The organism is Castellaniella daejeonensis (assembly GCF_039523555.1).
Lineage (GTDB): Bacteria > Pseudomonadota > Gammaproteobacteria > Burkholderiales > Burkholderiaceae_B > Castellaniella > Castellaniella daejeonensis.
Map to the genome: position 1 here is coordinate 775109 of NZ_BAAAFN010000015.1, position 55713 is coordinate 830821.

The following is a 55713-nucleotide window of genomic DNA, read 5'->3' on the forward strand; positions in this document are numbered from 1 at the left end:
TGGCCCACGCGCTGCTGGACGAGGACGGCGTGCGCCTGTACGTGGCGCCCGGCAAGATCGATGCCGGGCTGGCCGCGCGCCTGGCGGCCGACGGTGTCGCCCTGCGCGATTATGCCGCGCTCGCCGCCGACCTGGCGGCGCTGCCGCCCGATGCAGCGCTGCTGGTGGATCCGGCGCGGGTCACGGCGGGCACGCTGTCGCATGCGCCCCAGGCGCGGCGCATCGAGGCCATCAATCCGTCCCAGTTGCTGAAATCCGTGAAGAACGCCGCCGAGGCCGACAACATCCGGGCCGCCATGGCCCAGGACGGTGCCGCCCTGTGCGAATTCTTCGCCTGGTTCGAGGCGGCCCTGGCAGCGGGAGAGCGCATCACCGAGATCGACGTCGATACCCGCCTGTCGGCCGCCCGCGCCCGGCGCCCGGGCTTCGTCAGCCTCAGTTTCGCCACCATTGCCGGCTTCAATGCCAACGGCGCCATGCCGCACTACCGCGCCACCGGTTCTTCCCATGCGGTCATCCAGGGCGATGGCCTGCTGCTGATCGATTCCGGCGGGCAGTACCTGGGCGGCACGACCGATATCACCCGGGTCGTGCCCGTCGGCACGCCCTCGGACGCGCAGCGCGCCGACTACACCACCGTGCTGCAGGCCCACATCGCCCTGGCGCGGGCCCGCTTCCCGGAAGACACGCCTTCTTCGGTGCTCGACACCCTGGCGCGCATGCCGCTGTGGCGCCGGGGGCTGGACTACGGCCACGGCACGGGCCATGGCGTGGGTTATTTCCTGAACGTCCACGAAGGCCCGCAGTCGATCTCCGTGCGCGGTCACGCGCGGCCCCACCAGGGCATGAAGGCCGGCATGCTGACGTCCAACGAGCCGGGCCTGTACCGCGACGGGCAGTGGGGCATTCGCATCGAGAACCTGGTGCTGGCCGTGCCGGCGGGGCAGACCGGATTCGGTTCGTTCCTGGAATTCGAGACCGTCACGCTGTGCCCCATCGACACGCGCTGCGTGGTGCGCGAACGCCTTTCGGCCGACGAGATCGCGTGGCTGGACGCCTACCATGCCCGGGTGCGCGAATGCCTGCTGCCCCTGGTGGACGGGGCCGCCCGCGACTGGCTCCTGGCCCGGACCGAGGCGCTGTAGCCCGGGCAAGATGACTCGCCGTGCGCCTGGGGCGCCGGCTGGTTCGGGCGCCGCCGGCTATGCCAGCCAGCGCTTGAACCAGGCGATGCTGCGATTCCAGGCCAGCTCGGCCGCGTCCTTGTCGTAGCGTGGGGTCGAGTCGTTGTGGAAACCGTGGTTCACATCGGGATAGATGTGCGCCTCGTAGGTCTTGCCGTTGGCCTTCAGGGCAGCCTCGTAGGCCGGCCAGCCGGCGTTGACCCGGGCATCCAGCCCCGCGTAGTGCAGCAGCAGGGGAGCCTGGATCCGGAGCACGTCTTCGGTGCGTGGCTGCATGCCGTAGAACGGCACGGCCGCCGCCAGTTCGGGGTAGGCGACGGCGGCCGCGTTGGCCACGCCGCCGCCGTAGCAGAAGCCGATGATCCCGATCTTGCCCGTCGACCCGGCCACGGTGGGCAGGAATTCGATCGCGGTGAAGAAATCGTTCATCAGTTTCTCGGGATCAACCTGCTGCTGCAGCTCTCGGCCCCGGTCGTCGTTGCCGGGGTAGCCGCCCTTGGAACTGAGCCCATCGGGCGCCAGCGCCATGAAGCCGGCCTTGGCCAGGCGCCGCGCGACGTCTTCGATGTAGGGATTCAGGCCGCGGTTCTCGTGGACGACCACCACGCCGGGCACATTGCCCGCCGCCTTGGCTGGCCGCACCAGGTACGCGCGCACCTCGCCGTTGCCCCGGGGCGACGGGTAGGTGAGGTATTCGGCATGGATGTCCGGGTCGGTGAAGGAGACCTGCTCGGCCAGCGCGTAATCGGGCGACATTGCGGCCAGCAGGGCGGCGGCGCTCAGGCCGCCTGCGGCAAAACGGGATGCCCGGCTCAGGAACTCGCGCCGGTCGATGATCCCGTGCGCGTAGAAGTCGTAGAGTTCCAGCAGTTCGGGCGCGAAATCCTTGGCGGTCAACCTGGACATGGCGTCCTCCCGGTGCTTGCGTGGATGGGGGTGAAACCATGATAGGCGCGGTGGGCTGCGCCGTAAAGCACCGGTATTTTCGTTGCGCTTTTCATCGCGCGGGGCATCGCGGCGGCACGGGCCGAGTGGTTATAATCCAAATTTCCCGCTGCGCCCGTCCACACCGGGCTCTTATGAAATGACCAAATACGTATTCGTCACGGGGGGAGTCGTCTCTTCCCTGGGCAAGGGCATTGCTGCGGCCTCCCTGGCTGCGATCCTGGAATCCCGCGGGCTGCGGGTCACGATGCTCAAGCTGGATCCCTACATCAACGTCGATCCAGGCACCATGAGCCCCTTCCAGCACGGCGAGGTCTTCGTCACCGAGGACGGCGCGGAAACCGACCTGGACCTGGGCCACTACGAGCGCTTCGTGTCTGCCCGGATGCACAAGGTCAACAACTTCACCACCGGCCAGATCTACGAATCCGTGCTGCGCAAGGAACGCCGGGGCGACTACCTGGGCAAGACCGTGCAGGTCATCCCGCACATCACCAACGAAATCCAGGATTTCATCGCCCGGGGCGCCAAGGCCGCCTTCGACGGGCAGGCCGACGTGGCCATCGTGGAAATCGGCGGCACGGTGGGCGACATCGAATCGCTGCCTTTCCTGGAAGCCGCGCGCCAGATGAGCCTGCGCCTGGGCCGCAACCAGTGCGCCTTCGTGCACCTGACCCTGGTGCCCTTCATTGCCTCGGCGGGCGAACTGAAGACCAAGCCGACCCAGCACTCGGTGCAGAAGCTGCGTGAAATCGGCATCTACCCGAACGCGCTGCTGTGCCGCGCCGACCGGCCCGTGCCCGACGACGAGCGCGCCAAGATCTCGCTGTTCTCCAACGTGCCCCTGGATGCCGTGATTTCGGTCTGGGATGCGGATTCCATCTACAAGATTCCCGCCATGCTGCACAAGCAGGGCCTGGACAGCCTGGTCTGCGACGCGCTGGCCCTGACCCCGCCGCCGGCCGACCTGACGGTCTGGGACCGCCTGGTGCACGACCTGGAAAATCCGCGCGAATCCGTCACCATCGGCATGGTGGGCAAGTACGTCGACCTGACCGAGTCCTACAAGTCCCTGTCCGAAGCCCTGGTCCACGCGGGCATCCATACGCACGCCCGGGTCAACATCGAATACCTGGACTCCGAGGAAATCGAGAGCCAGGGCACGGGCTGCCTGGCCGGCCTGGACGCCATCCTGGTGCCGGGCGGCTTCGGCAAGCGCGGCACGGAAGGCAAGATCAAGGCCATCCGCTATGCCCGCGAGAACGGCATCCCCTACCTGGGCATCTGCCTGGGCATGCAGCTGGCCGTGGTGGAATTCGCCCGCCACGTCGCCGGCCTGGGCGGTGCCAACAGCACCGAGTTCGACCCCTCGGCAGCCCATCCGGTGGTGGCATTGATCACCGAATGGCAGGACCGCGAAGGCAAGGTCGAACGGCGCGATGCCTCGTCCGATCTGGGCGGCACCATGCGCAAGGGCGCCCAGCGCTGCCCCGTCAAGCCGGGCACCCGGGCCCATGAAATCTACGGCCCCGAGGTCAACGAGCGCCACCGCCACCGCTACGAGGTCAACAACGTCTACGTCCATCGCCTGGAAGACGCCGGCCTGGTGATCAGCGCCCGCACGCCCACCGAAAACCTGCCGGAAATCATGGAAATTCCCTCGCATCCGTGGTTCATGGGTGTGCAGTTCCACCCGGAATTCACCTCCACGCCGCGCGACGGGCATCCGCTGTTCACCAGCTACATCCAGGCCGCGCTGGCCTACCAGCAGCGCCAGGCGGAAAAAACCGAGCCCACGGCCCAGGCGCAAAAGGCCTGAGCCCGGCCGCACCGTTCAAGGAGTCCCCATGCAGCTGTGTCACTTCCAGGCCGGAATCGAGCATCCGCTGTTCCTGATCGCCGGTCCCTGCGTCATCGAGTCCCGCGAGCTGGCCTTCGAGACCGCCGGCATCCTGCAGGAAATGACCCGGGCGCTGGGGATCCCCTTCATCTACAAAAGCTCCTTCGACAAGGCCAATCGCAGTTCCGGCAAGTCGTTCCGCGGCCCGGGCATGGACGAGGGCCTGAAGATCCTCGACGACGTGCGCCGCCAGCTGGGCGTGCCGGTGCTGACCGACGTGCACGAGACCGGCCAGGTGCGCGAGGTCGCGGCCGTGGTCGACGTGCTGCAGACGCCGGCCTTCCTGTGCCGCCAGACGGATTTCATCCAGGCCTGCGCGGCGACGCTCAAGCCCGTCAACATCAAGAAGGGCCAGTTCCTGGCGCCCGAGGACATGGCCCAGGTCGTCTCCAAGGCGCGCGCGGCGGCGCTGGAAGCCGGCGGCGACGGCAGCAACATCCTGGTCTGCGAGCGTGGCGCGTCCTTCGGCTACCACAACCTGGTGTCGGACATGCGTTCGCTGGCGATCATGCGCGGCACGGGCTGCCCGGTGGTGTTCGATGCCACGCATTCGGTGCAGTTGCCGGGCGGGCAGGGCACGCATTCCGGCGGCCAGCGCGAGTTCGTGCCGGTGCTTGCCCGGGCGGCCGTGGCGGCGGGCGTCGCCGGGGTGTTCATGGAAACCCATCCGAACCCGGACCAGGCCCTGTCCGACGGCCCCAACGCGGTGCCGCTGGACCACATGCGCGGCCTGCTGGAATGCCTGGCCGAGCTGGACCGCTGCGTCAAGCAGTCCGGCGTGCTGCGCGACGGCGGCCTGTGAAGCCGCCGGGGCGTCGAATAGTCACTATAAACGCCGCCGTGTGCGGCCGGCCGGCACCCCGGGGTAGACTGGCCTCCCGGGCATCCCGTTAAAATGGCGGGATTCCCTCTTTCACCCACCCCCTACACAGGCAGGACTGTCAGACCATGAGTGCAATCGTAGACATCATCGGACGCGAAATCCTCGATTCGCGCGGCAACCCCACCGTGGAATGCGACGTGCTGCTCGAATCGGGCGCCATGGGGCGGGCTGCGGTGCCCTCGGGCGCGTCCACCGGTTCGCGCGAAGCCATCGAACTGCGCGACGGCGACAAGTCCCGCTACCTGGGCAAGGGCGTGCTGCGTGCCGTCGAGCACATCAACACCGAAATTTCCGAAGCCCTGATGGGTCTGGATGCGCAGGAACAGACCTTCATCGACCGCACCCTGATCGACCTGGACGGCACGGAAGACAAGAGCCGCCTGGGCGCCAACGCGATCCTGGCCGCCAGCATGGCCGTGGCCCGCGCGGCGGCCGACGACGCCGGCCTGTCTCTGTACCGCTATTTCGGCGGCAGCGGCCCGATGCAGATGCCGGTGCCGATGATGAACGTCATCAACGGCGGCGCGCACGCCAACAACACCCTGGACCTGCAGGAATTCATGATCCTGCCGGTGGGCGCCTCCAGCTTCCGCGAGGCCCTGCGCATGGGGGCGGAAGTCTTCCACGCCCTGAAGAAGATCATCGGCGCCGCCGGCATGTCCACGGCGGTCGGCGACGAAGGCGGCTTCGCCCCCAACGTGGCCAACCACGAAGCCGCGATCGAGCTGATCCTGAAGGCCATCGGCGAAGCCGGGTACGAGGCCGGTTCCCAGGTGGTGCTGGGCCTGGATTGCGCCAGTTCCGAGTTCTACCGCGACGGCAAGTACCACCTGGCCGGCGAAGGCGGCATCGCCCTGAGCTCGCAGGATTTCGCCAACCTGCTGGCGTCCTGGTGCGACAAGTACCCCATCGTCACCATCGAGGACGGCATGGCCGAGGACGACTGGGAAGGCTGGAAGCTGCTGACCGAGCAGCTGGGCCGCAAGGTCCAGCTGGTGGGCGACGACCTGTTCGTCACCAACACCCAGATCCTGCAAAAGGGCATCCAGCAGGGGATCGCCAATTCGATCCTCATCAAGATCAACCAGATCGGCACCCTGACGGAAACCTTCGCGGCGATCGAGATGGCCAAGCGGGCCGGCTACACGGCGGTGATCTCGCACCGTTCCGGCGAAACGGAAGACTCCACCATCGCCGACATCGCCGTCGCCACCAACGCCATGCAGATCAAGACCGGCTCCCTGTCGCGTTCCGACCGCATGGCGAAATACAACCAGCTGCTGCGCATCGAGGAAGAGTTGGCCGAAGTCGCCTCCTATCCCGGCGTGTCGGCCTTCTACAACCTGCGCTGACCGGCGCCTTGCGGCCATGCGCCTGCTGAGCCTCGTCCTGCTGGCCCTGACCCTGGCGACACAGTATCCGCTATGGTGGGGCAAGGGCGGCTGGCTCAGCTTGCGCGACCTGCAGGCGCAGGTGCAGGGGGAAACCGAGGAAAACGAGGCGCTCACCGCGCGCAACAACGCCCTGCAGGCCGAAGTCCAGGATCTCAAGACCGGGATCTCGGCCGTCGAGGAACGCGCCCGCAGCGAGCTGAACATGATCCGCGAGGGCGAATACTTCGTCCAGATCCTGCCCCGGCAATAGCCTGCAGGCCATTCGCGGCATCCCGGCCGCAGCCGGGACTCACGGTACCGGTCCGCAGTCGGCCGGGCCTGGCTCCGCATCCGGGTTCCCGCCGGTGTTCCCGGCGCGTCCTGCCGTATCTTCGATCATGCCGGGATCGGGCGGCTGGCTGCTTTCCGGTTCCATGTCCGGTGCTGCCGGACCTTCTCCGGGCGTCGCGGGCGTGATCGCGCCGCCATTCGCGGGCGGCGAGCCTGCCGTGCCGTGTCCGTCGTTCCATTCCGGGGATCCCGGCGCCCATCCGGGCGGGATGGATGCCGCGCCGTGCGTCACGCGCCCGTCGGGCAGGTCCGGCCACGCGGCCGGGTGCGAATGCATGGCGATGCTGACGCGGCGGCGAAAGGGCAGGTAGCCGGCCGACATCAGGCGCGCCTGGGCGGGGTCGCCGGCCAGGGGCGCCAGGACGCGCACGATGGCTGCCATGCCCGGCAGCATGGGGCGATGCGGCCATGAGAGTTCCAGGACCAGTGTGTTGGCTTCGTGGATGGTCAGGCCGGATCGGGGGCCGCGTCCCGCGGGCCAGCTCTGGGCCAGCCGGCGGGCCTGCTGCCGTTCCTGGTAGTCATTGCGGATCAGCGGCTGGCCCGGATGATCGCGCTGGCCGCGGAGTTCGGGGTCGGCATGGTCCAGGAATGCATCGGGAGAAGGCTGCGCGATGCGGATGTGCCAGGGCACGCCCAGCACGGCCCGGCGCTCATGCAGTGCCCGGCCGGCGGCGCGCGAATCCGGGTAGGCCATGCGCAATCCGTGCTCGAAGGCCTGGGCAATGGCGTGCGGCCGGGCCTGGCGTGTGGCGCCGGCCCGGGCGGCTTCCACCAGGGCCAGGCTGAGCGTCTGCCGCAGGCCCGACCAGTGCGCGGTTTCCACGCCGCCCAGTCCCAGCGTCAGGATCGGAAGGGCGGCCAGCAGGAAACCCGCCATCCCGGCGCCCCGCTGACGGTGGCGCGACGCGAGGCCGCCAGGGGCGCGATGGCGTGTCGGGCCGGCAGCGGCCGGGTGCGCGTGCGGCTGCGGGCAGTGGATGGGTCTGGCGCGGGACGGGCCGGGCGCAGCGGGGCATGGGGTCGGCATGCCGGGCAGTATGCGGCCGGCGGACTGGCCCGGATAGTGCGGCAATTACCCCGTGACCGGGGTGTCGCATGCTGCCGCGGCCGCGTGGTGCAGGAGAGATTCGCCCGGACGTTCAGTGCAGCGTGTCCGTGCCGGGCACTTGCAACACGTCGGGGCCGTCGGCGAACAGGGCGGCGCAGTCGACCGCATCGAAATCGTAGGGCAGGCCGCAGAAATTGCAGGTGATGTGCACGCGGCCCTGTTCGGCCAGGATGCCGTCGATTTCCCGGCGCCCCAGCGTGCGCAGCATGTTGGCGACCCTTTCGCGGGTGCAGGGGCAGTGCCAGCGTACGGTCCGTTCCGGAAAGACCAGCAGGTCGTCTTCCCAGAACAGCCGGTGGATGAGCGTGTCGGTGTCGGTCGTGCGCAGTTCCTCGCTGCCCAGCGTATCGGCCAGGGTGGCGCAATGCGCCCAGGTGGCATCGGTGTCCTCGGCGCGTTCCGGTGTGCCGGACGGCGCCGATTCGCCCGGCATGCGCTGCAGCAGCAGGCCGGCGCAGGCCTGGGCGTCGGCGGCGAGCCAGAGCCGGGTGTCCAGCTGCTCCGAATGCTTCATGTAGTGTTCCAGGACAGCGGCGACGGTGTCGCCTTCCAGGGGTACGATGCCCTGGTAGGCCGTGGCGCCGGCCTTGCGTCCGGCGGGATCGAGCATCACCATGAAACGGCCCTGGCCGTCGGCATTGAGCAGGTCCTGCAGGCTGGCGTCGGCCGGTGGCGCGGCGTCTTCGCGCAGGTGGGCCGTGGCTCGCAGGTCCAGCGTCGACGTGCATTCGACCATGATGAGGCTTACGGGCCCGTTGCCCTGGAGCTGCAGGACGACGGAACCGTCGAACTTGATGTTGCTGGCCAGCAGCGCGCTGGCGGCGGCCAGTTCGCCGAGCAGGCCGACGAGGACGGGAGGCAGGTCCTGGTGGGCCAGCCCGGTTTGCCAGGCCTGGGTCAGGCGCAGGGCCTGGATGCGGGTGCCGCGGTCGGCGGTCAGGTATTTCTTCAGGGTATCGCTCATTCGGGAATTCCGGAAGGCACGCCCGGATGCGGGGTCAGGCGGCGGTGGCGGGGCGCAGGTCGCGCAGTTCGGTGCCGAGCAGCCGGTCGTGCAGGAACTGGCCCTGGGGGTCGATCCAGGTCCAGAGGAAGATCGAGAAGGGGGCGCAGACGACCAGCAGATCGAACGAGGCCCAGCCCGTGGCGCGCGACAGCCCGGCGATCGCCAGGGCCGTGAGCAGCGGCAGCGGCCACAGCAGCAGGTAGCGCAGCAGCATCCGCCGGCCCCGCAGGGGACGGCCGCCCCGGTCAGTGAGGCGGATGTTCCAGGTCTTCATCGGCAGGGTCTGGCCGCCGCGTCGCCAGCAGGCCAGGAAGTAGATGCCGATGGCGAGAAAGAGGAACGCCTGCCTGCCGTGGCGCAGCATCAGGCCGCTGCGGCTCTGGGTCAGCGTGTCGAACAGGTAGCCCGCCAGAAACACCACGCCAAAGAGCAGCACGCCTTCGTACATCATGCAGGCAAAGCGCCGCAGGCGCGGCGGGGCGGCGGGTACGGCCTGGGCTGGATCGGACATGGCGATGCGGATGAAACTCGGAAACCGCCCATTATCGCTGAAAACACGGGGGCCGATGTCCCGCCCGGCGCGCCGGGCGGAAATGCAAAGGCCGCCCGATGGGGGCGGCCCGGAGAACCTGCGGAACAGGATCAGTTGGCGGTGCGGATCGTGTGATGCACGCGGCCTTCGGGGGCCTTGAAGAAGCCGGCCACCTTCTGGAACATGCGCTTGATGGCGCGGTCCAGGGCGTATTCCTGCTGGGCCTCGATGGCTTCTTGCAGCAGTTGGCGCTCCAGGGCGTCGGTCAGACGGATGTCGGTGTTCTGCAGGGTCTTCATAGCAAGCCTCTTTGCTTGAGAAAGAGCGTTTCGCTCGGGTTAACCCTATTATAGGGAAAACCCTAGGATGAAAGCAAGCCGCCAGAGGATCCTGTCGCCCGGTCCTGCATTTTCCGTGGCAAAAACCCTACGTCTTGTCGCGGTAGCCCGCCGCCACCAGCTCGAACTGGAACAGTCGGCAGTCCAGGGCGCCGTTGTGCAGGGGGTGGCGCCGCCGGGCCTTCAGCCGCATCCGGCCGGGCAGGTCGAGGTCGCTGGTGATGATGTTGAGCTGCCAGCCGCCGTAGTGGCGCTTCAGCCAGCTTGCCCATTCGGGCCAGAGGTCGCCGTCCTCGTCCGCCAGCCGCTCGCCGTAGGGCGGGTTGGTGACGATCCAGCCCGCTGGCGCTGGCGGCGGCATCTGGCGCGCATCGCAGACCTCGAAGCGGATCGTGTCGGGGCTCAGGTGGGCGCGTTCGGCATTGGCGCGCGCCGCCTCGATGGCGTCCGGCTGGATGTCGCACCCCACCAGGGGCTGTTCCAGGCGCGGGGCGATCCGCGCACGGGCGTCTTCCTTCAGGTCGCGCCACAGGCGGGCGTCGTGGACGCGCAGCCGCTCGAAACCGAAGGGCCGCCAGATGCCCGGCGGCACGCCCAGGGCGATCCAGGCCGCTTCGATCAGCAGGGTGCCGCTGCCGCAGAAGGGGTCCAGCAGGGGCGCGTCCAGCGGCCAGTCGGACAGGGCCAGCAGGCCGGCCGCCAGGTTCTCGCGCAGCGGCGCTTCGCCCTTGTCCAGGCGCCAGCCGCGCTTGAACAGGGATTCGCCCGAGACGTCCAGGTACAGCGTGGCGTACCGCTCGTCCAGGAACAGGTGGACCCGGGCATCCGGGCGGACGGTGTCGATGTCCGGCCGCGCGCCTTCACGCTCGCGCAGGCGGTCGCAGATGCCGTCCTTGGCCCGCAGGTTGCAGTATTGCAGGCTGCGCATGGGGCTGCGGATGGCCGAGGTATCCACCCGCAGGGACTGTTCGGGCCCGAACCAGCGTTCCCATTCGGTGTCGCGCGCCAGGGCCAGGATGTCGTCCTCGTCGTGGACTTCGGCCCGTGCGACCTGGACCAGGATGCGGGTGGCCAGGCGGGAATACAGATTGGCGCGCAGCACGCCGGCCCAGTCCGCCCGGAAGTGGCAGCCGGCGCGTCCGGCGCGGACGGCGTCGTGGCCGAGCGCCTGCAGTTCCAGCATCAGGGCTTCTTCCAGGCCGTGCGGGCAGGGGGCGAAGGCCTCGAAGGTTTCGGACATGCGCGGCTGGCGCGGTGCGCGGGGCAGGCGCTGGATGCGCGGCTGGCCGTCGTCCGGAGAATCCGGCCGGGCATGGCCGGGGCGGGCCTTGTTCGCGTCGGACCTGCCGGTGCGATCCCGCGTCGGCGCGCCGGATTGCGGGCGCGAGGGATGCCCGGGCGCAGCGTCGCGGGCGGGGCGCCGGGACTTGGCCTTTTGTCCGGTATCGGTGCCAGTGCCGGTTTCCGGGCGCGTCTGCTGCGCGTGTTCCCGCAGCGCCGCCTGGCGCGCGCGGGCGCCCGAGCGCTTGCGGGGCTTCTCGCCCGATTCGGCGCGTTCGGCAGGAGCCTTTCTTTCGGCGGGGGCCTTTTTCTTCAGGCTGAGGGTCTTGCGTGTCGTGGAATCGTTCATCGGCGATCAGAAGGGTTTGACGACCACCAGGATCAGGACCAGCAACAGCAGCAGGACCGGGATTTCGTTGAACCAGCGGAAGTAGCGGTGGGAATGCCGGCAGGTGCCGGCGGTAAGGGTGCCCAGGTGATGGCGGCAGGCCAGATGGAAGACCAGCAGGCCGGCCACGGCCAGCAGTTTGGCATGCATCCAGCCCTGGCCGCGGCCGATGCCGTAGCCCAGCCACAGCCACAGGCCCAGCATCAGCGCCAGAACCCCCAGCGGCGTCATGAAGCGGTACAGGCGCCGCGCCATGCCGAGCAGCGTGGCGCGTACGGCAGGGTCTTCGGCCTGGGCCAGGTTGACGTAGATGCGCGGCAGGTAGAACAGCCCGGCGAACCAGGATGTGACGAACAGGATATGGAAGGCCTTGACCCAGAGCATGGGGATCCTTGATATGACGATGGGATGCACGCATTCGCCAGGCACGGCGCAGTCCGCCGGGACTGCGCCGTATCCGGGCTCATCCTCGCAGCTGGCCTTCGCCGGTCAGCACCCATTTCTGGATGGTCAGGCCTTCGAGCCCGACCGGGCCGCGGGCGTGCAGGCGGTTGGTGGAAATGCCGATCTCCGCGCCCAGACCGTATTCGTAGCCGTCGGCGAAGCAGGTGGGCAGGTTGACGTAGACCGAGCTGGAATCGACTTCGCGCTGGAAGCGCTGGGCGGCGGAAAGGTCCTCGGTGACGATGGATTCGGTGTGCTCGGAGCTGTAGCGGGCGATGTGATCCATGGCTTCGTCCAGGGAGTCGACCACGCGCACGGCCAGGATGGGGGCGTGGAATTCCGTGGCCCAGTCTTCTTCCGTGGCCGGGATCGATCCGGGCAGCAGCACCGCCGCGCGCGGGCAGGCGCGCAGTTCGACCCCCAGTTCGGCGAAGCGGGCTCCGGCGCGCGGCAGCCAGGCGTCGGCGATGTCCGCGTGCACCAGCAGGGTTTCCATGGCGCCGCAGATGCCGGTCCGGTAGGTCTTGGCGTTGATCGCGATGTCCAGCGCGCGGTCCGGGTCGGCCGCCTTGTCGATGTAGACGTGGCAGTTGCCTTCCAGGTGCTTGATCAGGGGCACGCGCGATTCGTCGGCCAGGCGGGCGATGAGGCTCTTGCCGCCGCGCGGGATGATGACGTCGATCCATTCCGGGTGGGTGATCATCTCGCCCACGGCGGCGCGGTCGGTGGTGTCCACGACCTGCACGGCGTGCGGAGGCAGCCCGGCGGCTTCCAGGCCGGACTGGATGATGGTGCCCAGGGCGCGGTTGGAATGGAAGGCCTCGCTGCCGCCGCGCAGGATGGTGGCGTTGCCGGATTTGAGGCACAGGGCGGCGGCGTCGATGGTCACGTTCGGCCGGGATTCGTAGATGATGCCGATCACGCCCAGGGGCACGCGCATGCGGGCCACGCGCATGCCGTTGGGCCGGGTGGTGGTTTCGCTGAGGCTGCCGATCGGGTCGGGCATGGCGGCGATCTGGAGCAGGCCTTCGATCATCAGGTCCAGCGACCGGTCGGACAGGCGCAGGCGGTCCATCATCGGAGCATCCAGCCCGCGTTCGGCGGCGGCGCGCAGATCGCGCGCGTTTTCTTCCTGCAGCCAGGCGCGGCGGGCGCGCAGGCCGTCGGCCATGGCCCGCAGGGCGGCGGCCTTGGCGGCGCCGGAGGCCGAGCGCAGGATGCGGGCCGCCTGCCGGGCCTGGCGGCCCAGGGTCTGCATGGAAAAACCGGTGGTGGTGTCGTTCATGGCATGTCTGTATAAAAGGCCTTCGGGTCCGGCGGGCTGGCCGGCGAGAAGGGGGCGGCGTTCATCGCCGCGGCGATCCGGCCGTGGCGATGCGCATCACCAGCCGTTCCAGTTCGTCCCAGGGATCCTGCAGCAGGCCGTCCACCGGGATACCCTTGATGATACGGTCGATTTCATGGGCGTGGCGCAAGGCCGGCGTCCAGGCGGGCACGGGCACGCGCGCCAGGGCCTGGCGGGCGAGTTTTTCGCGCGCGCCGAACAGGCGCTGGGACCGCATCGCCGCATCCAGGCCGCTGCGGGCGTGGGGCGCCAGGCGTGCCAGGATGCGGATTTCCTCGCCCACGGCCCAGAGCACCAGCGGCAGGGCCTCGCCTTCGGCCCGCAGGCCCCGCAGGACGGTCAGCGCGCGGTCGGCCTGGCCCAGCAGCATGGCATCGCGCAGATCATAGAGATTGTAGCGGGCCACGTTCAGCACGGCGGCCTGGACCTGTTCCAGGCTGAGCGGCCCGGCCTGGTGCAGCAGGGCGAGCTTCTGCAGTTCCTGGTGGGCGGCCAGCAGGTTGCCTTCGACTTTGTCGGCGAGCCAGGCCAGCGTTTCCGGGTCCGCCGTGTGGCCCTGGCGCTTCAGGCGGGCGGCGATCCAGTCCGCCAGCCCCGTGCGGGGGATGGCCGGGATGTCGGTCCAGGCGGCGCGGGCCTTCAGGGCCTGGACCCATTTGGCCTGCTGGGTGGTCCGGTCCAGCTGCGGCAGGCGGATGAGGATCCGGACGTCGGGCAGGTGTCCGTCGCCGGCCATCGTGGCGAGCTTCTGCAGGGTGTCCGCGCCGGTCTTGCCAGGCTTGCCGGTGGGCAGACTGATTTCCAGCAGCCGCAGGTCGCCGAACAGGGACGTATTCTGCGACGCGGCCAGCGCCGTGCCCCAGTCGCTGCGGGCGTCCATGACCAGGTGGGTGCGTTCGGCGCAGCCCAGCCGGGTGGCGGCGGCGCGGTAGGCATCGGCCGCCTCGGTCACCAGCAGGATCTCGTCGCCGCACAGGACGGTGCAGGCCGGCAGCTCCGGTGTGCCGGCGTAGTGCTCGGTCAGGCGGTCCGCAGCCGACGCATATGCCATGGTCTGGGCCCCGCCCGCGCTAGGGCCTGATCGAGGATGGGCCGGCCGGGGGCGTGGCCTCGAGGACCTTGTCGTCGGGTATGGGAACCACGGGACGGTCGGCGGCGTCGGCGTAGGCGGCCCGGACTTCCGGTGAACTCATGCGGCGCAGGATCTGGTCGATCAGGCTGTTGCGCATGTCCTTGAAGGTGCGGTCGATCTCGCCTTCCTTGGCCTGGACGATGCGGTCGTTGTAGGGCAGCTCGCGCACGCTGAGCAGGGTCGTGGGAGGCAGCAGCACGTGGCCCGTGCGGTCCAGCAGTTCGAACTGGAATTCCAGGTTCAGCTCGTATTCCTCGACCCGGCCATCGGCGTCCAGGGACAGCTGGCGCAGGTTCTGGGATTCGTTGATCTGGTGCAGGTAGACGTCGGCGTCCTGGCGGCGGTCGGTGAAGCGGGTGCCCGGTGAATTGGCCGAGATGGTGCGGCGCAGCCGGGCGCCGAACTCGGAATCCAGGTTGATGTTGGTGTAGAGCGACTGGAAGGGCAGTGGCGTGGCCCCCTTCAGGTGAAAACCGCAGGCGCCCAGCACCAGCAGGGCCAGGCCGGCCAGGGCAAGGCGCAGGATGCGCGGCACGGAGGTGAAGGAGACCATGGGCATCATCCGACGACGTTGACCAGCCGGCCCGGCACCACCACGATGCGCTTGGGTTCGCGGCCTTCGAGGAACCGGCCGACTGCCTCGTGCGCCCGGGCCTGGGCCTCGATGGCGGACTTGTCGGCTTCCTGGGGAATGGTGATCTGCCCGCGGACCTTGCCGTTGATCTGCAGCACCAGCTCGATCGTATCCGCCCGCAGGGCGGACTCGTCGACCGTGGGCCAGGGCGCGTCCAGCAGGTCGCCCAGCGCATCGGCCAGGCCCAGTTCGCGCCACAGCTGCCAGGTGATGTGCGGCACCACCGGATACAGGACGCGCAGCAGGATGGAGACGGATTCGGCCAGGGCCGGGCCGGAAACGCCCGCCTGGGCGGCCGCTTCCAGCGTGTTGAGCATCTTCATGGCCGTGGAGACCACGGTGTTGTACTGGATGCGCTGGTAGTCGTAGTCCGCCTGGCGCAGCAGGCCGTGGATCTGGCGGCGCAGGCCGGCCGCGGCATCGTCCAGCGCGGCGCCGTCGACGGGGGATGCGGCGTGCTGGAGAACGGCGTCGTGCTGCGCATGGCAGAAGGCCCACAGCCGGCGCAGGAAGCGGTGCGCGCCCTCGACACCGGAATCCGACCATTCCAGGGTCTGTTCCGGGGGGCTGGCGAACATGACGAAGAGGCGGGCGGTGTCGGCCCCCATGCCGTCGATCAGTGATTGCGGGTCGACGCCGTTGTTCTTGGACTTGGACATGGTGCCGATGCCGCCGTAGTCCACGGGCGAACCGTCGGATTTCAGGCGCGCGCCGATGATGCCGCCCTTGTCGTCGGTGATGTTTTCCACCTGGTCGGGCCAGAAATACTCGATGCCACCCCGGGCGTTCCGGCGCGAATAGATGTGGTTCAGCACCATGCCCTGGCACAGCAGCCGCGTGAAGGGCTCGGAGAACTTCACCATGCCCAGGTCGCGCATCACCCGCGTCCAGAAGCGCGCATACAGCAGGTGCAGCACGGCGTGTTCGATGCCGCCGATGTACTGATCCATCGGCATCCAGTAGTCGTTGCGGGCATCCACCATGGCCTGGTCGTTGCCCGGCGAGGTGTAGCGCATGAAATACCAGGACGAATCGATGAAGGTGTCCATCGTGTCGGTCTCGCGGCGCGCCGGCTTGCCGCAGGAGGGGCAGTGGCAGGACAGGAATGCCTCGTCCTTGGCCAGGGGGTTGCCGGTGCCGTCGGGCACGAGGTGCTCGGGCAGGACCACGGGCAGGTCCTTTTCGGGCACGGGGACCGGGCCGCAGTCGGCGCAGTGGATGATGGGGATCGGTGTGCCCCAGTAGCGCTGCCGCGAAATGCCCCAGTCGCGCAGGCGCCAGGTGGTGCGCAGTTCGCCCAGCCCCTGGGCCTGGAGATCGGCGGCCACCGCCTGGATGGCCTCGGCGGTGGTCAGGCCGTCGTACTTGCCAGACTGGATCGTGCGGCCGATCTGCTTGTCGGCGTACCAGTCCTGCCAGGCCTCGGTGGAATAGGCCTTGCCTTCGGCGGCGATGACCTGGCGGATGGGCAGGCCGTACTTGCGCGCGAAGGCGAAGTCGCGTTCGTCGTGTGCGGGCACGCCCATCACGGCGCCGTCCCCGTAGCTCATGAGGACGTAGTTGCCGACCCAGACCGGCACGGGTTCGCCCGTGAGGGGGTGGATGACGGACAGGCCGGTGGGCAGGCCTTCTTTTTCGCGGGTGGCGAGTTCGGCCTCGGTCGTGCCGCCCTGGCGGCAGGCTTCGATGAAGGCGGCCAGTTCGGGATTGCCGCGGGCGGCATGGGTGGCCAGCGGATGCTCGGGCGCCACGGCGCAGAAGGTGACACCCATGATGGTGTCGGCGCGGGTGGTGAACACGTACAGCAGGCCGTCCTGGATCAGGGCGCCGTCCGCATCGCGGATGTCGTGGCGGAAGGCGAAACGCACGCCCTCGCTCTTGCCGATCCAGTTTTCCTGCATCAGGCGCACGCGTTCCGGCCAGCCGGGCAGCCCGTCGTGCAGCGTGTCGAGCAGTTCGTCCGCGTAGTCCGTGATGCGCAGGTAGTAGCCGGGGATTTCACGCTTTTCCACCAGCGCCCCGGAACGCCAGCCGCGGCCGTCGATGACCTGCTCGTTGGCGAGCACGGTCTGGTCGACCGGATCCCAGTTGACGACCTGGGTCTTGCGGTAGGCGATGCCCTTTTCGAGCATCTTCAGGAACAGCCACTGGTTCCATTTGTAGTAGGCCGGGTCGCAGGCGCACATTTCGCGCGACCAGTCGATCGCCAGCCCCATCGCCTGCATCTGCTTTTTCATGTAGGCGATGTTGTCGTAGGTCCATTTGGCCGGGGGGACGCCGGATTTCATGGCGGCGTTCTCGGCCGGCATGCCGAAGGCGTCCCAACCCATGGGCATGAGGACGTTGTATCCGCGCATGCGCAGCTGGCGGGCCATCATGTCGTTGATGGTGTAGTTGCGCACGTGACCCATGTGGAGCTTGCCGCTGGGGTAGGGCAGCATCGAGCAGGCGTAGAACTTGGGCTTGGGCGAGCCGTCAGGGAGAGCGGCGTGTTCGGTGACGCGGTAGACGTCGCCCTCGCGCCAGTGGGCCTGGGCTTCGGTTTCGACCTGGTTCGGGATGTAGCGTTCCTGCATGGATCTGTCTGGAAAATGGGTGGGAAAAGGACCAGCCCGACATTATAGAGGGTCGTGCGGCATCGGGTTCCGGCGCACCCGCAAAGAAAAATCCCCGCACGAAGGCGGGGATTCGAAAGAAACCGGTGAGACGGTCCGGGAGAGGCGACCCCGGATTACTTCAGCTTGGTTTCCTTGTAGTCGACGTGCTTGCGCGCGACCGGATCAAATTTCTTGATCAGCATCTTTTCCGGCATGTTGCGCTTGTTTTTCGTGGTCGTGTAGAAATGACCCGTGCCGGCGGTCGACTCGAGCTTGATTTTCTCGCGGATGCCTTTAGCCATGATGTGCTCCTATGCGCGGCCGATCAGGCCAGTTCGCCACGGGCACGCAGGTCGGCCAGGACGGCGTCGATGCCGTTCTTGTCGATGGTGCGCAGGGCCTTGGTGGATACGCGCAGGCGCACCCAGCGGTTTTCGGATTCGACCCAGAACCGGCGCGATTGCAGGTTGGGCAGGAAACGACGCTTGGTTTTATTGTTCGCGTGCGAGACGTTGTTGCCCACCATCGGGCCTTTGCCGGTTACTTGGCATACGCGTGCCATGGTCTCACCTCTGTGTGTGTATCTGGAAAGCCTTGCATTCTATACTGAAATTACCAGGCAGATCAAGCGAATTACCGGTCGGTTTGCATGGCGATGCGGCCGGAAAGCCACGAAAGGGCCGCGCAGGCCGCCAGCACGGCGGTCAGGGGCAGGGGAGTGCCGGTGTGCCAGGCGCTGACGGCAAAGCCGGCCAGGGCGCCGCAGAGCATCTGCAATGCTCCCATCAGCGCCGAGGCCACACCCAGCCGGGGGCCCTGTTCGGCCAGCGCCAGGGCGGCGGCGTTGGGGCCCACGAATCCCTGGCTGGCCATGAATCCCATCAGGCACAGCATCAGCAGGGGCAGATCGATCCAGCCCAGCAGGGTCGACAGCAGGGCGCACAGCGTCATCAGCACCAGAATGCCCTGTGCGCGGGCCAGCAGGCGGATCGGCGGGTGGCGGTTCAGCAGGCGGGCGCTGACCTGCGAGGCCCCGATCAGCGCCGCGGCGTTCAGGCCGAACAGCAGGCCGAACCAGCGCGGGTCGACGCCGTAGATCGAGATGAAGACCTGGGGGGATCCCGAGATATAGGCGAACAGGCCGCCCGATCCGAAGCCGCCCGCCAGGGTGTAGCCCATGAAGCGCCGATGGGTCAGCAGCAGGTGGAAATGGGCGGCGATGGCGCCCACGGCCAGCGGCGATCGCCGCCCGGGATCCAGGGATTCGCGCATGCGCAGCGCCACGGCGATCAGCAGCCCGGCGCCGACCAGGCTCATCAGGTAGAACACGGTGCGCCAGGATCCCAGCGTCACGGCCTGGCCGCCCAGCAGGGGCGCCAGGATGGGCATCACGCCCATCACCAGCATCAGCAGGGACAGGGCCTGGGCGGCCTCGCGGGTATCCAGGTGGTCGCGGATCACGGCACGGGGGATGACCATGCCGGCGGCGCCGCCGAAGGCCTGGACCACGCGCCACAGGATCAGGTGGTCGATGTCGCTGCTCAGCGCGCAGGCGATGGATGCGATGGAGAACAGCACCAGGCCGATCAGCAGCGGCGGCTTGCGGCCATAGCGGTCGGCCAGGGGGCCGTAGGCCAGCTGTGCCAGGGCCAGGCCCAGCAGGTAGCTGGCCAGGGTGCGCTCGACCTGCCCCGGATGGACGCCCAGGTCGGCCGCCATGGCGCCGAAGGCGGGCAGGTACATGTCGATGGCCAGGGGGCCGATCGCAGCCAGCGCGCCCATCAGGATCAGCCAGGGCGGGATCTGGGGCAGGAAAGAACGGGAAGCCATGAAAGCGGGTCGGTGGGGGCGGGCAGGAATGAAGCCTGCTGGTGGCGCTTGAAGCAGCGGGGATTGGCGCTACTATAGCAAGGTCTTTCACATGACTGAGGGAGGCTCCGTTGACTGCGATCGCATCGATCATCGAGAACAAACTTGGATCATTGCCCCTGCCGGTTTCCATGGAATTGCCGGATGGGCAGAAGGTCGGTGCCGCCGACGCAGCGATTCGCCTGCGTGTGCGCGACGCCGCCGTCCTGACGCACTTCGCGGCCGGCGAGGTCGGCGTGCTGGGCGAAGACTACGTCGAAGGCAAATTCGAGTTCGACGGCTCCATGCGGGATCTGATGCGTCTGGCCGCGGGCATCCTGCCGGGTTCGCCGGTCGACCTGGCCCGCTCGGGCTGGCTGACCAGCCTGGTGAAGCGGCTGGTGTCGGTCTGGCGCCACTCGATCGAGCGCGATGCGCGGCAGATCGAATTCCACTACGACCTGTCCGACGATTTCTATGCCCTGTGGCTGGATCCGCGCCGGGTATATTCCTGCGCCTACTACCGCGAGCCCGGTTTCACCCTGGCCCAGGCCCAGGAAGCCAAGCTCGACCACATCTGCCGCAAGCTGGCCCTGAAGCCGGGCGAGCGCTTCCTGGACGTCGGCGGCGGCTGGGGCGGCCTGATGCTGTGGGCGGCGGAACACTACGATGTCGACGTCACGGGCATCACCCTGTCGAAGAACCAGCATGCCCACGTCAACCGTCTGATCCAGGAAAAGGGCCTGTCCGGGCGCGTGCGCATGGAACTGCTGGACTACCGCAAGCTCGACGAGTCCCGGCCCTACGACAAGATCGCGTCGGTCGGCATGTTCGAGCACGTGGGGCGGGCCCAGCTCACGGGCTATTTTTCCAAATTGCGCCGGCTGGTGCGGCCCGGCGGCCTGATCCTGAACCACGGCATCACGGCGGGCGGGCTGGACAACAGCGAACTGGGCGCCGGCATGGGTGAATTCATCGAGAAGTTCATCTTCCCCGGCGGCGAGCTGTCCCACATCCATTATGTGCAGCAGACCCTGGCCGAGGCCGGCCTGGAAGACCTGGATGTCGAGAACCTGCGCCCGCATTATGCGCGCACGCTCTGGGCCTGGAGCGACGCCCTGGAATCCCGCCTGGACGAGGCGCGTGCCGTCTTGAACACGTCCCAGGGCGAACGATCCTTGCGGGCGTACCGCATGTACCTGGCGGGCTGCGCGATGGGCTTCGAGCACGGCTGGATCGCCCTGCACCAGATTCTCGCCCAGCCCCAGCCCACGGGGCGTTCCGACGAGCTGGACTACCCCGGGGACCAGGCCTACCCCTGGCGCCGCGACTATATCTACCGGGACCGCTGAACCCACCTTTCCCGGGGTGCCGGAAACGCCCGTCCGGCATGTCTCCGGCACCGCCTGCAGCACACCGCGATTCCCGCGTTTTCAGCCCCGCTCAGGGGCTGTTTTCATTAACCGGGTTTATTTTCTGCGATCCTGTGTGTAAAATAACGCTTCTTCTGTAGTTCTTTTTTCAATCCTGGCAGCGGCTGCTTCGGTTTTCGGCCCCTGTCTGTCCTGGGCGCATCGCGCCTGCAGTGCTGGTATGTATTGGCGGCCCGCGGCCGTCTTCCGCACACCCTCCCCTAAGCTATGGCGTCGGCCACGCATGGCGTATCCGGCGTCTCCGTAACCCAAAGGAGGCATCTATGTCTATCTCTGCTTTTTCGTCGCCCGTCGCGGCACGTTCCCCCCGCCTGTCCCGCACCGTGCTGGGGCTTGCACTGACGGCTGCGCTCGCCGGCCTGTCGCTGGCCCCGTCCGTGTCCCGGGCGGCCGACGCGCCCCAATGCGAACTCGACCGCGCCGTGCGCTTCGGCGGCATGAACTGGGAATCCAACCTGGTCCTGGTCGAGGTCGAACGCTTCATTGCCAAGCATGGCTACGGCTGCGATTCCGAAGTCCTGCCCACGGAAACCCTGCCGGCCCTGGCGGCGCTGGAACGCGGAGACCTGGACATCAACAGCGAGATCTGGCTGAACAGCACCCTGGAGCCCTGGACCAAGGCCGAGGCCACCGGCCGCGTCAAGCGCATCGGCGACATCTACATGGGCGGTGAAGCCTGGTTCATTCCCAAGTACACGGCCGAGCGCCTGCCCGAACTGAAGAAGGCCACCGACCTGCCGAAATTCAAGGATGCCTTCAAGGATCCCGAAGAGCCCTCCAAGGGCCGCTTCTACGGCTGCCCGGCCGGCTGGGGCTGCGAAGTCGTCAGCACGAACCTGTTCAAGGCGCTGAACCTGGGCGATACCTTCACGCTGTTCTCCCCCGGCACCGGCGCGACCCAGAAGGCCGCCCTGACCGCAGCCTACCAGCGCAAGGAAAATGTCGTCTTCTACTACTGGTATCCGACGCCGCTGGTGGGCTCCATGGACCTGGTCAAGCTGGAACTGCCGCCGTACGACGCCGCCAAGCAGAAATGCCTGACCGACCCGAACTGCGAGAACCCCCAGGCCTCCGACTATCCGGAGAATCCGGTGTTCACGGCGGTCACCGCGAAATTCACCCAGGACGCGCCGAAGCTGACCGAGTTCCTGTCCAAGGTGAAGGTGCCCCTGGACGTGATGAACCAGACCATGGCCTACATGGAAAAGAACGAGGCCGAACCCCAACCGACGGCGATGTGGTTCCTGAAGAACCAGCAGGCCGTCTGGACCGGATGGCTGCCCGCCGACGTGACGGAGCGTGTCAAGGCCGCCCTGTAAGGAGGCCCGCATGTTTCCCGAATTGATTGCAGCCCGGGATCTGCAGCGGCCCATCGACGAGTTCGTCAATGGGCTGGTGACGCAGTATTCCGACGTGCTGCGGGCGCTGACCCAGCCCCTGCTGGACCTGCTGATCTGGTCCGACAACCTGCTGCGGCATTCGCCGTGGTGGGCCATCGTGGCCGTCATCGTGGGCCTGGCCTGGCTGGGCAGCCGGGCCTGGCGCTTCAGCCTGGCCATGGGCGCGCTGCTGTGCCTGGTGGGGGCCATAGGTCTCTGGGAGGCCGCCATGCAGACGCTGTCGCTGATGATCGTGGCGGTGGCGTTCTCGGTGCTGATCGGCATTCCCGTGGGGATTGCCATGGCCAGCTTCCGCTGGGTGCGCGCCGCGATGCTGCCGGTCCTGGACGTCATGCAGACCATGCCCAGCTTCGTCTACCTGATCCCGGTGGTCATGCTGTTCAACCTGGGCAAGCTGGCGGCGCTGTTCGCCACGGTGATCTATGCCGTGCCGCCCGTCATCCGGCTCACCGACCTGGGCATCCGCCTGGTGGACGCGGAAGTGCTCGAGGCCTCGCGCGCCTTCGGGGCCAGCCGCAGCCGCCAGCTCTTCGGCGTGCAGCTGCCGCTGGCGCTGCCCAACATCATGGCGGGCATCAACCAGACCACCATGATGGCGCTGGCCATGGTGGTGATCGCTTCCATGATCGGCGTGCGCGGGCTGGGCTACGAGGTCCTGCAGGGCATCAATCGCCTGCAGGTCGGACGCGGTCTGCTGGCCGGACTGGGGATCGTGGTCCTGGCCATCATCTTCGACCGCATCACCCAGCGGTTCGGCAAGCGCTGGCAGGTGCGGGGGAACTGACATGAACAAGATCGAAGTCCGCAACATCTACAAGATCTTCGGGCCGCACCCCGACCGCTGGCTGGCCGCCGCCCGCGAAGGCATCTCCAAGGAAGCCCTGCTCGAACGCAGCGGCCACACGCTGGGCCTGCGCGATATCAGCCTGTCCATCGAGGAAGGCCACATCCATGTGATCATGGGCCTGTCGGGATCGGGCAAGTCGACTTTGATCCGGCATTTCAACCGCCTGATCGAGCCCAGCGCCGGGCAGATCCTGGTCGACGGCGTGGACGTGGTCAGCCTGAAGCCGCGCGAACTGGAACGTTTTCGCCAGAGCAAGATGAGCATGGTGTTCCAGCGTTTCGGCCTGCTGCCGCACCGCACGGTGCTGGACAACGCCGCCTACGGGCTGGCGGTGCAGGGCGTGCGCCGGGCCGAGCGCGAGGAGCGCGCGCGCCATTGGCTGGAGCAGGTCGGCCTGTCCGGGTTCGAGGCCCAGTATCCCCATCAGCTTTCCGGCGGCATGCAGCAGCGCGTGGGCCTGGCCCGGGCGCTGGCCACGGACGCCGAGATCCTGCTGATGGACGAAGCGTTCTCCGCCCTGGATCCGCTCATCCGCCACGAGATGCAGGATCAGTTGCTGGCCCTGCAGGCGAAGCTGAACAAGACCATCGTCTTCATCACCCACGATCTGGACGAAGCCCTGCGCCTGGGAAACCGGATCGCCATCCTGAAGGACGGCGAGCTGATCCAGGAGGGCACGCCCGAGGACATCCTGCTGTCGCCTGCCAACGACTACATCGAGTCCTTCCTGCAGGACGTCAACCGGGGCAAGGTCCTGAACGCGTCCCACGCCTGCAACGAACGTCCCCTGACGCTGACCATGCGCACCCATCCGGCGCATGCGCTGGAGCGCCTGGCCGCGCGGGATTACGACTACGCCGCCGTGCTGGACGGCAAGCGCCTGGCGGGCGTGCTGATGCGGGACGATGCGCAGCGCGCCGCGCAGGCGGGGGCGCGCGACATCTCCCGCCATCTCAGCGACATGGCTTCCGTGCCGGCCTCGGCCGGGCTGGACGAAGTCCTGGCGCGCCTGCTGCGCACGCCCGAGCCGCTGGCCGTGACGGGCGAGCAGGGCGAGTTCATCGGCGTGTTGTCGCGCAGCAAGGTGGTGGAACTGGTGACCACGGCAACGGCCCCGGGCCCGGACGCGGCGTCGGGAGAACCGGCACCCGTCGAATCGGGGCAGGCCGCCTGATCGCCGGGCGACAGTCGCCGCCCGGTTCGGCTGCGCGCCGGTTCAGGCGCCTCGCGCCTGCTGGCGCAACACGCGGCCGTACCAGGCAAACAGCATCAGGGCCGACAGCAGCAGCCCGAACATCGCCATGATCCACATGGTCGCGGCCCCGACCGGTGCGCCCGGCATCAGCCGGTGCGCAACGGGAGCAAGGGATCCGGCCGCGGGGCCGTAGCCCAGCCACCAGCCGCCCACCAGTCCCAGCCCCGTCAGCGCGGTGACCTGCAGGATGAGCGGCACCATGGCGATCTTGTAGGCGCGCAGGATATAGGCGCCGATGCAGTGCATGGCGTCCCAGAAATGGAACCAGGGCGCGATCTGCAGCAAGGTCAGGGCGATGGCGGCCACCTGGATCTCGTCGGTGTAGGCGCGCACGATGGCTTCCCGTCCGGCGATCAGGATGGCGCCGGTGAGCAGGGCGCCCAGGGCCGCGAGCCCGATACCGTTCAATCCCGTGCGCCGGGCCAGGGCCGGATCGCGCGCGCCCACGGCCTGCGCCGTGAGCGAGGCGGTGGCCAGGCTCAGGGACATGGGCAGCATGTAGGCCAGGGCGACCAGGTTCGCCAGGATCTGCTGGGCGCCGCTGACGTACAGGCCGTCGCGGGCAATCAGCAGCGCCATGAAACTGAAGGCGCAGACCTCGATCAGGTAGGATCCGCCCATGGGCAGCCCCAGGCGCAGCAGCTCTTTCTGGTCGGCCCAGCGCGGCCATCCCAGCCGCAGGGACAGGGCCCGGAAGGCCTGCCGGTGGCGGATCATCCACAGCCCGGCCGCGAGCATCATCCAGTCCACCACCAGGGTGGCGATGCCAGCGCCCACCGCGCCCATCGCGGGCAGGCCCAGGCCGCCGAAGATGAACCATACGTTGAACAGCAGCTTGAAGGCGATGCTGCCGACATTGATCGCCATCACCTCGCGGGTCTGCGAGATGGCCGTCGATGTGGCGTAAATCGTGCGGAACAGCAGCGCCGAAGGCAGGGCCAGCGCCAGGGCGACCAGATAGCCGGCCACCCGCCGGCGCACTTCGGGTTCGACATCGCCGGACAGGCTGAGCCAGGCGTCGGGAAACAGCAGGCAGGCGCCGCCCAGTGCGGACAGGGTTAGGGCCAGCCAGATGCCCTGGCCCCAGGCCCTGCCGGCTTCTTCCAGTCGCCCGGCCCCGAAGTGCTGGGCAATGATCGGGATCAGGGCATGCACCACGCCCATCAGGCCGACGAAGATCGTGATGTAGATCGAGGCGCCGAGCGACATCGCCTGGAGATCGGCGGCGCTGGCGTGGCCCACCATGGCCGTGTCCAGGACGGCGAAGACGATGCCGGCCCAGGAGCTGACCAGGATGGGCCAGGATTGCCGCAGGATGGTGCGCCAGGGGGCGGCGGCCGGCCGGCCGGCGGGTGGGGCGTCGGTCATGGAAGGGGCGGGTTGGTTCAACGGAATGCCGGGGCTTGGGGGCTGAATCCTAGGGCTTCAGGCGCAGCAGGCGGAACATCTCGTGGCGGTCGGGTTCGCGGCGGCCTTCCCAGAGGGCGGGATGGTCCGCCAGCCAGGCCTGGCCCGATTGCAGGCTGCGGGGGCTGACCTGCTGCAGCAGCAGCGGGCAGTCGTCGTCGAAGCTGAACTCGATGCCGTTGAATACCAGGAACGAGGCACGCTGGCCGCTGCCCAGGCCCTGGGTGCGGATGCATTCGCCGGGCTGGCGGTGCTGTGCCAGGGCCGATGCCAGGGATGCCGAGACGTCGCGGTAGCTGCGCGCGTAGTCGAGCGCGGGCATCCACAGTGTGGCCAGCAGCAGCCAGGTGGTGATCAGGCCCCCGGCCGAGAGCGCCGTGCCGCGCCACAGGCCGGCCGGATGGCTGCGCAGGCGCCAGCGCACCAGGGCGATCCAGGCCAGGGTGCCGAGGACGGCGAAGACCGTGGCGGGCCAGGCGACGTGGGGGTCGAAGCCCCGGGTCTGGCGGGTGATGTTGGCGGCGATCTGGGCGGGCCAGCCGGCCTGCAGGGCCACCCAACCCAGCCACACGGTGGCGGCCGTCAGTGAAAAGCACATCACCGCGAACCAGTCCAGGGTATTGATCACGCCGCGCCGCAGGGTCGGCAGGGCGAAGGCCGCCAGGACGGCGCAGGGCACGGCCAGGGTGCTGTATTCGGGTTCGAAGGGGTCGGCACTGGCCAGCAGGATCAGCAGCGCCCCCACGGCGAAGCCCAGCGGGATGCCGATGTGCGGGGCGCGGAACCAGCCGCGCCAGCGCCACAGCGCCAGCAGGGCCAGCGGCCAGGTCGGCCAGAGGAACCAGGGCAGGTCGCGCAGGATGCTGCCCCAGGCGCGGGCGCCGGGCCAGTCGAAGGCATTGCGCGTCCAGAGTAGCCAGCTTTCGGTCCAGTAGGGACCGAAGGCCCGGGCGGGAATCCACCAGAGCAGGATCAGCGTGATCGCGATCAGGGCGCTGACGGCCAGCCATCTCCGTTCGGCCGCCAGGGCTCGGCCGGGCAGGAAGATCAGGGGCACGGCCAGGATCAGCGGCAGGCAGCCCAGCCAGCCGCGCGCCAGGAACGACAGCCCCACGGCCACGCCCAGGGTGGCGGCGCCCGAGACCGGATGGTCGAGCATGCGGGCCACGGCATAGAAGGCCAGGGCCTGGCAGGCGATCACGGCGGGCACTTCGGACGTTTCGTGCATGCGCCAGACGATGCCGATCGTGGCCACGATCAGCAGCAGGGCGGCATCGGCCAGCATCCGGCCGTAGTCGCGCGGGTTGGGTTCGCCGCCGAAAGGCAGGGCCAGCGGCTGGGATTCCGGACGCCGGCCCAGCAGGTAGGTGCCGTACCAGATCGAGCCGGTAAGCAGGGCGAACCACAGCAGGTTGGGCACGCGCGATGCGATGATGGCGGCGTCCAGGGGGCTGAAGAAAAGCTCGAACAGGGGGCGCAGCGCCCAGATGGAGAGGGCGCCGACCCAGGTGGCCAGCGGCCCGTCCTGGGCTTGCGCCAGGTGGCCGACCTGGGGCAGCAGCCAGGCATGGTCCTGGCCCGACAGGGCCGTGAGCATGGTGGCCAGGCCGGTGACGTCGTCGGTCTTCCAGGGGTCGCGATAGAACAGGCCCGCCAGGATGTAGACCAGGCCGACGCACAGCAGGAACGGCCTGGGCAGCTTGGCGGCGGCCGTGGCCGTCAGGCGGGCGGGTGTCGATCGCAGATCTTGGGACAGCACCGGGGAAGCACCAGAAAAAAGGGGCGGATGAATGCGCCCATGTTAAATGAAAAAGGCAGCCGGACGGCTGCCTTTTGGAACTGCACGCTGCGCTTACTTCTTGACCGTGCCGGCGGTGCGGGCGAAACGGGCGCGGAACTTTTCCACGCGGCCGGTTTCGACGATGCGGGTCTGGGCGCCGGTGTAGAAGGGATGCGATTCCGAGGTGACGTCGCACTTGAAGAGCGGGTAGGTCTTGCCGTCGATCTCGGTGGTTTCGCGCGAATTCAGCGCGGAACGCGAGATGAACTTGTTGCCGGTCTGCAGGTCGAGGAACACGACCTCGCGGTACTCGGGATGAATGCCTTCTTTCATGATGGAATCCGTGGGTAGATGATAGGGGACCGCCAGCCGGATGGACGCGAAATGCCTCTGCCAAAAGAAGATGGCTCGCATCAAAATCCTGGCAACGTATCCAAGATAAGCCCACCATTCTACTACGCGAAAGAACGAAGGTCCAGGGGCGTGGTCGTCATGCCGGGCGAACCGCGGCGGCCGGCCGGGACGCCCCCGATCCCTGCCCGGGGCACGTTCAGATCTGGTCCCGTTCAGACCTGGCCCCGTTCCGCCAGGGACGTGACCTCGGTGGCGCCGACGATCAGGTGGTCCAGCAGCTGGATGTCGACCAGGGCCAGGGCCTGCTTCAGCTGGCGCGTCAGGGCGATGTCGGCCGGACTGGGTTCGGCCAGGCCCGACGGGTGGTTATGGGCCAGGATCAGGGCGGCGGCATGGTGCCCGAGCGCGGCTTTCACGACCTCGCGCGGGTAGACCGAGGCATGCGCCAGCGTGCCGCGCGCGACCTCGGCGCATTCGATCAGCTGCAGCTGGCTGTCCAGGAAAAGGGCGATGCAATGCTCCACCCGCAGGTGGGCCAGGCGCAGGGCGCAGAACTGCTTGACCCGGCCGGGCTGGTTCAGGGCGCGGCCGCTGCGCAGCGGTTCCTCGACAGCGCGGCGGCTGAGTTCCTGGACCGCCAGCAACTCGCAGGTCTTGGCCGCGCCCATGCCGGGAAAGGCCAGCAGCGCCGAGGAATCCGCCGCCAGCAGGCGGCGCAGACCGCCGAAATGCTCGATCATCCGGCGCCCCATCTCGACGGCGTCGCGGCCGCGCGTGCCGGTGCGCAGCAGGACCGCCAGCAGCTCGGCCGACGTCAGCGCCTGCGCGCCGTGCCGCAGCAGGCGTTCCCTGGGACGCTCGGAACAGGGGGATCGGGTGTCTTGCGGCATGTTAGGCTCTAGAATGTAGGGGTTTGCATTGAATCCTTCACGGGGGCATTTTGACCTCAACTCAAGCCGCGCAGCATGTCCGGCCGGACTCTTACGTCACGCTGCACTACCGCATCGAACTGCTGACGGGCCCCGGCGCCGGCACCGTCTTCGTCGACACCTTCCTGGATCGGCCCGCCACCCTGCAGATGGGCATCGGCCAATGGGCGCCGGGCATCGAGGCCCTGCTGCTGGAACGCGCAGAAGGCGAGCACTTCACCGCCGACCTGCCGGCCGCCCAGGCCTACGGCGAACGCAACCCCGAACTGCTGCGCTGGGTCGGGCGCGACGAAATGGCGCGCAACGCGCCGCCCGACACCGAATTCGAGGCGGGCGACATGGTCGAATTCGTGGCACCCAACGGCGGCCGCTATTCCGGCGTGCTCAAGACCCTGCGGGACGACGCGGCCCTGTTCGACTTCAACCATCCCCTGGCGGGCATCGACCTGCAGGTCGAAGTCAAGATCCTGGGGGTGCTGTGATCGAGGACCGCTCCATGCCTGCGCTGTCCGGTGGCGAGGCTGCCGGCGCCGAGATCGTCCTGGCACAGCCGCGCGGTTTCTGCGCCGGCGTGGACCGGGCCATCGAGATCGTCGAGCGCGCACTGGAAATCCACGGGGCGCCGATCTACGTGCGCCACGAAATCGTGCACAACCGCTACGTGGTCGAAGACCTGCGCGCCAAGGGCGCCGTCTTCATCGACGAACTCGAAGACGCCCCCGCAGGCGCGATCGTGATCTTCTCGGCGCACGGCGTCTCGCGCGCCGTCCGCGCCGAGGCCGAACAGCGCGGTCAGCGCATCTTCGACGCCACGTGTCCGCTGGTCACCAAGGTCCACGTCGAGGTCGCCCGCATGCGCAAGGAAGGCCGCGAGGTCATCATGATCGGCCACCGGGGGCACCCCGAAGTCGAGGGCACGCTGGGCCAGGCCGACGACGGCATGTATCTGGTCGAGTCGGTGGAAGACGTCCAGGCCCTCCAGGTCCGTGATCCGGACCGGCTTGCCTTCGTGACCCAGACCACGCTGTCCATCGACGATGCCGCCCAGGTGGCGGCCGCCTTGCGCGCGCGCTTTCCCGGGATCGCCGAGCCCAAGAAAAGCGACATCTGCTACGCCACGCAGAATCGCCAGGATGCCGTGCGCGTCATGGCGCCCCAATGCGATCTGGTGCTGGTGGTCGGCAGTCCGAACAGTTCCAATTCCAACCGGCTGCGCGAAGTGGCCGAGCGCAAGGGCGTGACCGCCTACCTGATCGACGATCCCGGCATGATCGATCCCGAATGGCTGCGCGACGCCCGGCGCGTCGGCGTGACTGCCGGGGCTTCCGCGCCTGAAGTCCTGGTGCGGCAGGTGATCGACCGCCTGAAAGAACTGGGCGCGCGTTCCGTGCGCCCCCTGGACGGGGTGCGCGAGCAGGTCGCCTTTCCCCTGCCGCGCGAACTGTCCCGCAAACGGGTGGAATGACCATGAAGATCGGATTCTGTGGCCTGGGCCGCATGGGCGTGCCCATGGTGCGGCGGCTGTTGCAGGCCGGGCACGAGGTCCATGTGTGGAACCGCTCGCCCGGCCCCCTGCGCGATATCCAGGCGGCCGGGGCCCGGGTCGGCGCCAGCCCGCGCGAGCTGGGCGAGCGGTGTGCCTGGGTCGCACTGTGCCTGTTCGACGCGGCGGCGGTGCGTGACGTGGTGTTCGGCCCCGACGGCCTGGCGCAGGCCGCGACGCTGGAATTGCTGATCGATCATTCCTCGATCCCGCCGGACGAGACCCGTGAATTTTCCGGGCGGCTTGCCCGGGCCAACGGCGCCGTCTGGCTGGATGCGCCGGTGTCCGGCGGCACCGGCGGCGCCGCGGCGGGCACCCTGGCCATCATGGCGGGCGGCCCGGCCGATGTCTGCGCCCGGGCGACGCCGCTGCTCATGGCCTATGCCAGCCGCGTGACCCACATGGGGCCGGTGGGCAGCGGCCAGGTGGCCAAGCTCTGCAACCAGACCATCGTCACCACCACGGTCGCCGCCATCGCCGAATCCATCGCCCTGGCGCGGGATGCCGGCGTCGATGCGGCCCGCCTGGCCGAAGCCCTGGCGGGCGGCTGGGCCGATTCCACGCTGCTGCAGATCTTCGTGCCGCGCATGACCCAGGCGCCCGGGCCCGCGCAGGCCACCCTGGACACCATGCTCAAGGACCTGGATACCGTGGCCGCGCTGGCGCGCGCCCAGGGGACCGCCATGCCGGTGGCCACCGCAGCCGGGCAAAGCTACCGCCTGGCCAGCCGCCGGGGCCTGGGGGCAGAAGACGCCGCGCAACTGATCCGGTTGCATGACCGCGCCTCCGGGCGCACCGACGGAGTAGATTCCCCATGACCCGACGTTCCCTGAAGACCGCAGCCGGCCTGGCGGCCGTCCTGGCACTCGCTTACACGGGTTCTTCCTGGTATGCCGGTCGCCTGGCGCAGGAACGCATCGAGGCCTGGGTGGCGCAGGCCAACCAGGAAATCGCCGCTCAGTGGTCGTCTCCCGACCCGCATCCCGTCCTGTCGATCCAGGAATACCGGCGCGGGGTGTTTTCCTCGGACGTCCGCTACGTCTTCCAGTTCCGCGACGACGAAGGCCGGGACCAGAACCTGGGCCTGCATGACGCCCTGGCGCACGGTCCCTGGCCGTGGGCCGCCGTGCGCCAGGGCGAATGGCGGCCCATCGCCGCCCTGAGCCTGATCGAACCCTTGCCGGGCGCGTTGTGGCAGCCCTGGTTCGATGCGCAGCCGGCCGGCCAGGCACCCTGGACGCTGCAGTCCAGGATCGGTTTCGACGGGCGTGTCGCGGCGGTCTGGCGCCTGCAGCCGGTCCGGCTGGCCGGCGACCGGCTGGATTTCAGCGGCGGCGAGGCACAGATCGACTACGATCCCCGCACGCGCGAGGCCACCGTATCCGGGCACGCCGACCAACTGGCCGCGTTCGATGCCGATTCCGGGGTCCGGGTGCGGTTCGAAGGCCTGGATTTCGACGGCCGCACGACCCGCAGCGGCGAGACCGACCTGCAATCCCGCCAGCAGGCCAGGTTCGGACGCATCCATCTCGACGTGCCCGATGCGCCCCAGGTGGCATTCGTGGGCCCGTCGCTGCGTTCCGATTCCGCCCGCACGGGCAGTCTGCTGGACAGCCGCCTTTCCTACGACCTGGGCCAACTTCAGGTCGACCGCCAGGACCTGGGCCGGATCACGCTGGCCCTGACCGCCGAGCACCTGGATGTGCCGGGGCTGCAGGCCCTGAGCAGCGAACTGGAGCGGTTGAGCGGCACGGCCGAATCCGACGAGGGCCTGTCCGAACAGGACCAGCAGCGGTTGCGCGCCCTGGCCGTGCCGATCCTGGCGGCCGGTCCGCGCCTGTCGCTCGATGCCCTGCGCTGGGAAACGCCCCAGGGCACGAGCGAGCTCAAGGCTCTGGCCGAGTTCCGGCCGGCGCCCGAAGACGCCCCCGCGGACCTGGGCGGGCTGATCGAAAGCGGCATCCGGCAATTGTCGGCGCATCTGAGCCTTTCCAAACCCATGCTGCTGCAGGTCGTGCGCCAGACGCAGCAGGGAGAAGGCAGCCCCGACATGACCGTGGCGCTGGTCAGCATGCTGTTCGACCAGTACACCGGCCGGCTGGAACGGCAGGGCCTGGTGCAGCGCCAGGGCGATACCCTCACGGCCGATTTCCGCTATGCCGACGGCCAGGTCGCGGCCAATGGCCGGGCCCTGTCGCCGGACGAGTTCGCCGCGCTGTTCGGCGGGCTGGCAGGCATGGGAGAGAGCCTGGGCGAATGAACCAGGCAGCCCGGGGCGGCGTTTCGCGAAAATTGCGCGGATCCCGACTCGGGTAATCCTTGATGCCCAGACCCTGGAGTGTGTTGGGTTTTCTGTGCTATGTTTCAAAAAATTTAGAGCAGAGAAGCAATACAACCCTGCCATCGAGTTTTTACGCCCACTCGTGGTCACACTCAAAGAGGTAACGATGAACAAGATCTTCAAGCGGACGCTGGGCCTGGCCCTGGTGTCCATGGCCATGGCGAGTGCGCAGGCCGCCACCACGACCTACGTCTACTGTTCCGAAGGTTCACCCGAAGGCTTCAACGCCGCGTTCTTCACGGCGGGCACGACCAACGACGCGACCCACCCCGTCTTCGACCGCCTGGTCGAATTCAAGGCCGGCACCACCGAAACCGTGCCCGGCCTGGCCGAATCCTGGGACGTCAGCGAAGACGGCAAGATCTACACCTTCCATCTGCGCAAGGGCGTGAAATTCCACTCCAGCAAACTCTTCAAGCCCAGCCGCGACTTCAACGCCGACGACGTGCTGTTCTCGTTCCTGCGCCAGAAGGACGCCAACCACCCCTACCACAAGGTCTCGAACGGCGCCTACCAGTACTTCGAGGGCATGGGCATGGGCAAGCTCATCGACCGCATCGAAAAGGTCGACGACCATACCGTCCGCTTCGTCCTGAACCGTCCCGAAGCCCCGTTCATCGCCAACCTGGGCATGGACTTCGCTTCCATACAGTCGGCCGAATACGCTGACGCCATGATGAAGGCGGGCACCCCGACCAAGGTCGACACCGATCCCATCGGCACCGGGCCCTTCGAGTTCGTCACCTACCAGAAAGACGCGCGCATCCTGTACAAGGCGTTCAAGGACTACTGGGGCGACCAGCCCAAGGTCGATCGCCTGGTGTTCGCCATCACGCCCGACGCCTCGGTGCGCTACGCCAAGCTGCAGAAGAACGAATGCCAGTCCATGCCGTATCCGAACCCGGCCGATCTGGATTCGATGCGCAAGGACCAGAACGTCCAGTTGCTGGAGCAGGCCGGCCTGAATGTCGGCTACCTGTCGTTCAACACCGAGAAGAAGCCCTTCACCGACGTGCGTGTGCGTCAGGCGCTGTCCATGGCGATCGACAAGCCCGCCATCATCGCCGCCGTCTTCCAGGGCGCGGGCCAGCCGGCCAAGAACCTGCTGCCGCCCACGATGTGGAGCTACAACGATGCCGTCCAGGATTGGCCGCACGATGTGGCCAAGGCCAAGGCCCTGCTGGCCGAGGCCGGCTATGCGGACGGCTTCGAGACCGATCTGTGGGCCATGCCGGTGCAGCGCCCGTACAATCCCAACGCGCGGCGCATGGCCGAGATGATCCAGTCCGACTGGGCCAAGATCGGCGTCAAGGCCAAGATCGTCACTTACGAATGGGGCGAATACCTGAAGCGCACCAAGGCCGGCGAGCATCAGACCATGCTGATCGGCTGGACGGGCGACAACGGCGATCCGGACAACTTCCTGGCGACGCTGTTCAGCTGCGACGCGGCCAAGGACGGCTCCAATTATTCCCGCTGGTGCTACAAGCCCTTCGAGGACCTGATCCAGCCGGCGCGCGCCACGTCGGATCACGCCAAGCGCGTGGAGCTGTACAAGCAGGCCCAGGTGGTGATGCATGAACAGGCTCCGGCCGTCATGATCGCGCACTCCACCGTGTTCGAGCCCCTGCGCAAAGAGGTCAAGGGCTACACCGTGTCGCCCGTGGGCCGCCACATCTTCGACCACGTCAGCATCGGCAAGTAATCACGCCGCCGACCCGCGCCTCGCGTCCCGCGCCTGCCCCGCAGGCGGCGCCGGGGCGCGGGCGCCATTTCCCCTGATCCCTCCTTCCGAAGGGACGTTCGCGCCTCATGCTTTCCTTCATCCTCAAACGCGTCGGCCTGGCCATCCCGACGTTCATCGGCATCACGCTGCTGACCTTTGCGTTCATCCACCTGATTCCCGGCGATCCGGTGATGATCATGGCGGGCGAGCGCGGCCTGTCTCCCGAGCGCCACGCGGCCATGATGGCCCAGCTGGGCCTGGACCAGCCGCTGTGGACGCAGTACGGCCATTACATCTGGAACGTGCTGCATGGCGACCTGGGAACCTCGCTGACCACCCGTGAGCCGATCTGGTCCGAGTTCGTGCCCCGTTTCCAGGCCACGCTGGAACTGAGCATCGTCGCCATGGCGATCGCGCTGGCGATCGGCATCCCCGTCGGGGTGCTGGCCGCGGTCAAGCGCGGCTCGCTGTTCGACCATGCCGCCATCACCGCCGCCCTGACGGGGTATTCCATGCCGGTATTCTGGTGGGGGCTGATGCTGATCATGCTGGTCTCGGTGCAGCTGGACCTGATGCCGGTTTCCGGCCGCGTCAGCGCCGCGGTGTTCCTGGATCCCGACAACCCGCTGACCGGCTTCATGCTGATCGATACGCTGCTGTTCGGCGAAGAGGGCAATTTCCTGGATGCCCTGCATCACATCATGCTGCCGGCCTTCGTGCTGGGCACGATCCCGCTGGCGGTGATCGTGCGCATGACGCGGTCCTCGATGCTGGAGGTCCTGAACGAGGACTACATCCGCACCGCGCGGGCCAAGGGCCTGTCGCGCCTGCGCGTGGTCGTGGTGCACGCCCTGCGCAACGCCCTGCTGCCGGTCCTGACGGTGATCGGGCTGCAGGTCGGCGTGCTCATGGTCGGTGCAATCCTGACCGAAACCATCTTTTCCTGGCCGGGGGTCGGGCGCTGGCTGATCTACGGGCTGGAGCAGCGCGACTATCCGGTCGTCCAGGGCGGCGTGCTGATGGTCGCCACCCTTATCATCATCGTCAACATGTGCGTCGATATCCTGTACGGGCTGGCCGATCCCCGCATCCGTCACCGCCGGGGGAGGAACTGACATGAACACGACCGCAACCACGGCCATCCCGGCGCCGCCGGGGCCGTTCAAGTCTTTCTGGCAGGATTTCCGCCGCAACCGCGGCGCGCTGATCGGGCTGTACTACATCGTGGCCATGCTGCTGATCGCAGTCTTCGCGGGGCTGGTCGCGCCGCACGACCCGTCCATGCAGTATCGCGACGCCCTGCTGCAGCCGCCCGCCTGGCTCGACGGCGGTTCCTGGCGCTTCGTGCTGGGCACCGACGACGTGGGCCGCGACATCCTGTCGCGCCTGATCCATGGTGCGCGGCTGTCGCTGCTGGTCGGGTTCCTGGTGGTCAGCGTATCGCTGGTGCTGGGCATCTTCTTCGGGGTCATTGCCGGTTATGCGGGCGGCATCGTCGACATCGCCATCATGCGCCTGGTGGACATCATGCTCGCCCTGCCCAGCCTGCTGATGGCGCTGGTGCTGGTGGCCATCTTCGGCCCCTCGATCGTCAATGCGTCCCTGGCGCTCAGTTTCGTGGCGTTGCCGCACTACGTGCGCCTGACGCGCGCGGCCGTGCTGCGCGAGATGACCTGCGACTACGTGATCGCCTCGCGCGTGGTCGGGGCGGGCGCCTGGCGGCAGATGTTCGTCAACATCCTGCCCAACTGCCTGGCGCCGCTCATCGTGCAGGCGTCCCTGGGCTTTTCCAACGCCATCCTGGACATGGCCGCACTGGGCTTCCTGGGCATGGGCGCACAGCCGCCCACTCCCGAATGGGGCACCATGCTGGCCAACGTACTGCAGTTTGCCCAGAGCGCCTGGTGGGTCGTGACCTTTCCGGGCCTGGCCATCCTGCTGGCGGTGCTGGCCTTCAACCTGATGGGCGACGGACTGCGCGACGCCCTCGATCCGCGCCTGAAAGTCTAGGGCACGCTCACGCTAACCAAGGAGTCGCGAAGCCATGAGGAATCCGGCTGAACGAGGCGCCCGGCGCGGGGCGCGGGCCGATGCGCGCGATCGTGCGCATCATCTGCATCATTTTCAAGGAACGGAACATGCTTGAAGTCCGGAATCTGTCCGTGCATTTCGGCGAGGAATCCGCGCCCTTCAAGGCCGTGGACCGCATCAGCTATCACGTCGAGGCCGGCGAGGTGGTCGGCCTGGTCGGGGAATCGGGTTCGGGGAAATCCGTCAGCTCCCTGGCCCTGATGGGGCTGATCGATTTCCCGGGCCGGGTGCGGGCCGATGCACTGCGCTTCGATGGCCAGGACCTGCTGCGCATGCCGGAAAAGCAGCGCCGCACGCTGATCGGCTCCGAAGTCTCGATGATCTTCCAGGATCCGATGACCAGCCTGAACCCCTGCTATACGGTGGAATACCAGATCACCGAGGCCTTGCGCGCCCACGGCGGCGGTTCGCGGCGCGCGCTGCGGTCCCGGGTGATCGAGCTGCTGGAGCAGGTGGGTATCCCCGACCCCGAATCACGCCTGCGGGCCTATCCGCACCAGCTGTCGGGCGGCATGAGCCAGCGCGTCATGATCGCCATGGCGATCGCCTGCAAGCCGCGTCTGCTGATCGCCGACGAGCCGACCACGGCCCTGGACGTGACCATCCAGGCCCAGATCATGGACCTGCTGCTGTCCCTGCAGCGCAGCGAGGGGCTGGGCCTGGTGCTGATCACACACGACCTGGCCCTGGTGGCCGAGGCCGCCGACCGCATCCTGGTCATGTACGCCGGCCAGCTGGTGGAATCGGGACCGGCGGCAGAGATCTTCCGCCACCCGCGCCATCCCTATACCCAGGCGTTGCTGCGGGCGCTGCCGGAATTTTCCCGGGGCGCCGAGCGCCTGGTGTCGCTGCCGGGCGTGGTCCCGGGGCGCTATGACCGGCCACAGGGCTGCCTGCTCAGCCCGCGCTGCCCCTATGCCACCGATGCATGCCGCCTGCGCGAGCCGGAACTGGCCGGGCCGCAGGACAGGCAGGTCAAATGCCATACCCCGCTGGACGACGCCGGCCAGCCGGTGCGCGCCGCGCAGGAGATTCCCGCATGACGACAGAACAGGAAAAAGCCGCCGCCGGCGAACCGGTGCTGCAGGCCATCGACCTCAAGCGCCATTACGCCGTGGATGGCGGCTTTCTCAAGCCCGCGAAGACCGTCAAGGCCCTGGACGGGGTGTCCTTCAGCCTGCAGGCCGGCCGCACGCTGGCGGTGGTCGGTGAATCGGGTTGCGGCAAATCCACGCTGGCCCGGGTGCTGACCATGATCGAGCCGCCGAGCGCCGGCCAGCTGCTGTACCGGGGGCAGGACGTGTCCCAGGCCGATCCGGCCCTGGCAAAGCTGCGCCGCCGCAAGATCCAGATCATCTTCCAGAATCCCTATGCCTCGCTCAATCCGCGCAAGCGCATCGGCGACATCCTGGAAGAGCCCCTGCTGATCAATACCCGGCTGGATGCCCGCGAGCGCCGGGAGCGCGGCCAGGCCATGATGGCGCGGGTCGGGCTCAGGCCCGAACACTACAGCCGCTATCCGCACATGTTCTCCGGGGGCCAGCGCCAGCGCATCGCCATTGCGCGGGGCCTGATGCTGGATCCCGAGATACTCGTCGCCGACGAGGCCGTTTCCGCGCTGGATGTGTCGGTGCGTGCCCAGGTGCTGAACCTGATGCAGGACCTGCAGCGGGATCTGGGCCTGTCCTATGTGTTCATTTCCCATGATCTGTCGGTCGTCGAGCACCTGGCCGACGAAGTCATGGTCATGTACCTGGGCCGGGTGGTGGAGCAGGGCACCAAGGAAGCGATCTTCGGCCGGCCCCTGCATCCCTATACCCAGGCACTGCTGTCGGCCACACCGCGGCTGAACGAGGCCGCCCGGCGCGAACGCATCAAACTGTCGGGCGAGCTGCCCAGCCCGCTCGATCCTCCGCCGGGCTGTCCTTTCAGCTCCCGCTGCCACCGGGTCATGCCGGTGTGCAGCCAGCGCCTGCCGGCCCTGATGCAGCAGGGCGGGCGGCAGGTGGCCTGCTTTGCCGTCGAACAGGACCTCGGCGCTTCGGCGCCGTAGGCTTTGCGCGGTTGATGTGCTACCGTGGCCGGACCGAATCCCGGCCCGGCGGCGGGCCCCACCGGAGCGCGACCTTCATGGAAACCGTCTTCACACGCATCCTGGCCGGCGAAATCCCGGCCGCCATCGTCCACAGGGACACCCGTGTCTTTGCCTTCATGGACGCCGGGCAGTTGAACCCGGGCCATGTGCTGGTGGCGACTTGCGAGCCCCATGCCACCTTGCTCGACATGGACGAAGACCTGGCGGCCGAGCTGATGCGCCTGGCCCACCGCGTGGCGCGCGCCGTCCAGGATGCCTTCCGGCCCGAAGGCCTGACGCTGCTGCAGGCGAATCGTCCGGCGGGGTGGCAGACCGTGCCGCACGCCCACATCCATGTCCTGCCGCGCTACGAGAACGACGGCGTGGGCCTGATCTGGCCGCGCAAGGATCCCGGCATCGAAGTCCTGCGGGAATATGCCGCGCGTATCCGCCTGACTTGAATCCGGCATATCGGTCCAGATATTTTGAGCTTGAATCAACGAGGCCTGCGGGCCTCGTTTTTCATTGTGCGCCGCAATATTAAGGGTAAGCCATAACTGCTGTTTACCCTTAAGCGAAAACCCTGATTATATTGCGGCGCATCATTTAACGTTCAAATAAATTGTCCCGTTTAATCAAATAGATGGGATGCATTTCCGCCTGAAGCCTCAGGGTGTTATCCAGGGGGTGTCCTGTCCCCATCAATCCATGTCCGATTAGCGTAAGTTTTGCGTAAGTTTCAAATTTTACTAATAGCATCACGCAGAATTTCGGTCCTCAATAAACCCGGCCCGGAATTGGCTGCAGCAATAAAAACAAAGCTGTTCCACATAAAAATAAATCGCGGGGTTTTGCTGGAATTACTGTGTTTCAGCCGGGCGCATCCGGTGCCCGGGGCCACTCGACAGGAGACAAACCAATGAAGGATAAAAAGACTTTGGGCCAAGCCATGCAGACGCAGGTCAAGCGCCGTTCCGTGCTGAAGGCAGGCGCGGCGGGCGTGGCGGGCGGCATGCTGCTGCCCGGTACCGCCCGGGTTGCGCTGGCCGATGACAAGAAGCCTCTGGGGGCCTGGCCCGCCGGCGCCGAAGGCGACTCCGTGTTCGTCGGCCTGACCGTCGACCTGACCGGTCCCTATTCGGCCCAGGGGGCGGAGCAGAAAAACGGCTACGAGCTGGCTGCAGAGCAGATCAACGCCGGGGCTCCCCAGGTCCAGAAGATCTCCCCTCTCCTCAAGAAGGGCATACTGGGCAAGAAGCTGGTGCTGGGTTCGGCCGACGCCGAAACCAAGCCCAACACCGGCGTGCAGGCGGCGACCCGCTTCATCCATGACAACAAGGCCATGATGATCGCCGGCAGCACCAGCAGCGCGGTGGCCATCGCGCTGCAGAAAGTCTGCAACCGCGAGCACACTCCGTACTTCACGGCCATCTCGGGTTCCAACGAAACGACCGGGGTGGATTGCCAGCGCTACGGCTTCCGCCTGTGCTATTTCGCCTACATGGCCTGCAAGGCCATCGCCCCCGTGGTCGCCAAGGAACTCGGCAAGGACCGCAAGGCCGCCTACCTGACGCCGGACTACACCTACGGTCACACCACCACCCAATCGATGAAGGAATTCACCGAGAAGGAAGGCTGGAAGACGGTCACCAACCAGGTCCACCCGCTGGGCGCCAAGGACTACAGCTCCTATCTCATCAACATCGCCAACACCGATGCCGACGTCCTGGTGGTGGTGGCCTACGGCGCGGATGCGGCCAACGCCATCAAGCAGGCCAAGCAGTTCGGCCTGCTCGACAAGATGAAGATCGTCATCCCCTACATGTCCGCTTACCTGGAGAAGGAAGTCGGCGCCGACGTGATGCAGGGCGTCTATGCCGCGCAGGGCTTCTGGTGGACCATGGAAGACCACAATCCCGTCGCCAAGGACTTCGTCGAAGCCTACGAGAAGAAGTACGGCAGCAAGCCGCGTGACTCGGCCATGTACGCCTACCTGGCCCTGGTCCTGTGGGCCGACGCGGTCGAGCGCGCCAAGAGCTTCTACCCGGTCGACGTGGTCAAGGCCCTGGAAGCCGGCGAACTGCGCGACAGCCCGGTGGGCAAGGTCACGTTCCGTGCCGATGACCACCAGGGCATCGTCGACTTCCCGATCCTGCGCGGCAAGAAGCCTGCCGACATGAAGAACCCCGAGGATTTCTTCGAGGTCGTCCAGGTCGTCAGCGGCAAGGATGTTCTGCCCCCGGTCGGCCTGCTGGGCTGCAAGATGGGCGATTACGTCTAAGTGACTGTTTCCGGCCATTCCCCCGCTTCCGGGGGATGGCCGGAAACAAGTTCGGGGACTTTCACAGGAGGCAACTCGATGCCGAGCATGTCTTTGTTTCTCTCGCAGCTATTCAACGGGCTGGCCACCGGCCTGTTGCTGGCGCTCATCAGTACGGGCCTGACGATCATTTACGGCACGCTCGGCGTCATCAATTTTGCTCACGGCGCTCTGTTCGTCGTGGGGGGCTACGCAGGGTATACCGTCTATGGTCTGACGGATTCCTTCGTGCTGGCGGTCGCCGGAGGTTCGGCGGTCGCACTGGCGTGCGGGCTGGTCATGGAACGCGGCCTGATGCGCAAATACTATAGCCGTCCGCCGGAAGACCAGATCCTGGTCACCTTCGGCATCAGCATCATCCTGGTCGAGATCGTGCGCGGCCTGTACGGCGGCGTCAGCCTGTCGGTCACGCCGCCCGAATGGGGCCAGGGGGTCGCCCGCCTGGGCACCCTGATCTATCCGCTGTACCGGCTGGAAACCCTGGGCATCGCCGCGGCCACGCTGCTGCTGCTGTATTTCGTGCTGTACCGCACCAGTCTGGGGCTGATCGTGCGCGCCGGCATCGAGGACGCCCAGATGGTCAACGCGCTGGGCATCAACGTCAAGCGCACTTTCCTGCTGGTGTTCGGCATCGGCGCCATGGCGGCCGGCTTCGCGGGGGTGATCAATTCGCCCATCGTCGCGCTCACGCCGGACATGGGCTTCCGCTACCTGGTTGATTCTTTCGTGGTGGTGGTGATCGGCGGGGTGGGCTCCTTCCCGGGGGCCATCATCGGCGGCATCATCGCCGGCGAGATCCTCAGCCTGACTTCAATGATCAATCCGCAGTATTCGGACGTGATGTTGTTCATCGCCATGGCGCTGGTACTGATCTTCCGACCGCAGGGCCTGATGGGACAGGAGGGACGGGAATGAACTCGGCTCAATCGACGACGGCAACGGCCGGCACCGGGGCTGCTGCACGGCAGCCGGCCTCTCACGACACGGGAGGCGCCATGCGCAGAAAACTTCCGGAAATGCTGGTGGGACTGGGCCTGCTGGCGGCACCTTTTGTCCTGCCGGCCCTGGGCATGAGCCCGGACCTGCTCACTCGCATCCTGATCTGGGGCCTGTTCGGCCTGGGTTTCGACCTGCTGTTCGGCTACACCGGCCTGCTGTCCTTCGGCCAGGCCGCCTTCTACGGCACGGGCGGCTTCGTCACGGCCTATCTGCTGACCGACGGGGTGGTGCCCAACATGCTGGTGGCGCTGGTCATCGGCACGGTGGCGGCTGCCGTCATGGGCCTGGTCATCGGCTATCTCACCCTGCGGCGCACCGGCATCTATTTCGCCATGAGCACGCTGGCCTTCGGCGAGATGTTCTATTTCATGGAGAACTCGGTCTTCAAGGACTACACCGGCGGTGAAAACGGCATCGCCGGCGTGCCGCCTCCGGAATTGTCCCTGGGCTTCATCGACATCCACATCTCCAGCGGCTGGCCCATGTACTGGTTCGTGGCGGTGATCTTCTTCCTGGGCTACCTGATCGCCCGGCGCATCGTGCGCTCGCCGTTCGGCGCCGTGCTCAAGGCCATCCGGGGCAATCCCAAGCGCGCCACGGCGCTGGGGCATTCGATCCAGACCTACAAGCTGATCGTGTTCGTCGTTGCCGCCGCCTACGGCGGCCTGGCCGGCGGCCTGCTGGGCCTGTTCCAGTCCTACATGCCGCCCGACGCCTTCGCGCTGGACACCTCGGCCCAGCTGGTCATCCAGACCGTGATGGGCGGGGCCGGCACGCTGCTGGGCCCGCTGCTGGGCGCCACCATCTGGCTCTATCTCTACGAGGGCCTGCAGCAGGTGGGCAACCTGGGGCCCTACTGGAAGCTGATCCTGGGCGTGGTCTTCGTGATCCTGGTGACGGTGTTCCGCCATGGCGTGGCGGGGGCGCTGATCAGCCTGTTCCGCCGCCGTCGCAGCCTGCCGGCCGACATCGACGACACGGCCAGCACGCGGGTGGCCGGTTCCCTGGACATCGTGCCGCCCCTGTCCACGACCCGTCCCGGCGCCCCCGTCCTGGAAGCGCGTGGCGTCAGCAAGCACTACGGCGGCCTGAAGGCCAATTCCGACATCGACTTCACCCTGCGCGAAGGCGAACTGCACGGCGTGATCGGGCCGAACGGCGCCGGCAAGTCCACGTTCTTCGCCATGCTTGCGGGCGAACTGCCCACGACCACGGGCAAGGTCTTCTTCCGCGGCCAGGAAATCACCGGCATCGGCGTGACTTCCGTCTGCCAGCTGGGCATGAGCAAGAGCTACCAGATCAACCAGCTCTTCGAACACCTGACCGTGCGCCAGAACGTCATGATTCCGGTCCTGGCGCGGCTGCGCGGGCGTTTCCGCGGCGACCTGCTGAGCAACCTGCATTCCGAGCACCTGGATTCCCAGGTCAATGCGGCCATCGCCCTGGTGGAGCTCACCCACCACGCCGATACGCAGGTTTCGGAAATGTCCTACGGCGAGAAGCGGCGCCTGGAAATCGGCCTGGCGCTGGCCACGGGCGCCAACGTGCTGCTGTTCGACGAGCCCCTGGCAGGCCTTGGCCCCGAGGAGCGCGTCATGGTGGTGGCGCTGCTCAAGTCGATCCGCCAGGGCCGCAGCATGGTGATCGTCGAGCACGACATGGACGCCATGTTCGAGCTGGCCGAACGCATTACGGTACTGTATGAAGGCCGCAAACTGGCCGAAGGCACGCCGGACGAAATCCGCCGGGATCCGTCGGTCCAGGCTGCCTACCTCGGAGGGATGGACGATGAGTCTGCTTGAAGTCGACAAGATCAACAGCTATTACGGTGATTCGCACATCCTCTTCGACGTCTCGATGCGGATCGAGGAACACGAAGTCGTGGCCCTGCTGGGCCGCAACGGGGCCGGCAAGAGCACCACGATGAAGTCCCTGATGGGCATGGTCGAGGTCAAGTCCGGGGCGATCCGCCACCGGGGCGTGGAGATCCAGCACCTGCCGCCCTATGGGCGCGCGGCGCTGGGCATCCAGCTGGTGCCCGAGGAACGCCGTGTGTTCGGTTCGATCTCGGTCCAGGAAAACCTGCAGCTGGCAGCCATGACGGCAGCCAAGCCCAGGTCGCTGGATGAGATCTACGCGACCTTCCCGCGTCTGGCCGAACGCAAGCGCAACCGGGGCAAGCAGTTGTCCGGGGGCGAGCAGCAGATGCTGGCGATCGCGCGGGCCATGATCCGCAACGCCGACATCATCCTGCTGGACGAACCCTTCGAGGGGCTGGCCCCCCTGATCGTGCGCGATCTGCTGTCCGTGTGCCGCCAGCTGGCGGATGCCGGCCAGACGATCGTGATCGTGGAACAGAACGTGCGTGCCGCGCTGTCGCTGGCCGACCGCGCCTACATCGTCAACAACGGCCATGTGGTGTACGAGGGTACGCCCAAGGACCTGCACGAAAACGGTGAGATCATCGAACGCTATCTCGGCGTCAAGGCCTGACCGTATCCGTGTCCGGTCCGCCGGGCGATTCCCGGGTTCCGCGCTTGCGCGGACCCGGGTTTTTTTCATTCTTCGTCATCCGGGTGCGCGCCGCGCGAACACCAGCACGTTGCCCAGGATCACCAGCGCCAGCCCCGCCACGGCGTACGGCGTCCACCGGTATCCTTCGGCCACGGAGGATATGCTCAGGGCGACCACCGGGAACAGCACCGTGCAGTAGGCCGTGCGGGCCGGCCCGATGCGGCCCACCAGGGTCAGGTAGGCGGTGAACGCCACGACGGAGCCGAAGATGGCCAGGTATAGCAGCGCCCCCACGTAGGCAGGCGAGGGGTCGAAATCGAAAGGCTGGCCCGTCAGCACGCAGCCCGCCAGCAGGATCAGCGATCCGTACAGCATGCTGTAGGCGTTGCCCGTCAGCGGACCGATGCCGGCGCGCTGCTGGACCGACGACAGCATGTTGCCCGTGGAAAAGCACAGCGTGCCCAGCAGCGCCAGGCCCAGGCCGAGCAGCGTTTCATGGGTGGCGGCCTGGCCGGCCACTTCGGGCTGGAACAGCAGCGCCAGGCCGGCCAGCCCGAAGGCGCCGCCCAGCACGACGCGCGGCGCGATGCGCGTGCCGAACCACAGGCGCGTGTTCAGCGCGTTCCACAGGGTGGATGCGGAAAACACCACCGACACCAGGCCGCTGGAGATCCATTGCGTGGCGCTGTAGAAGCACAGGAAGTTCAGGCAGAACAGGCACAGCCCCTGGCCCAGGCACAGCAAGTGGCCGCGCCGGTCCAGCCGCTGCAGGCGGCCCAGTGCGATCAGGGCGACCAGCAGGACCGCCGAAGCCAGCCCGAAGCGGTAGAAGATCGACACCGGGATGGCAACCACGCCCAGTTGCAGCTTGATGGCGATCCAGGTGGAGCCCCAGATCAATACGGTCAGCAGATACAGGAATGCGTTCATGATGGCACTCGTCGTTGGAACGGGGCCCGGGCCTGGCCGGCGGGCCCCTGCAGGGTGGATCGGCGCCAGTCTAGACGCGCCGCCGGTCTCCGGATTGCCTTTTCTTGCGCATTTTTCGGAACGGGCGGGCGGCGGCCCGCGCGCGGGGCGGCCGCTTGTCGTACGATGAGATCGTCATGAACGAGTTCGTGCCGGCCCCGTCCGATTTCACCCTGTTCCACACGCTGCGCGATGCCCGCGTCCACCTGGATCGTGCCGCCGCGCTGGGCGATGGCCTGGCCGTGGCCCAATGGACCCGCGACCATCGGGCCGGCCGCGCCCTGGTGGACTACGATGCGCCCGGCCACCATACCCTGTCGCTGTACCTGCGGGGCGGCGAGACCTGCTTCCGGCTGGGCCACCACGGCCTGCACGGCGGGGCGGGCAAGTTCTGCGTGCTGCCCGACCTGCATCGTTCGCGCTGGAGCATGAACGAAGACGTGCGCTTCCTGCACCTGTACATCGCGCCCCGCCGCCTGGCGCGCGAAGCCGTCATGCGGCTGGACCGCGAGCCCCGCGAGCTGGAACTGCGCGACCGCACGTACATCCGGGATCCGTCCCTGGAGCAGGCGTGCCGCGCGCTGCTGGACGTGGACTGGCGCGTGCCGACCGGGCGGCTGGCCGCCAGTTCCGCCGCCGAGGCCGTGCTGCACCACCTGCTGGCGCAGAGCATCGGGCGTCGCGGCGATGCCGCCGGTTCGGGTGGGCTGGCGCCGGCCGTTCGGCGCCGGGTGCGGGACTACATCGACGCCCACCTGGGCGAGGCCCTGACGCTGGACGAACTGGCGAGGGTGGCGGCCCTGTCCACCTATCATTTTGCGCGCATGTTCCATGTTTCGTTCGGCGAGCCGCCCCATGCCTGGGTGCTGGGACGCCGGCTGGCGCATGCGCGCGCGCTTCTGGCCCGTTCCCCGGAAGACCTGGCCGGGGTGGCAAGGGCCTGCGGCTTCGGCAATGCCAGCCATCTCAGCCGCGCGTTCCTGCGGGCCACCGGCGTCACGCCCGGGCGGTACCGGGCCGCCGCGCGCGGCCAGGGTGTTACTCTATAGCCCGTTCCATTCCTTCCACGACGCTTTTCCCATGGTTACCACTTCCGATGCCGCGCCTCTCGCAGATGGCGGCATCCTCCAGTATGTCGCTTCCAGCCAGCTGCCCACGCCCTGGGCGGTCTTCCGGATCCATGCCTTTGCCGAGCCCGCCACGGGCAAGGAACACGTGGCCCTGGCGCTGGGCGAGCCGTTCGGAGACGCGCCGGTGCTGGCGCGCATCCATTCCGAATGCCTGACGGGCGACGCGCTGTTCAGCCAGCGCTGCGATTGCGGGGCGCAGCTGGAAGCCGCGCTGCAGCGCATTGCCGAGGAAGGGCGGGGCATCCTGATGTACCTGCGCCAGGAAGGCCGCGGCATCGGGCTGCTGAACAAGATCCGCGCCTATCAGCTGCAGGATCAGGGCGCCGACACGGTCGAGGCCAACGAGCGCCTGGGATTCCCGGCCGACATGCGCCGCTACGATCTGTGCCGCCCCATGCTGGATCATTTCGGCGTGCGCAGCGTGCGCCTGATGACCAACAATCCGCGCAAGGAAAGCGTGCTGGCCGAGCTGGGCATCACGGTCGTCGAGCACATCCCGCTGCAGGTCAATCGCAATCCCTACAACGAGCAGTACCTGCGCACCAAGGCGCGCAAGCTGGGCCACCGATTCAAGGAGTACTTCGGCGAAGCGCCCTGAACCCCGGGCCGGCCGGCAGGCCGCCCGGACCTGGAAAGACCCTGCGGCAGGGGTGGGACGGAGAGCGCCCACGGCGAAAGTCATGGATAATACCGATAGTGACCAAGCTTACCGACGTGTTAAAAATCGATAAGTTGCAGGTTTTTCAGCGGACTTCATCGTGACGACTGACCTACATCCACTCGCGCCCGTGTGATGTTCCCCCTGCTCAAGCCCCCCATCCCCCTCCATGCCCAGGAACCCGGTCCTGACGTTGCTGCATTGCTACCGTTCGAACACGCCGACCGTTCCCACATCCTGGCCTTGATCCGCCTGGGGGACTATTCCCAGGACGCCTTCCTCGCGACGGATACGCATGGCATCGTCGCCTACATGAATCGCAGCGCCGAGCGGCTGTTCGGCTACCGCAAGGGCGCGGCCGTCGGGCTGGGCATCGAGGTCCTGCTGCCCGACGCATCCGAAATCAACATGCGGCTGCACCAGCCCGGCATGCGCAACACCCTGCCGTGGCGCGGCCAGGGCATGACCCGCCAGCGCCAGCCCCTGATGCTGGCGGGCGCCGTCACCCATATTCCGTCGCCCACGGGCCACAGCCACCTGTACGTCATGCGGCCGCGCCGTGCGGGCCTGCCCGATTCCGACCGCCAGGCCGAGCTGGCCTCGCTGGTCTACCGCAGCACCAGCGAAGGCATGCTGGTGCTGGACCCCAAAGGCTTCATCCTCGACGTCAACCCCGCCTTCGTGAAACTGCGCGGGCGCCACGAATCCGAAGTCATCGGCCGGCATGTCCGCTGCCTGAATTCCCCCTGCCACGACCGCGAGTTCTACCGCGCCATGTGGCGCACGGTCATGGAAACCGGCAGCTGGCAGGGCGAGCACTGGGGGCAGCATGCCAACGGCGAGCTCTACCCCGAATGGCTCAGCATCAACACGTCCTATGGCGCCGACGGCGAAGTCCATCGCCGGGTGATGATCTTCTCCAACATCGCCGAGATCAAGCAGGCCGAAGCCATCATCTGGAAGCAGGCCAACTTCGACCGCCTGACCGACCTGCCCAACCGGCAGATGTTCCACGACCGCCTGGAACAAAGCATCCGCAAATCCCGGCGCACCGGCAGCCGCACGGGGCTGCTGTTCCTGGACCTGGATCGCTTCAAGGAAATCAACGACACGCTCGGGCACGCCATGGGCGACGAGCTCCTGAAAGAAGCCGCACGGCGGCTCAGCGGCTGCGTGCGCCAGAGCGATACCGTGGCCCGGCTGGGGGGCGACGAGTTCACGGTCCTGCTGGACGACATCCGTGAAACGCGCGATGTCGAGCGCCTGACCCGCAACATCCTGCGCCGGCTGGCCGAGCCTTTCCGCCTGGGGGTCGAAACCGTCTTCATCTCCACCAGCATCGGCATCACCTTCTATCCGGACGACGCCGCCGATGCCGAGTCCCTGCTGAACAACGCCGACCAGGCCATGTACGCCGCCAAGGCCGAAGGCCGCAACCGCAGCTGCTATTTCACGCTGTCGATGCAGGAGCAGGCCCAGACCCGCATGCGGCTGGTCAACGACCTGCACCTGGCGCTGGACCAGAGCCAGTTCTCGCTGGATTTTCAGCCCATCGTCGACCTGGCCAGCGGCCGCATCGTCAAGGCCGAGACCCTGCTGCGCTGGCACCATCCGGTGCGGGGGCTGGTGTCGCCCAACGAATTCATCCCCCTGGCCGAGGAAACCGGCATCATCCGCTCCATCGGCGACTGGGTGTTCTGCGAAGCCACCCGCCAGATCGCCGAATGGCGCCGCGAGTACGGGCTGGACATCCAGGTCAGCGTCAATATTTCCCCGGCCCAGCTGCGCCACGAAGGCCTGGACCACGCTTTCTGGCGCAGCCACCTGGATACCCTGGGCCTGTCGCCCCGGCAGGTCATCATCGAGATCACCGAAGGCCTGCTGATCGATTCCGGCGACGAACGCATCCAGTGCCAGCTGGACGCGTTCCGCGAAGCCGGCATGCAGGTCGCGCTCGACGACTTCGGCACGGGCTATTCCTCGCTGTCCTACCTGCGCAAGTTCAATATCGATTTCCTCAAGATCGACCAGTCCTTCGTGGCCAATCTGAGCCCCGACGGCCCCGATCTGGCCCTGTGCGAGGCGGTCATCCTGCTGGCGCACAAGCTGGGCCTGCGGGTGGTGGCAGAAGGCATCGAGTCGCGCGAGCAGTACGAACTGCTGGCCGCGGCCGGCTGCGATTACGGCCAGGGCTACCTGTTTGCCCGGCCGCTGGCGCCGATCGACTTCGAGCAGCTGCTGGCCAACGGCACCGATCTGCGGCCGGGCGAATATTCCTTCTTCTGACGCTTCCCTAGTTGCCTTTCAGGCAGTCGGGCGTGGCGGGCAGGACGGCCCAGTGCAGGTCGATCAGCGGCCCCTTCGGGCCTGACCAGCGCACCTCGTCCATGCCCTTCCAGGGCGCCGCATCGTACAGCGCCCGCACGGCGGGAACCGGTGTGGCGCGTCCGTCTTCGCTGTAGGCAACCAGCGCCCCGCAGCGCAGGGCCGTGCCCGGGGCGAACCAGGGGGATTGCTCGTCGCTGGCATCGATCCAGACCCTGACCGCCGGGCCGGCATGCACGGCGATATTGCCGCCCAGCCAGGTGTTCGAGACCACCACGCGCAAGGGCCGCCCCGGCTGGTGTTCCTGCCAGTGCCGCAACGCGTGCGCCGCCAGTTCCGGCCCAGGGTAGGTGGACCGGGATGCATGGCCCGTCAGTTGGGCAATCGGCCCCCGGGCGGTGGCGTAGCCGATGGCCAGCAGCGCGTGCAGCGTCGCGGCCAGGATCAGGATGCGGCGCAGCTGCACCACTTCCGGACCACGCAGCCAGCCCAGTCCGTAGAAGCCGAAGAGCACGAAGAAGGTGCTGGCCCAGGATGCTTCCAGCCGCGAGCCGAGCACCACCGAGACCAGGACCGTGCTGAGAAGGGGCCCCAGGCCGACCCATAGCAGGAATTGCCGGTCTTCGGCGGCCAGATCGTGCCAGTAGCGCGGGGCGGGGCCGGCTCCCGCGAACAGTTCGTCGTTTGCGGCGTGGCCCGGGGCGCGATCGCCCCGGCGCTTGCGCCAGAGCGCCCAGGCGGCCAGCACCAGCGCCATAGGAGCCAGGCGGCCCGCCTGGTCCAGCGTGAAGTGCAGCAGTTCCTTCAGCGCGGCCAGCCGTCCGTTCGTCTGCAGCGAGGCGTCGGCATAGTGCAGCGGCTCGAAGCGGTGCTGGTCCAGCCACCACAGGTGCGGGCCGAGCACGACCAGGAACGCCAGGGCGGCGATGGCGATGCCGCGCCAGGTATCCGGGCGGCGCAGGGCGCCGCTGCGCAGCATGTACAGGAAAAAGGCAGCGAACTGGATCAGGGCGCTGTATTTGGTCAGCATGGCCAGGCCGCTCACGATGCCCAGCAGCACCCAGTCGCGCGTGCGGCCACCGCGCAGCGCACGGTGCAGCAGCCAGATCGAGGCGGCAATCGACCAGAGCTGCGCTGTATTGTGGTTGTAGATCGTGCCGCGCAGCGAGAAATAGGCGGTGACCGAGACCAGCAGCGTGGCAATCAGCGCCCGCCGCGGCGTGGTGATGTCGCGGGCCAGTTTCCATACAAACCACAATCCCAGCGCCGAGAAGATCTGCCCCATCAGGAAGGGCAGCCACACGGGCCGGCCCAGGAGCTCCGTGGCCAGGTGCATGAACCACGAAGGCAGGGGCGGGTGCTTGGTGTAGCCCAGTTCCAGGCTGGCCGCCCAGACGAGCTCTTCCATGCCGTCCAGGTCGGGCGCCGAATGGCTGAGGGCGCACAGCACCGTCCAGAGCGCGATCATGCACAGCAGGCACAGCAGCACCAGTCCGGTGCCCGGGGGACGAGAGAGCAGGGGTATCTTGGGGGGTGGGGCTGGCAGCATGGCCGGGAGTATACCGGGCCTGAAAGTGTTGCGAAACAACCCGAAACAGGGCCTGTCGCACCCTGATGGCCGCGTTGCCGGGTCGGACGCGCCGGCCCGGACGGGGGCGCATGGTACTATCGGCAGAGGTGTCCGCCCGGGGTGACGGCCACCTGTTTCCGTTCATTTCCCGCAGGTTTTTCATGACGACCGAAGTCCCCATCATCCGCGCCCGCTCGGGGTCCAAATTCATCAGTCCGCAAGGCACCAAGGCCATCAAGGACGGCATGCGCCCCAGCGATCTCACCGAGATCCCGGATTCCGCGCCGAAGCCTTCCTGGCTGCGGGTGCGCATCCCGTCGGGGGTGCGCTACCAGGAAGTCCGCGAGATCGTCGAAACGCACAAGCTGAACACGGTCTGCGCCGAATCCAAATGCCCCAACATCGCCGAATGCTGGGGGCGGGGCACGGCCACCCTGATGCTGATGGGGTCGGTCTGTACGCGGGCCTGCAAGTTCTGCGCCGTCAGCACCGGCAATCCCCACGGCTGGCTCGACCATAACGAGCCGACCAGCGTGGCCGACGCGGTGGCGCTGATGCAGCTGAAATACGTGGTGCTCACCTCGGTCGACCGGGACGACCTGATCGATGGCGGTGCGGGGCATTACGCTGCCTGCATCCGCGCCATCCACGAACGTTCGCCCAAGACCGCCGTCGAAGCCCTGACCCCCGATTTCCGCGGCGACCACGGCTGCGTGGAAAAAATCCTGGACGCGGGCCTGACCACCTTTGCCCAGAACGTCGAGACCGTCGAGCGCCTGACCCATGTCGTGCGCGACGCGCGTGCCGGCTACCACCAGACACTGGACGTCCTTGCCCATGCCAAGGCCTACGCGCCCCAGACCCTGACCAAGACCAGCATCATGCTGGGCCTGGGTGAAACCGACGAGGAAATCGAGCAGGCGATGGACGACATCCGCGCCGCCAACGTCGACATCCTGACCTTCGGCCAGTACATGCGGCCCACGGCCAACCACCTGCCGGTGCGCCGCTTCGTCACGCCCGAGCAGTTCCGCGCCTACCGCGACCTGGGCCTGTCCAAGGGCTTCCGCGAAGTCGTGTCCGGTGCGCTGGTGCGATCCAGCTACCGTGCCGAGCAGGTCCTGGAAAAGGAAAACGTCGGGCTCTGATCCACCGGAGCCGATCATGTCCCACCGAGCCGTCACCCGTATCCTTGCCGCACAGCCCGCCGAGGACGGCGCCGGCGTGCGCCTGCTGCGCGCCCTGGGGCACCAGCGGCAGTTCCGCATGGATCCCTTCCTGATGCTGGACGCGTTCTCGTCCGACGATCCAGACGACTATTCCGCCGGCTTCCCGCCGCATCCGCACCGCGGCTTCGAGACCGTGACCTACATCGTCGACGGCCATATGCGCCATCGCGACCATCTGGGCAACGAAGGCGACCTGAAAGCGGGCGGCGTGCAATGGATGACTGCCGGGCGCGGCATCATCCACGAAGAAATGCCCCAGCAGGAAAACGGCCTGCTGCGCGGCTTCCAGATCTGGCTGAACCTGTCGGCGGCAGACAAGATGCAGCCGGCGCATTATCGCGACATTCCGGCCGATTCACTGGCGCTGGCCGAATTGCCCGAAGGCGGTTTCATCAAGCTGATCGCCGGCACCATCCCCTGGGCCACCTGTCCGCTGCGTGGGCCGGGCCAGGCGAATCCCGCGACCCAGCCGCTGATCGCCGACATCCGCGTCATGGCGGGTCAGTCGGTGGACATCCCGATCCCCGCCACCCACCAGGCCCTGCTGTATGTGTTCGAAGGGCAGCTGGATGCCGACGGACGGGCGGTCGACCCGGGTCACACGGTCTGGTACGGGGCGCAGGGCGATACCCTGCACATTGCCGCCACCCAGGGTGATGCCGACGGCGTCCGGGTCCTGCTGCTGGCCGGCAAGCCGCTGAACGAGCCCGTCGTCCAGTACGGCCCATTCGTCATGAACACGACCGAAGAAATCGAGCAGGCCCTGCGCGATTACCGGGACGGCGTACTGGCGCAGTAAGCCATCCCGGCCCGGTGCCGGGGTTCGGAGGCGGGGCTCAGTCTTTCCAGCCGCGGCCGCGATGGCCACGGTCGTGCTTCCAGGCCTGTTTCCAGTGCTTGTCGTGGTGCCGGTCGAAATGACCGCGATCCACCCAGCCCTGGCGGTAGCCGGGGCCAGGCACGTAGACGCGTTCGGGAACCACGACCACGCGCGGATGATGATGGTGGTGGTAATACGGCGGCGGGGGCGGATAGTACGCCGGGCCGCCCCAGATGAAGCCGGGGATGCCGATGGAAATGCCGACGTCCACGTCTCCCGCGTGGGCCGCCGGGCCCGCCATCAGCGCGCCGGCGATCAGGGCTACCGCAACAATGCTCTTCTTCATAGGGTTGTCCTGGGGTTCAAGTTGCCCCCATTGTGGCCCGTCCGTGCCGCCGGATTGTGAATACACCGGGGACAGTCGATTCAAAAGGCTACGAAGGGTCCGGCTTCGCCGCGAAACGGGAACAACTGCTCACGTTTGTTGCGCCAGGTCGCTGACCCGTGGATCGCGGTGCGGATGCCCCCGCACCGCGCGGCGTGACTAGGCCGAATGCTCGGCGAAGAATGCCAGCGTGCGTTCCCAGGCCAGGGCCGCCGAGGCCGGGTGATGGGCCGCCGTGCCTTCGCGCCCGAATGCGTGGCCGGCTTCGGGATAGATGTGGATCGGCAGGCCGGGCTGCGCCGCCTGGATCTTTTCCACATCCGGCAACGGGATTGCGCTGTCCTTGCCGCCGAAGTGCATCTGCACCGGGATGCGGGGCGTGTCGTCGGCGTGACGCGCGATCCCCCCGCCGTACCAGCAGGATGCCGCAGCGAACGTGTTGCTCAGGCAGGCGGCGCGCCAGGACAGGTAGCCGCCCCAGCAGTAGCCGGTGACCAGGCGTACCGCCTGGTCCTTCAGCGCGGCAGCGGCCGCCTCGATGTCCCGCAGGGCGTCCTCGTCGCGGATCGCCTTGCGCAGGGCCAGGCCGCGATCCCGGCCCGCGTTGTCGTAGTCCAGCTGCAGGCCGGTTTCGCCGTCCGTTGCCCGGTCGAACAGGGAAGGGCTGACCACCCGGTATCCCTGGGCGGCGAAGCGGTCCGCCATCTGGCGAATGTGGGCGTTGATGCCGAAGATTTCCGGCAGCACGACGATGCCGGCGCGGGCGTCTTGCGGGCCGCAGAGATAGGCGGCGAACGAGTGGCCGTCGGCGGCCGTGAGCGTGATATCCATGTGCGGGTTCCATCCAATGTGAAAGCCCCCGGGCGGGGGCTCGTTCCGCCCCGGGCCCGCGGGAGATCTTGCCTCAGGGGCGGACGGGGCGTTCCACGCCGGCGCCTTCCAGGCGCCGCAGGGGATCCTGCCGATAATACCGCACCAGCAGTTCGTACCAGTCGGGCCAGGCGGCCGCCATGGCCCAGGGTTCGATGAAGAAGCTCTCCGAGCTGACCGCAAAGAATTCCGCGGGGTCATGCGCCGCATAGGGGTCCAGCGGCAGTTCCGCGTACCAGCCGGCGGCCTCGTCGGATTCAGGGTCCACGTCGGGCGGGATGAGCGATTCGACCTCGTCCAGCCAGTCGTTGAAGTCGTCGAAAGTCCGGTCCAGGACTTCGCGCCAGCGGTGGGGATCCAGGTCCCGGTGCGCCCGCAGCCCCGGCATGCCGTCCGCGCCCCCGTCGCGCTGGTCGAGCTTGTGGGCGAATTCGTGGATCACCACGTTGGACGGCGTGTCCGTCCCGGGGCGCGCGTCTTCCCAGGACAGGATCACCGGGCCGCCTTCCCAGGATTCGCCGGACGTTTCCTGCACGTATTCGTGGACCACGCCCGCTTCGTCGGTTTCCGTGCGCGGCACCAGGAAGCCGCCCGGATAGACCACGATCTGCGTCCAGCCCCTGTACAGCGACGTGTCCAGCCCCAGGATCGGCAGGGCGGCCTGGACCGCGATCGAGCGGCGCATTTCCGGCGTCACCCGCATGCCGTGAGCGCCATGGAAGGACTTGTTCGCCAGGATCCAGGCCGTGTGCCGGCGCAGCGCTTCGGTTTCCTGCGCATCCAGGCCGCGCAGGAAACCGTGCCGCGCCAGCAAGGGCGGCCAGACGCGCGCGTCCAGCGTTTCCAGCGCCTGCTCGAATTCCCGTTCGCGGGCGCTGCGCCCCATCAGCCAGCGCAGCATGGCGCAATCCTGGGCAAGAACGGGGTGGGGTCAGTGTGGCAAACCATCCTCATGGCCCCCGATTGTAATTTCATTATCCGAAAAATGCCGGTACAATAGAGAGGTATGGGGCCGATTTGGCTTCGACGTGGGTCACAAAACAGGATAGTGCATACCGAGCACCAGTACGCTCGTAAATCCACTGGAAAACTACAAACGCCAACGACGAGCGTTTCGCTCTGGCCGCTTAAGCGGTGAGCCGCTGCACCGACTGGTCCCTGGGTCGGGTGGGGTCAAACCCACAGCAGCGTCATCTACAGGGAATCGGGTTCGACCAGGTCGCTGGGTCGGATCTTAAATCAGTGCGAATCGCCAAGGAAGGGCCTGTCGTCCGGCATGATCCAAGGTTAAAACTCAAAGTAGGCCGACTAAGTATGTAGAGCTACCTGCGGAGGGCTTGCGGACGGGGGTTCAATTCCCCCCGGCTCCACCAATATCAAAACCCCAACCGTTCTCGGTTGGGGTTTTTTCTTGTCTGATCGCGCCGGTTCCCGCGTGTTGTTGGGGGTTCC

At 67.4% G+C, this 55713-nt stretch carries 52 protein-coding genes and 1 other RNA gene (1 of these 53 running past the window's edge); 29 read left to right on the plus strand and 24 right to left on the minus strand.

All coding sequences use genetic code 11. The features are described from left to right. Positions 1-1145, plus strand: partial view of an aminopeptidase P family protein gene (locus tag ABD022_RS13310; protein ID WP_425545239.1) — the 3' portion only. Its footprint begins 670 nt before the window's first position; only the last 1145 of its 1815 coding nucleotides appear in the window; its start codon lies beyond the left edge, outside the window; its stop codon occupies positions 1143-1145. A gap of 57 nt (positions 1146-1202) precedes the next feature. On the opposite strand, the gene yghX is transcribed toward ABD022_RS13310, so the two are convergent. Next, positions 1203-2090 (minus strand): YghX family hydrolase, encoded by an 888-nt coding sequence (gene yghX, locus ABD022_RS13315; protein WP_343821709.1) that lies wholly within the window; start codon positions 2088-2090, stop codon positions 1203-1205. Between the two features lie 178 nt (positions 2091-2268). Here yghX and pyrG point away from each other — a divergent pair, with 178 nt between their 5' ends. The 4 genes from pyrG to ftsB all read left to right on the plus strand — a co-directional run bounded on the left by pyrG (position 2269) and on the right by ftsB (position 6556). After that, positions 2269-3948 (plus strand): CTP synthase, encoded by a 1680-nt coding sequence (gene pyrG / locus ABD022_RS13320; protein ID WP_343821710.1) that lies wholly within the window; start codon positions 2269-2271, stop codon positions 3946-3948. A gap of 28 nt (positions 3949-3976) precedes the next feature. Further along, on the plus strand, positions 3977-4831 hold the full coding sequence (gene kdsA / locus ABD022_RS13325; RefSeq protein WP_343821711.1) for a 3-deoxy-8-phosphooctulonate synthase: 855 nt from the start codon (positions 3977-3979) through the stop codon (positions 4829-4831). A gap of 146 nt (positions 4832-4977) precedes the next feature. Beyond that, positions 4978-6264, plus strand: coding sequence for a phosphopyruvate hydratase (gene eno / locus ABD022_RS13330; protein WP_343821713.1), 1287 nt, complete (start codon positions 4978-4980; stop codon positions 6262-6264). Positions 6265-6280: 16 nt separating this feature from the next. Then, positions 6281-6556, plus strand: a complete 276-nt coding sequence (ftsB, locus tag ABD022_RS13335) for a cell division protein FtsB (protein WP_343821715.1) — start codon at positions 6281-6283, stop codon at positions 6554-6556. A 39-nt stretch (positions 6557-6595) separates the two neighbouring features. On the opposite strand, the gene ABD022_RS13340 is transcribed toward ftsB, so the two are convergent. From ABD022_RS13340 to ABD022_RS13400, 13 genes are all read right to left on the minus strand, one after another. Continuing rightward, on the minus strand, positions 6596-7516 hold the full coding sequence (locus tag ABD022_RS13340; protein WP_343821717.1) for a TadE/TadG family type IV pilus assembly protein: 921 nt from the start codon (positions 7514-7516) through the stop codon (positions 6596-6598). 262 nt (positions 7517-7778) lie between these two features. Next, positions 7779-8711: an Hsp33 family molecular chaperone HslO gene (hslO, locus tag ABD022_RS13345; RefSeq protein WP_343821718.1), complete on the minus strand. Its 933-nt coding sequence runs from the start codon at positions 8709-8711 to the stop codon at positions 7779-7781. 34 nt (positions 8712-8745) lie between these two features. Continuing rightward, the gene (locus tag ABD022_RS13350; RefSeq protein WP_343821720.1) at positions 8746-9264 is read right to left on the minus strand and encodes an RDD family protein; all 519 of its coding nucleotides are present in this window, start codon (positions 9262-9264) and stop codon (positions 8746-8748) included. A gap of 131 nt (positions 9265-9395) precedes the next feature. Beyond that, positions 9396-9584: a hypothetical protein gene (locus ABD022_RS13355; RefSeq protein ID WP_343821721.1), complete on the minus strand. Its 189-nt coding sequence runs from the start codon at positions 9582-9584 to the stop codon at positions 9396-9398. A 127-nt stretch (positions 9585-9711) separates the two neighbouring features. Continuing rightward, on the minus strand, positions 9712-11253 hold the full coding sequence (locus tag ABD022_RS13360) for a THUMP domain-containing class I SAM-dependent RNA methyltransferase (protein WP_343821723.1): 1542 nt from the start codon (positions 11251-11253) through the stop codon (positions 9712-9714). Positions 11254-11259: 6 nt separating this feature from the next. Next, positions 11260-11676 carry a CopD family protein gene (locus ABD022_RS13365; RefSeq protein ID WP_343821725.1) on the minus strand — a complete coding sequence of 139 codons (417 nt, stop codon included), beginning with the start codon at positions 11674-11676 and terminating at the stop codon, positions 11260-11262. A 79-nt stretch (positions 11677-11755) separates the two neighbouring features. Next, positions 11756-13021 carry a glutamate-5-semialdehyde dehydrogenase gene (locus ABD022_RS13370; RefSeq protein WP_343821726.1) on the minus strand — a complete coding sequence of 422 codons (1266 nt, stop codon included), beginning with the start codon at positions 13019-13021 and terminating at the stop codon, positions 11756-11758. Between the two features lie 61 nt (positions 13022-13082). Then, positions 13083-14132, minus strand: coding sequence for a DNA polymerase III subunit delta (gene holA, locus ABD022_RS13375; RefSeq protein ID WP_343821727.1), 1050 nt, complete (start codon positions 14130-14132; stop codon positions 13083-13085). Between the two features lie 19 nt (positions 14133-14151). Then, positions 14152-14766 (minus strand): LPS-assembly lipoprotein LptE, encoded by a 615-nt coding sequence (locus tag ABD022_RS13380; RefSeq protein WP_343821729.1) that lies wholly within the window; start codon positions 14764-14766, stop codon positions 14152-14154. 5 nt (positions 14767-14771) lie between these two features. Beyond that, positions 14772-17423, minus strand: a complete 2652-nt coding sequence (leuS, locus tag ABD022_RS13385; protein ID WP_343821730.1) for a leucine--tRNA ligase — start codon at positions 17421-17423, stop codon at positions 14772-14774. Positions 17424-17578: 155 nt separating this feature from the next. Next, positions 17579-17746, minus strand: a complete 168-nt coding sequence (gene rpmG, locus ABD022_RS13390) for a 50S ribosomal protein L33 (RefSeq protein ID WP_003810296.1) — start codon at positions 17744-17746, stop codon at positions 17579-17581. A gap of 23 nt (positions 17747-17769) precedes the next feature. After that, the gene (gene rpmB / locus ABD022_RS13395) at positions 17770-18006 is read right to left on the minus strand and encodes a 50S ribosomal protein L28 (protein ID WP_043681023.1); all 237 of its coding nucleotides are present in this window, start codon (positions 18004-18006) and stop codon (positions 17770-17772) included. A 71-nt stretch (positions 18007-18077) separates the two neighbouring features. Continuing rightward, complete coding sequence (locus ABD022_RS13400) at positions 18078-19274, minus strand: multidrug effflux MFS transporter (protein WP_343821733.1); 1197 nt, start codon at positions 19272-19274, stop codon at positions 18078-18080. Positions 19275-19444: 170 nt separating this feature from the next. Here ABD022_RS13400 and ABD022_RS13405 point away from each other — a divergent pair, with 170 nt between their 5' ends. The 4 genes from ABD022_RS13405 to ABD022_RS13420 all read left to right on the plus strand — a co-directional run bounded on the left by ABD022_RS13405 (position 19445) and on the right by ABD022_RS13420 (position 24146). Continuing rightward, on the plus strand, positions 19445-20644 hold the full coding sequence (locus ABD022_RS13405; protein ID WP_425545240.1) for a class I SAM-dependent methyltransferase: 1200 nt from the start codon (positions 19445-19447) through the stop codon (positions 20642-20644). Between the two features lie 344 nt (positions 20645-20988). After that, the gene (locus ABD022_RS13410; protein ID WP_343821737.1) at positions 20989-22044 is read left to right on the plus strand and encodes an ABC transporter substrate-binding protein; all 1056 of its coding nucleotides are present in this window, start codon (positions 20989-20991) and stop codon (positions 22042-22044) included. A 10-nt stretch (positions 22045-22054) separates the two neighbouring features. Continuing rightward, on the plus strand, positions 22055-22909 hold the full coding sequence (locus ABD022_RS13415) for an ABC transporter permease (protein ID WP_343821739.1): 855 nt from the start codon (positions 22055-22057) through the stop codon (positions 22907-22909). 1 nt (position 22910) lies between these two features. Then, the gene (locus ABD022_RS13420) at positions 22911-24146 is read left to right on the plus strand and encodes a quaternary amine ABC transporter ATP-binding protein (RefSeq protein ID WP_343821741.1); all 1236 of its coding nucleotides are present in this window, start codon (positions 22911-22913) and stop codon (positions 24144-24146) included. 42 nt (positions 24147-24188) lie between these two features. Here ABD022_RS13420 and ABD022_RS13425 read toward each other — a convergent pair whose 3' ends face one another. The 4 genes from ABD022_RS13425 to radC all read right to left on the minus strand — a co-directional run bounded on the left by ABD022_RS13425 (position 24189) and on the right by radC (position 28658). Next, positions 24189-25595: an MATE family efflux transporter gene (locus ABD022_RS13425; protein ID WP_325127405.1), complete on the minus strand. Its 1407-nt coding sequence runs from the start codon at positions 25593-25595 to the stop codon at positions 24189-24191. A 49-nt stretch (positions 25596-25644) separates the two neighbouring features. Next, positions 25645-27390: an ArnT family glycosyltransferase gene (locus tag ABD022_RS13430; protein ID WP_343821824.1), complete on the minus strand. Its 1746-nt coding sequence runs from the start codon at positions 27388-27390 to the stop codon at positions 25645-25647. 96 nt (positions 27391-27486) lie between these two features. Next, positions 27487-27747 carry a type B 50S ribosomal protein L31 gene (locus ABD022_RS13435; RefSeq protein WP_325127407.1) on the minus strand — a complete coding sequence of 87 codons (261 nt, stop codon included), beginning with the start codon at positions 27745-27747 and terminating at the stop codon, positions 27487-27489. 233 nt (positions 27748-27980) lie between these two features. Further along, positions 27981-28658, minus strand: coding sequence for a RadC family protein (gene radC / locus ABD022_RS13440; protein ID WP_343821743.1), 678 nt, complete (start codon positions 28656-28658; stop codon positions 27981-27983). 50 nt (positions 28659-28708) lie between these two features. On the opposite strand from radC, the gene ABD022_RS13445 reads away from it, so the two are divergent. The 7 genes from ABD022_RS13445 (at position 28709) to dppC (ending at position 36317) form a co-directional block, all read left to right on the plus strand. After that, positions 28709-29179, plus strand: coding sequence for an FKBP-type peptidyl-prolyl cis-trans isomerase (locus ABD022_RS13445; RefSeq protein ID WP_325127411.1), 471 nt, complete (start codon positions 28709-28711; stop codon positions 29177-29179). A gap of 14 nt (positions 29180-29193) precedes the next feature. Beyond that, on the plus strand, positions 29194-30162 hold the full coding sequence (gene ispH, locus ABD022_RS13450) for a 4-hydroxy-3-methylbut-2-enyl diphosphate reductase (RefSeq protein ID WP_343821745.1): 969 nt from the start codon (positions 29194-29196) through the stop codon (positions 30160-30162). A gap of 2 nt (positions 30163-30164) precedes the next feature. Then, positions 30165-31058 (plus strand): NAD(P)-dependent oxidoreductase, encoded by an 894-nt coding sequence (locus ABD022_RS13455; protein ID WP_325127415.1) that lies wholly within the window; start codon positions 30165-30167, stop codon positions 31056-31058. Next, complete coding sequence (locus ABD022_RS13460) at positions 31055-32500, plus strand: YdgA family protein (protein ID WP_343821746.1); 1446 nt, start codon at positions 31055-31057, stop codon at positions 32498-32500. Before ABD022_RS13455 ends, ABD022_RS13460 begins: the two co-directional genes overlap by 4 nt. 187 nt (positions 32501-32687) lie before the next feature. Next, entirely contained in the window at positions 32688-34286 is a 1599-nt protein-coding gene (locus ABD022_RS13465; RefSeq protein WP_414647490.1) for an ABC transporter substrate-binding protein, read from the plus strand. 107 nt (positions 34287-34393) lie between these two features. After that, positions 34394-35422: a dipeptide ABC transporter permease DppB gene (dppB, locus tag ABD022_RS13470; protein ID WP_325127418.1), complete on the plus strand. Its 1029-nt coding sequence runs from the start codon at positions 34394-34396 to the stop codon at positions 35420-35422. Position 35423: 1 nt separating this feature from the next. Continuing rightward, positions 35424-36317, plus strand: a complete 894-nt coding sequence (gene dppC, locus ABD022_RS13475; protein WP_343821748.1) for a dipeptide ABC transporter permease DppC — start codon at positions 35424-35426, stop codon at positions 36315-36317. A 7-nt stretch (positions 36318-36324) separates the two neighbouring features. On the opposite strand, the gene ABD022_RS13480 is transcribed toward dppC, so the two are convergent. Continuing rightward, the gene (locus ABD022_RS13480; protein WP_343821750.1) at positions 36325-36447 is read right to left on the minus strand and encodes a hypothetical protein; all 123 of its coding nucleotides are present in this window, start codon (positions 36445-36447) and stop codon (positions 36325-36327) included. Between ABD022_RS13480 and dppD the strand changes: the two genes are divergently transcribed. The 7 genes from dppD (at position 36446) to ABD022_RS13515 (ending at position 44284) form a co-directional block, all read left to right on the plus strand. Beyond that, entirely contained in the window at positions 36446-37441 is a 996-nt protein-coding gene (dppD, locus tag ABD022_RS13485) for a dipeptide ABC transporter ATP-binding protein (RefSeq protein WP_325127420.1), read from the plus strand. The two genes, ABD022_RS13480 and dppD, sit on opposite strands and share 2 nt — an antisense overlap. Continuing rightward, the gene (locus ABD022_RS13490) at positions 37438-38451 is read left to right on the plus strand and encodes a peptide ABC transporter ATP-binding protein (protein WP_343821752.1); all 1014 of its coding nucleotides are present in this window, start codon (positions 37438-37440) and stop codon (positions 38449-38451) included. The genes dppD and ABD022_RS13490 overlap by 4 nt, the downstream gene beginning before the upstream one ends. A 77-nt stretch (positions 38452-38528) precedes the next feature. Continuing rightward, positions 38529-38933 (plus strand): HIT family protein, encoded by a 405-nt coding sequence (locus ABD022_RS13495; protein ID WP_325127423.1) that lies wholly within the window; start codon positions 38529-38531, stop codon positions 38931-38933. Between the two features lie 458 nt (positions 38934-39391). After that, positions 39392-40753, plus strand: a complete 1362-nt coding sequence (locus ABD022_RS13500) for a substrate-binding protein (RefSeq protein ID WP_325127425.1) — start codon at positions 39392-39394, stop codon at positions 40751-40753. A gap of 87 nt (positions 40754-40840) precedes the next feature. Further along, positions 40841-41707 carry a branched-chain amino acid ABC transporter permease gene (locus tag ABD022_RS13505; protein WP_325127427.1) on the plus strand — a complete coding sequence of 289 codons (867 nt, stop codon included), beginning with the start codon at positions 40841-40843 and terminating at the stop codon, positions 41705-41707. 80 nt (positions 41708-41787) lie between these two features. Beyond that, positions 41788-43593 (plus strand): branched-chain amino acid ABC transporter ATP-binding protein/permease, encoded by a 1806-nt coding sequence (locus tag ABD022_RS13510; RefSeq protein ID WP_325127429.1) that lies wholly within the window; start codon positions 41788-41790, stop codon positions 43591-43593. After that, on the plus strand, positions 43580-44284 hold the full coding sequence (locus ABD022_RS13515) for an ABC transporter ATP-binding protein (RefSeq protein ID WP_325127431.1): 705 nt from the start codon (positions 43580-43582) through the stop codon (positions 44282-44284). Before ABD022_RS13510 ends, ABD022_RS13515 begins: the two co-directional genes overlap by 14 nt. 75 nt (positions 44285-44359) lie before the next feature. Here the strand turns inward: ABD022_RS13515 and ABD022_RS13520 are convergent, their stop codons facing one another. Further along, the gene (locus ABD022_RS13520; RefSeq protein WP_325127434.1) at positions 44360-45235 is read right to left on the minus strand and encodes a DMT family transporter; all 876 of its coding nucleotides are present in this window, start codon (positions 45233-45235) and stop codon (positions 44360-44362) included. Between the two features lie 176 nt (positions 45236-45411). Between ABD022_RS13520 and ABD022_RS13525 the strand changes: the two genes are divergently transcribed. From ABD022_RS13525 to ABD022_RS13535, 3 genes are all read left to right on the plus strand, one after another. Further along, the gene (locus ABD022_RS13525; RefSeq protein ID WP_425545229.1) at positions 45412-46323 is read left to right on the plus strand and encodes a helix-turn-helix domain-containing protein; all 912 of its coding nucleotides are present in this window, start codon (positions 45412-45414) and stop codon (positions 46321-46323) included. 31 nt (positions 46324-46354) lie between these two features. After that, positions 46355-47002 carry a GTP cyclohydrolase II gene (ribA, locus tag ABD022_RS13530; protein WP_343821756.1) on the plus strand — a complete coding sequence of 216 codons (648 nt, stop codon included), beginning with the start codon at positions 46355-46357 and terminating at the stop codon, positions 47000-47002. A gap of 261 nt (positions 47003-47263) precedes the next feature. Further along, complete coding sequence (locus ABD022_RS13535) at positions 47264-49348, plus strand: putative bifunctional diguanylate cyclase/phosphodiesterase (RefSeq protein ID WP_325127438.1); 2085 nt, start codon at positions 47264-47266, stop codon at positions 49346-49348. A gap of 7 nt (positions 49349-49355) precedes the next feature. On the opposite strand, the gene ABD022_RS13540 is transcribed toward ABD022_RS13535, so the two are convergent. Beyond that, positions 49356-50936 carry a glycosyltransferase family 39 protein gene (locus tag ABD022_RS13540; protein WP_325127440.1) on the minus strand — a complete coding sequence of 527 codons (1581 nt, stop codon included), beginning with the start codon at positions 50934-50936 and terminating at the stop codon, positions 49356-49358. Between the two features lie 182 nt (positions 50937-51118). On the opposite strand from ABD022_RS13540, the gene lipA reads away from it, so the two are divergent. Then, a complete protein-coding gene (gene lipA, locus ABD022_RS13545) occupies positions 51119-52105 on the plus strand; it encodes a lipoyl synthase (protein WP_325127442.1) in 987 nt (328 codons plus the stop codon). Positions 52106-52121: 16 nt separating this feature from the next. Next, entirely contained in the window at positions 52122-52985 is an 864-nt protein-coding gene (locus tag ABD022_RS13550; protein WP_325127444.1) for a pirin family protein, read from the plus strand. 37 nt (positions 52986-53022) lie between these two features. Here the strand turns inward: ABD022_RS13550 and ABD022_RS13555 are convergent, their stop codons facing one another. The 3 genes from ABD022_RS13555 to ABD022_RS13565 all read right to left on the minus strand — a co-directional run bounded on the left by ABD022_RS13555 (position 53023) and on the right by ABD022_RS13565 (position 55162). Beyond that, a complete protein-coding gene (locus tag ABD022_RS13555) occupies positions 53023-53352 on the minus strand; it encodes a virulence factor (protein WP_325127446.1) in 330 nt (109 codons plus the stop codon). 198 nt (positions 53353-53550) lie between these two features. Beyond that, positions 53551-54222 (minus strand): dienelactone hydrolase family protein, encoded by a 672-nt coding sequence (locus ABD022_RS13560; RefSeq protein ID WP_325127448.1) that lies wholly within the window; start codon positions 54220-54222, stop codon positions 53551-53553. A gap of 73 nt (positions 54223-54295) precedes the next feature. Continuing rightward, positions 54296-55162, minus strand: a complete 867-nt coding sequence (locus ABD022_RS13565) for a M90 family metallopeptidase (protein ID WP_325127450.1) — start codon at positions 55160-55162, stop codon at positions 54296-54298. A gap of 107 nt (positions 55163-55269) precedes the next feature. On the opposite strand from ABD022_RS13565, the gene ssrA reads away from it, so the two are divergent. After that, positions 55270-55634: a transfer-messenger RNA gene (gene ssrA / locus ABD022_RS13570) on the plus strand. Positions 55635-55713 lie beyond the last annotated feature (79 nt).

Excerpts from the sequence above, each read along its gene's own strand:
- yghX (WP_343821709.1), bottom strand. The coding sequence starts at position 2,090 with ATGTCCAGGTTGACCGCCAAGGATTTCGCGCCCGAACTGCTGGAACTC.
- pyrG (WP_343821710.1), top strand. The coding sequence starts at position 2,269 with ATGACCAAATACGTATTCGTCACGGGGGGAGTCGTCTCTTCCCTGGGC.
- kdsA (WP_343821711.1), top strand. The coding sequence starts at position 3,977 with ATGCAGCTGTGTCACTTCCAGGCCGGAATCGAGCATCCGCTGTTCCTG.
- eno (WP_343821713.1), top strand. The coding sequence starts at position 4,978 with ATGAGTGCAATCGTAGACATCATCGGACGCGAAATCCTCGATTCGCGC.
- ftsB (WP_343821715.1), top strand. The coding sequence starts at position 6,281 with ATGCGCCTGCTGAGCCTCGTCCTGCTGGCCCTGACCCTGGCGACACAG.
- ABD022_RS13340 (WP_343821717.1), bottom strand. The coding sequence starts at position 7,516 with ATGGCGGGTTTCCTGCTGGCCGCCCTTCCGATCCTGACGCTGGGACTG.
- hslO (WP_343821718.1), bottom strand. The coding sequence starts at position 8,711 with ATGAGCGATACCCTGAAGAAATACCTGACCGCCGACCGCGGCACCCGC.
- ABD022_RS13350 (WP_343821720.1), bottom strand. The coding sequence starts at position 9,264 with ATGTCCGATCCAGCCCAGGCCGTACCCGCCGCCCCGCCGCGCCTGCGG.
- ABD022_RS13355 (WP_343821721.1), bottom strand. The coding sequence starts at position 9,584 with ATGAAGACCCTGCAGAACACCGACATCCGTCTGACCGACGCCCTGGAG.
- ABD022_RS13360 (WP_343821723.1), bottom strand. The coding sequence starts at position 11,253 with ATGAACGATTCCACGACACGCAAGACCCTCAGCCTGAAGAAAAAGGCC.
- ABD022_RS13365 (WP_343821725.1), bottom strand. The coding sequence starts at position 11,676 with ATGCTCTGGGTCAAGGCCTTCCATATCCTGTTCGTCACATCCTGGTTC.
- ABD022_RS13370 (WP_343821726.1), bottom strand. The coding sequence starts at position 13,021 with ATGAACGACACCACCACCGGTTTTTCCATGCAGACCCTGGGCCGCCAG.
- holA (WP_343821727.1), bottom strand. The coding sequence starts at position 14,132 with ATGGCATATGCGTCGGCTGCGGACCGCCTGACCGAGCACTACGCCGGC.
- ABD022_RS13380 (WP_343821729.1), bottom strand. The coding sequence starts at position 14,766 with ATGGTCTCCTTCACCTCCGTGCCGCGCATCCTGCGCCTTGCCCTGGCC.
- leuS (WP_343821730.1), bottom strand. The coding sequence starts at position 17,423 with ATGCAGGAACGCTACATCCCGAACCAGGTCGAAACCGAAGCCCAGGCC.
- rpmG (WP_003810296.1), bottom strand. The coding sequence starts at position 17,746 with ATGGCTAAAGGCATCCGCGAGAAAATCAAGCTCGAGTCGACCGCCGGC.
- rpmB (WP_043681023.1), bottom strand. The coding sequence starts at position 18,006 with ATGGCACGCGTATGCCAAGTAACCGGCAAAGGCCCGATGGTGGGCAAC.
- ABD022_RS13400 (WP_343821733.1), bottom strand. The coding sequence starts at position 19,274 with ATGGCTTCCCGTTCTTTCCTGCCCCAGATCCCGCCCTGGCTGATCCTG.
- ABD022_RS13405 (WP_425545240.1), top strand. The coding sequence starts at position 19,445 with ATGGAATTGCCGGATGGGCAGAAGGTCGGTGCCGCCGACGCAGCGATT.
- ABD022_RS13410 (WP_343821737.1), top strand. The coding sequence starts at position 20,989 with ATGTCTATCTCTGCTTTTTCGTCGCCCGTCGCGGCACGTTCCCCCCGC.
- ABD022_RS13415 (WP_343821739.1), top strand. The coding sequence starts at position 22,055 with ATGTTTCCCGAATTGATTGCAGCCCGGGATCTGCAGCGGCCCATCGAC.
- ABD022_RS13420 (WP_343821741.1), top strand. The coding sequence starts at position 22,911 with ATGAACAAGATCGAAGTCCGCAACATCTACAAGATCTTCGGGCCGCAC.
- ABD022_RS13425 (WP_325127405.1), bottom strand. The coding sequence starts at position 25,595 with ATGACCGACGCCCCACCCGCCGGCCGGCCGGCCGCCGCCCCCTGGCGC.
- ABD022_RS13435 (WP_325127407.1), bottom strand. The coding sequence starts at position 27,747 with ATGAAAGAAGGCATTCATCCCGAGTACCGCGAGGTCGTGTTCCTCGAC.
- radC (WP_343821743.1), bottom strand. The coding sequence starts at position 28,658 with ATGCCGCAAGACACCCGATCCCCCTGTTCCGAGCGTCCCAGGGAACGC.
- ispH (WP_343821745.1), top strand. The coding sequence starts at position 29,194 with ATGCCTGCGCTGTCCGGTGGCGAGGCTGCCGGCGCCGAGATCGTCCTG.
- ABD022_RS13455 (WP_325127415.1), top strand. The coding sequence starts at position 30,165 with ATGAAGATCGGATTCTGTGGCCTGGGCCGCATGGGCGTGCCCATGGTG.
- ABD022_RS13460 (WP_343821746.1), top strand. The coding sequence starts at position 31,055 with ATGACCCGACGTTCCCTGAAGACCGCAGCCGGCCTGGCGGCCGTCCTG.
- ABD022_RS13465 (WP_414647490.1), top strand. The coding sequence starts at position 32,688 with ATGAACAAGATCTTCAAGCGGACGCTGGGCCTGGCCCTGGTGTCCATG.
- dppB (WP_325127418.1), top strand. The coding sequence starts at position 34,394 with ATGCTTTCCTTCATCCTCAAACGCGTCGGCCTGGCCATCCCGACGTTC.
- dppC (WP_343821748.1), top strand. The coding sequence starts at position 35,424 with ATGAACACGACCGCAACCACGGCCATCCCGGCGCCGCCGGGGCCGTTC.
- dppD (WP_325127420.1), top strand. The coding sequence starts at position 36,446 with ATGCTTGAAGTCCGGAATCTGTCCGTGCATTTCGGCGAGGAATCCGCG.
- ABD022_RS13480 (WP_343821750.1), bottom strand. The coding sequence starts at position 36,447 with ATGTTCCGTTCCTTGAAAATGATGCAGATGATGCGCACGATCGCGCGC.
- ABD022_RS13490 (WP_343821752.1), top strand. The coding sequence starts at position 37,438 with ATGACGACAGAACAGGAAAAAGCCGCCGCCGGCGAACCGGTGCTGCAG.
- ABD022_RS13495 (WP_325127423.1), top strand. The coding sequence starts at position 38,529 with ATGGAAACCGTCTTCACACGCATCCTGGCCGGCGAAATCCCGGCCGCC.
- ABD022_RS13500 (WP_325127425.1), top strand. The coding sequence starts at position 39,392 with ATGAAGGATAAAAAGACTTTGGGCCAAGCCATGCAGACGCAGGTCAAG.
- ABD022_RS13505 (WP_325127427.1), top strand. The coding sequence starts at position 40,841 with ATGTCTTTGTTTCTCTCGCAGCTATTCAACGGGCTGGCCACCGGCCTG.
- ABD022_RS13510 (WP_325127429.1), top strand. The coding sequence starts at position 41,788 with ATGCGCAGAAAACTTCCGGAAATGCTGGTGGGACTGGGCCTGCTGGCG.
- ABD022_RS13515 (WP_325127431.1), top strand. The coding sequence starts at position 43,580 with ATGAGTCTGCTTGAAGTCGACAAGATCAACAGCTATTACGGTGATTCG.
- ABD022_RS13520 (WP_325127434.1), bottom strand. The coding sequence starts at position 45,235 with ATGAACGCATTCCTGTATCTGCTGACCGTATTGATCTGGGGCTCCACC.
- ABD022_RS13525 (WP_425545229.1), top strand. The coding sequence starts at position 45,412 with ATGAACGAGTTCGTGCCGGCCCCGTCCGATTTCACCCTGTTCCACACG.
- ribA (WP_343821756.1), top strand. The coding sequence starts at position 46,355 with ATGGTTACCACTTCCGATGCCGCGCCTCTCGCAGATGGCGGCATCCTC.
- ABD022_RS13540 (WP_325127440.1), bottom strand. The coding sequence starts at position 50,936 with ATGCTGCCAGCCCCACCCCCCAAGATACCCCTGCTCTCTCGTCCCCCG.
- lipA (WP_325127442.1), top strand. The coding sequence starts at position 51,119 with ATGACGACCGAAGTCCCCATCATCCGCGCCCGCTCGGGGTCCAAATTC.
- ABD022_RS13550 (WP_325127444.1), top strand. The coding sequence starts at position 52,122 with ATGTCCCACCGAGCCGTCACCCGTATCCTTGCCGCACAGCCCGCCGAG.
- ABD022_RS13555 (WP_325127446.1), bottom strand. The coding sequence starts at position 53,352 with ATGAAGAAGAGCATTGTTGCGGTAGCCCTGATCGCCGGCGCGCTGATG.
- ABD022_RS13560 (WP_325127448.1), bottom strand. The coding sequence starts at position 54,222 with ATGGATATCACGCTCACGGCCGCCGACGGCCACTCGTTCGCCGCCTAT.
- ABD022_RS13565 (WP_325127450.1), bottom strand. The coding sequence starts at position 55,162 with ATGCTGCGCTGGCTGATGGGGCGCAGCGCCCGCGAACGGGAATTCGAG.